Origin of the sequence: Bifidobacterium vespertilionis (genome assembly GCF_008698145.1) — a bacterium.
Taxonomy (GTDB): Bacteria; Actinomycetota; Actinomycetes; order Actinomycetales; family Bifidobacteriaceae; genus Bifidobacterium; species Bifidobacterium vespertilionis.
In genome coordinates this window covers 57,672-115,342 of record NZ_RZNZ01000009.1, presented here as the reverse complement: position 1 = coordinate 115,342, position 57,671 = coordinate 57,672, and the positions used below count along the sequence as shown (strand labels likewise).

The window sequence follows — 57,671 nt, the reverse complement described above, 5'->3', positions numbered from 1 at the left end:
GCGATGACCTTCTCGGCCATGGCCATCACGTCCTCCTGATCGACGAACGCCATCTCCATGTCCAGCTGGGTGAACTCGGGCTGGCGGTCGGCGCGGAAGTCCTCGTCGCGGTAGCAGCGGGCGAGCTGGTAGTAGCGCTCCACGCCGGAGACCATGAGCAGCTGCTTGAGCAGCTGCGGGGACTGCGGCAGGGCGTACCAGGAGCCGGGCACCAGACGGGCCGGGACCAGGAAGTCGCGGGCGCCTTCCGGGGTGGACTTGATGAAGGTCGGGGTCTCGACCTCGGTGAAGTCCATCTCCTCGAGGGCGTGGCGGGCGGCCTTGGTCATCTCGGAGCGCAGCTTGAGGTTGTGCTGCATGGACGGGCGGCGCAGATCGAGGTAGCGGTACTTGAGGCGCACGTCCTCGCCGGGCAGCTTGTTCTCGGACTCGTTCTCGAGGGCCGTGGACACCTGGAACGGCAGGGCGTCGGCCTTGGCGAGCACGGTGATGGACTCGGCGACGACCTCGATCTTGCCGGTGGCCAGATGGGTGTTCTCGTTGCCGTCCGGGCGCAGGCGGACATCGCCGGTCACCTGGATGACGAACTCGCTGCGCAGCGGACGGGCCATCTCCTCGTCGTAGATCACGACCTGCACCAGGCCGGTGTTGTCGCGAAGGTCGATGAACGCCACGCCGCCGTGATCACGACGACGATCCACCCAACCGGCGAGGGTGACCTTCTGACCGACGAGCGCCTCCGTGACGTCGGTCGCATGATGTGTGCGATAAGCCGTTTGGCCCATACTTTCCCTACTCCTTATATCGATTCGGGTATCGATCCCGTGGTTTGCCAAGCCTAGGTATTTCAGTCGATGACCACGGTCTGCCGGGCAACCACAGTATCCGGCTCCCACGACGTGGCGTCGGCCGGGGACTGATCGCCGGAGACGATGTCCTTGACCTCATCGCCCGCGCCCTCCTGGCCGGGGAACCACACGTACGGGATGCCCAGTTTGTCCGCGTATTTGATCTGCTTGCCGAGCTTCGCCGCGGTGGGCGCCACGTCCGCCGCGATGCCGCGCTCGCGCAGGGCGTTCGCGATGCGGTTCGACGCGGCGCGATCATCCTCGTTCCACACGGCGACCAGCACGACGGCCGGGGAGACGCGGTTGGCGTGCGCGCCGGCTGTGTGCAGCATGTAGCTCACCAGTCGGGACAGGCCGATGGACAGGCCCACGCCCGGGTACTTGCGGTTGCCCTGCGAGGCGAGGTTGTCATAGCGGCCGCCGGAGCAGATGGAGCCCAGCGAGGCGGCGCCGTCGAGGAACGTCTCATATACCGAACCGGTGTAGTAATCCAGACCGCGGGCGATCTTGAGGTCGGCGATCACGGAACCCGGGCGGATGCGCGCCGCCTCGTCCACGATCATGGCCAGCGTGTCCAGTCCCTGGCGGGCCAGCGCGTACGATTCGTCCGATCCGTCGGTCGCGATGCCATGCGCGGCGCACAGCGCGTCGAACTTCTCCTTGAGCTCGGCGCCGTCCGCGGCGGTCAGCTCGGCGAGCTCCAGGCACGCCTTGGCCTGGGCCTCGCTGGCGCCGCAGCCCTCGACGAGCAGCTTGGAGACCTCGTCCGCGCCGATCTTGTCCAGCTTGTCGATCTCGCGCAGCACGCCCTCGATGTCCGTCAGGCCCAGACCGCGGTAGAAGCCCTCGGAGAGCTTGCGGTTGTTGGCGTGGACGGTCGCCTTGGGCAGGCCGAACGCGCGCAGGCGCTCCAGCGCGGAGACCATGACGAGCGGGAGCTCGACCTCATAATGCTCCGGCAGCTCGCCGTTGCCGACCACGTCGATGTCGGCCTGGACGAACTCGCGGAAGCGGCCCTCCTGCGGGCGCTCGCCGCGCCAGACCTTCTGGATCTGCCAGCGCTTGAACGGGAACGCGAGATCACCGGAATGCTCAACCACGTACCGGCTCAGCGGCACGGTCAGATCGAAATGCAGACCCAGACGCTCCTCCACGGGGGTGTCATTCTCCTGCCCGACCTCCTGCAGACGGCTCAGCAGGTAGATCTCCTTGCTGGTCTCGCCTTTCTTGAGCAGGCTGGAACCCTGCTCCACCGCACGCGTCTCGATGCCGACGAAGCCGTTCAGCTCGAACACGTTGCGCAGCGTGTCGATCACACGCTGCTCCACGACACGCTCCGAGGGGAGCCACTCTGGAAATCCTGATAAAGATGCACCTTTAGCCACGAGTCTTTATAATAGGTGAAGTTGCGACAAAACAATCCGTTTGCATCGCAACTCGACACCTACTACAAGCTTGCAAGGAGCTGACATGGCCGACGAAACCGTGACCGAATCCAACAACACCAATGAACCCGACGTGCAGGCGACGTCGCCCGCCGTCCCGGAACAGGCCACGGCTGCCCCCGCCCCGGCGGCTGAGAAGCCCGCCGCGCCGAAGCCCACCGCGCCCAAGCCGCACGCGCCCTCCCCCGCCGCGTTCGCCCACAAGCCGGGCAAGCCCGGCAAGGCGGGCAAGCCGAAGGTCGCCCCGGCCGCCGGCGCCGCGTACACCGAGGCCGATGTGAAGGCCGCCGAGGCCTTCGGCCGCGTGGACGACAACGGCACCGTCTTCGTCAAGGAGGGCGAGACCGAGCGCGAGGTGGGACAGTTCCCGGACGTCTCCAAGGAGGAGGCGCTGAACCTGTACGCCCGCCGCTTCCTGGACCTCAAGGCCAAGCTGGATCTGCTGGAAAACCGACTGAAGTCCTCTAACATCAAGCCGCGTGAGATCGACGAGTCCCTCAAGACCCTGGGCCAGGAGGTGAACGAGCCGCCGGTCGTGGGCGATCTCGCCGCCCTCAAGGCCCAGTTCGAAGCCCTGAAGACCGCCGGCGCCGCCAAGAAGACGGAGATCTCCGAGGCCCGCAAGGCCGCCGTCGCCAAGGCTCTGGAGGAGCGCACCAAGATCGTCGAGAAGGCCGAGGCCCTGGCCGCGTCCCTGGACGACAACACCAACTGGCGTTCCACCGCGGACAAGTTCCGCTCCCTGTTCGACCAGTGGCAGCAGCACCAGCGCACCACCATCCGCATCGACAAGTCCGACGCGGACGCCCTGTGGAAGCGCTTCTCCGCCGCCCGCACCACGTTCAACCAGGGCCGCCGCAAGTGGGCCCAGGAGCGCGATCTGGAGCAGAACCAGGCGATGGCCGCCAAGGAGGCCATCATCAAGGAGGCCGACGAGATCAAGGACTCCACCGCCTGGGTGGAGACCTCCCGCAAGTTCAACGAGCTCATGGACCGCTGGAAGAAGGCCGGCCGCGCCGGCCACACCGAGGACGACGCCCTGTGGGCCCGCTTCCGCGAGGCCGCGGACACCTTCTTCAACGCGCGCCAGGCCGACCGCGAGCAGATCAACACCTCCGAGCAGGAGAACCTCGTCAAGAAGGAGGCCCTGCTGACCAAGGCCGAGGCCCTGCTGCCGGTGAAGAACGAGGCCGAAGCCAAGAAGGCCCGCGAGGCCCTGGGCGCGATCCAGGACGAGTGGGATCAGATCGGCTACGTGCCGCGCGACGCCGTGCACCGCATCGAAAGCCGCCTCGACGCCGTGGACAAGCAGATCAAGGCCGTCGAGGATGCCGCCTGGAAGAAGTCCGACCCGGAGGCCGACGCCCGCAAGTCCAGCTTCGAGGAGCAGCTCAACGCGCAGCTCGCCGAGCTGACCGAGAAGATCGCCGCCGAAACCGACCCGAAGAAGAAGGCCGCGCTCGAGGCCGAGAAGGCCACCAAGGAGCAGTGGCTCAACGCCATCAAGTAAATGGTAAAGTGAATAAGGTGCGGACCTAGCCTTTCGCCCGGGTCCGCGCCGGCCGGCTTCCCGGTGAATCCGCTCATTCTGCCGCCCTGCTGTTTGCGGCCGAAATGAGCGGATTCGCTGTTTTACGCGGGGTTTGGGGCCTCTGTGGCATTGGATTCGCTCACTATGGACTCCAATGCCGCCAGAATGAGCAGATCCAATGGATTGCAAACGGTCCGGACTTCCTACGGCATCGGATTCGCTCATTATGGTCACAGTGGAACACAGAATGAGCAGATCCAATGCGCTGTGACGGGTTCCAACCGCCTACGGCATCGAATCCGCTCACTTTGTATTTAGCGGAACACAGAATGAGCAAATCCGATGCCCTACAACCAATTCCAGTCCGCTACTCATCGGATTCGCTCACTCTGCACTCCAATGCCGCCAGAATGAGCAGATCCAATGCGCTGAGCCGGGTTCCAGCCGTGTTCCAGCCGCCTACGGCATCCAATCCGCTCACTATGGGCACAGCAGTCCACAGAATGAGCAGATCCAATGCGCTGTGACGAGTTCGGGCCATCTACGGCATCCGATTTGCTCAATCTGGGCACAGTGCCGCGCAGAATGAGCAGATCGGATGTTCTGTAAGTCAGTTCCAGTCTGTCCGGTCCACTACGCAGCGGATCTGCTCACTCTGACAACCAGATCAACCCATAATGAGCGGATTCGATGGCCTGCAACGGGTTCAAGCTTCCTACAACATCGAATCCGCTCAATCTGGTCATGACGGCCTTCAGAATGAGCGAATCCGATGTGGGGCGCATTTACAGAGACTCGGCGGGAATAACAACTCGCGTGTAACAACTCGCGTCCGCCAGCGGATTTGCTCATTTTCAGATTCTCACGCAGGCCTCTCGCAGATCAACGCATCATGGGTCATCGCATCACAGCCACTGCAACAGGTTGTTGTCCAAAGGCGCCGAACCACGGGGCACACCAGCCAGATCGAGTTTGCGCTGAACCACTTCCGGTTGCTCAAGAACCTGTCGGAACGGAATCCTCACGAAGACCGTGCGATCCATCAGCAGCTGGATGTTGCTCTCGCGCTCCTTTTCAGCCAGTACCGCATCCACGGAATCAGCGCCATCGATCATGTCGCGATTCACATATTTCTCACGACCATCCAATTCTCCGATGATGGTCCGTCCATCGTCCAGATGCCATACGTAATCCGCGCGTCTTCTTTGCCCGGTCACAGGATCATCGAACTCCCGCTGCAGTTCCGGGGGCTTGAACCCCCACATAATCATCCATGCGCGGGCAATCGATTCACCGCCGTTCTCGCTGCGAGAATCGGCATGGTCTGCAACCAATCGAGCACGTTGCACACCCTTGTATCCGGCATGATCAGCAATGAATTGCTGCAATTCATCGGGATTCATACGATATTGCCTCAATGCAGCATCACAGATAGCCACTGCTTCGGGGAACGGCAATGTCCGTATGCAATCGAAGACCGTCTGCATCAGCGGGGTAACCGGCAATCCGTTATGCGTCTCAACTTTGATATCAGGAATATGATGAAACCGGAAATAACCCCGATCACGTGTTCTGGTGTGCTTGTCAATCGCCAGATGGACAAATCGATGCATCGCATACGTGGCGTTGAGCCCCCAAACAGCGGCGGCACTGATATGGCTGAGCACCCAATTCGGACGGCGGGAGATGACGGCGCGCAGAATATGAAGAATGCGCTCGATATAACTCAGTGCAGCCCAATATGCCACACGTACGAACATGTCCGGTCGCACCGCCAGCAGCGTTCCCTCGCGCACACGTCCCCACAGCGACTGAAGGCTGTTCGAACGTCTCGTCCACAGGCAGGAACGTGCTTTTTCAGCAGAATCAAGAGCCTTTTCAAGGCGTGAAAATCGTTTCATGGGCCACACCATATGCGACGGCTGCTCATGCTGTACAGCCGCGGAAGGGCATGTGCGCGGATGTACCCCACTTACTCTGGTTCCGCGCGTGTCGCACGATAAGTTATCCACAAGTGGAGAATGATGCAAAGTGAGCGACAATCCACTTTGGCCGACGAAGTATGGCCGACGAAGCACAGGAGCTGCATAAGCCCACACGCATCCGATTTGCTCACTTTGACCGCACAATCATTCAGAATGAGCAAATCCATTGCGCGACAACGGGTTTCGGTCTCCTACGGCATCAGATCTACTCACTTTGCGTTCAAACGCCGGCAGAATGAGCAAATCCACTGTACAGCAGCCGATTCAAGCCCCGTCGCACATTCAATCTACTCATTTTAACGTTCACTGGACGCAGAATGAGCAAATCCAATGCCCTACGGCCGATTTCGGGCCGATTTCGGGCTGACGCGCATTAAGTTCGCTTATTCTGGCAGCCAGATTGTTCAAAATGAGCGGATCCGATGGCCTACGACGGCTTTCCGCCTCCTACGGTATCCGATCTGCTCACTTTGTATTTAGCGGGACGCAGAATGAGCAAATCCAATGTGATGCGAGCCCGTTCAAGCTCGCCACGCATCCGATCTGCTCACTCTGTACTCCAGTGCCGCCAGAATGAGCAAATCCAATGGCCTGCAACGGATTTCAGCCGCCTGCGACATCGGATCTGCTCATTCTGGGCGTAACAGCCCACAAAATGAGCAGATTCAATGCGCTGCGACGGGTTTCAGACGGGTTCCAGCTGCCTACGACATCCGATCTGTTCACTGTTGACAGCATGATCGCTCATAATGAGCAAATCCATTGCATGGTAACGGATTTCAGCCATCTATGGCATCAGATCTGCTCATTCTGGGCGCAGTGCCGCGCAGAATGAGCAGATCTGATGGGTAGGTAGCTGCCCTGCGCGCCGTCACACACGCCGTCACGCACGCCACAGCACCGCACACCCTACCGCATCTGGCGCAGACGCGGCTCGGCGGAATCCTTGGTGCCGGTGAGGCGGTACACGTCGAACACGGCGTCGATCTTGCGCACGGCGGACAGCAGCGTGTTGAGATGCTGAGGATCGGCCATCTCGAAGGTGAACTGGCTGGTTGCCACGCGGTCGCGGCCGGTGGCGATGGAACCGGAGATGATGTTCACGCCGTGGTCGGACAGCACGCGCGTCACGTCGGAGAGCAGATGCGGGCGATCGAGCGCCTCCACCTGGATCTTGACCATGAACGTGCCCTTGGTGTTGGTCCACGCCACATCGACCACGCGCTCGGGCTGGCGCTTCTTGAGATCGAGCATGTTCTGGCAGTCCACGCGATGCACGGACACGCCCTGATTGCGGGTGATGAAGCCCACGATGGGGTCCCCCGGCACCGGGGTGCAGCATCGGGCCAACTTGACCCACACATCGCCCACACCCTTGACGGAGATACCCAGGGAGCTGGTGGTGGTCTTCTTGCGCTCCACCTCCTTGAGCGGCAGGGCCTCCTGCTCCACCTCGGCGTCCACCTCGTCCGCGCCGGCGTCCTTCACCAAGCGGGAAATGACGTTCTGCGTGGAGATCTGGCCGTCGCCGATCGCCGCGAACACGGCGTCCGCATTGGCGAAGTTCAGCTCGTCGGCAATGCCCACCAGCGCTTCGGGGGTGAGCAGCGCGCTGATCGGCAGACCGCGCTTGCGCATGGCGCGCGTCAGCTCGTCGCGGCCCTCCTCGATGGCCTCGGAGCGGCGCTCCTTGCTGAACCACTGGCGGATCTTGTTGCGCGCCTTGGGGCTCTTGACGAAGCTCAGCCAGTCGCGCGACGGGCCGGCGTTGTCCGACTTGGAGGTGAGCACCTCCACGGTGTCGCCGTTCTCCAACTTGGTGTCCAGCGGCACCAAACGTCCGTTGACGCGGGCACCCATGGTGCGGTGGCCAACCTCGGTGTGCACGGCGTAGGCGAAGTCGATGGGCGTGGCCGCGGCGGGCAGCGAGACGATCTTGCCCTTGGGCGTGAACACGTAGACCTCGGCCGAGCCCAGATCCTCCTTGAGGGAGCCGAGGAACTCGTTGGAATCGGGGGTCTCGCTGGTCCAGTCGGCGAGCTGCTGGATCCACTTGAGGTTGTCCGCCTCGCTCAGCTCCTGGTTGTCGCCTTCGCGCTTGCGATCCGAGCTGTCCGGGGCGCTCAGCGCGCGGCCGGCCTGACCGTTCTCCTTGTACTTCCAGTGGGCGGCGATGCCGAATTCGGCGCGGCGATGCATGTCCCACGTACGGATCTGGATCTCCACGGGCTTGCCGCCGGGGCCCACCACCGTGGTGTGCAGGCTCTGGTACATGTTGAGCTTGGGCATGGCGATGTAGTCCTTGAAGCGCCCGGGCACCGGGCTCCACCGCGCATGGACCGCGCCCAGGGCCGCGTAGCAGTCCTGAATGGTGTCCACGATGATGCGCACGCCCACCAGATCGTAGATGTTCTCGAAATCGTGGCCGCGCACGATCATCTTCTGGTAGATGGAGAAGTAGTCCTTCGGGCGCCCGGTCACATAGCCCTTGATGCCCTGTTCGTCGAGGTCCTCGTTGATCTCGGCCAGAATCTGCTTGAGGTACACCTCGCGCTGTCCGGCGCGACGGGCCACCAGCACCACGATCTCGTTGTAGATCTTCGGATAGAGGATCTTGAAGCTCAGCTCCTCCAGTTCGGTCTTGATGGCGTTCATGCCCAGGCGGTTGGCCAGCGGCGCGTACACGTCCAGCGTCTCGCGGGCCTTCTTCTGCGCGTTCGACTGCTTGACGTAGCGCCACGTGCGCGCGTTGTGCACGCGATCGGCCAGCTTGACCACCAGCACGCGCACATCGCGGCTCATGGCCACGACCATCTTGCGGATCGTCTCGGCCTGGGCCAGATCGCCGTACTCCATCTTGCTCAGCTTGGTCACGCCGTCCACCAGACCGGCGACCGTATCGCCGAACTCGTCGCGGCATTCCTCAAGCGTGTAGTCGGTGTCCTCCACCGTGTCGTGCAGCAGGCCGGCCGCCACCACGAGCGGTCCCATGCCCAGATCGGCGAGGATCTGGGCCACCGCAAGCGGATGGATGATGTACGGCTCGCCCGACTTGCGGCGCTGGACGGCATGCTGCTTGACCGCGCGGGCATACGCGTGCTTGAGGATCGACAGGTCCTTGCCCGGATGGTGGGACTCGCACACCTGCCAGATGGGCAGCAGCGGGTTGAGCGGGTCGGCGCTGATCTCGCAACCCAAGGAACGGGCGGAAAAATCCTCGGCCGTCATGTCATTGTCCGTCGTGTTGCCAGACATCGCTCGCTCCTCCCTCGCTCATAGGTCCTACCATCCTAACGCCTTCCGCACGGTTTTTACGCCGCGCGGTCAGGACGCGACGCCGGTCGATCCGAAGCCGCGCTCCGCCCGGTCGGAACCTGGCAGCGACTGCGCCTCGATGAACTTCGCCTCCACATAGCGCTGGATCACCAGCTGGGCAATGCGATCACCCTTGTGGAAGACGGCCGTGCGCTCGGGATCAAGATTGATCAGCGGCACCTTGACCTCGCCGCGGTATCCGGCATCGATGGTGCCGGGCGCGTTGAGGACGGTCACGCCCTGCTTGGCCGCCAGCCCGCTGCGCGGATGGACCAGCCCCACATACCCCGCGGGCAGCGCGATGGCGATGCCGGTGGGCACCAGCGCCCGTTGGAAGGGCTTGAGTTCGAAGTCCTCGGCGGTTTTCAGGTCCGCGCCGGCGTCCCCGGCATGCGCGTAGTGCAGGTCCGCAGCCACGTCATCGCGCAGCGCCTTGACAAGCACCTCGGTGTGCTCCGGTTCGTTGTAGGTCTCGTCGAAGGCCATGTCAGGCAGCGCACTCCTCGCACACGGGCTGGCCGTCATCGGTGGTGTAGGCGAGCTGGCTGCGGTGCTTGACCAGATAGCACTGGGAGCAGATGAACTCGTCGCCCTGCATGGGGATGACGGTGACGGAGGCGTCCTCGTTGCTCAGATCGGCGCCCGGCAGCTCATAGTCCTCGGCGATGGCGTTCTCGTCGTCGTCGATGTCGTTCGACGAATTCTGCGCGGACTTGCCCAGCGCCTGAAGAGACTCCTCGTCCTCGTCCTTGTTGCGGGGCGAATCGTAATCCTGAGCCATCGTATTCCTTTCCCTCGTGTCTGTGCGATTGAAGCTCCCCACGCCATGAGACACGGCGTGCACTGCGCCATAGGATACACGATTTGAAATGCTCGTAAAATACGACACGGTGCGGCACAATGGAAATACGTTACTTTTTTAAGGATGGGTGCGCGTTATGGCTGATGAACCACTGAGGGAGGCCCGATTCGACCATGTCAACGAGCATGGCGATCTGGTGTTCGAAGCGCTGAACAGGCACTTCACCGTACGCGTCACCGATTCGCTCGAACGCGGCATCATGGAGGCCAAGCAGGTGCGCGCCGAGCTGGAGGGCACACCGCAGCCGCAGGCCGCCTCCGCGCTGCCGATCTCGCAGATCCAGTCGATGATCCGCGCGGGCATCACCCCGGTGCGGATCGCCGCGCAGTTCGGCGTCGCGGAGCCGCTGGTGCGCCGGTTCGCGGCGCCCGTGGAGACCGAGAAGAAGTATGCGATCGACCAGTTCCTGTCCATGAGCGCGAACAAGGCCGTGCGCGGCTCCAAGTCCAATGCGGACGTGATCGCGGAGTCCCTGCAGACCTCGCGCATCGACATGGATTCCCTGATTTGGCAGGCCACGCGCCGGGGTCATGAGCCGTGGCGCATCCAGGCCACGTTCGAGTCGGCCAACCGCACGCTCAAGGCTGATTGGTCATGGAACATGCGGGACAATTCGGTGGTCTCGCTCAACAGCATCGCCAAGCGTCTGCTCGGGGAGACGGCGGCCCCGGTGCCGGGACTCGCCAACGAGCCCGCGGGACGGGATGGAACGCACTTCAATTGGGGCGATTCCGGCGCTGCGGCCGCGGCGACGGGTCTGGCGTACGATGCCCCGGCCGGCGTGGTCGGGCTCGGCGACGCATCCGCCGCCGAGGTGCCCTCAGATGCGGCGCCGGGGGCCATGAATCCCGTGACCGCATGGATGTATGGCGGCGTCGGCAAGGCAGATTCCGCGCAGGCATCCGGCACCGGAACGGCAACACCAAATGTCTCGAATAATGAAACCTCCATTGTTCAGACTTCGGGCATCACCTCCTCCGACGGCACGATCCCACCCGCGGCCGGCACGGCAAGCCCGATTCCGAACGCGGAGCAGACGCCCGCGGTCACCGTCACGGACAGCGGTCGGATCACCCCCGTGGCACAGCAGCCGGCAGGTTCCGGCGCGGGGAGCACGCAGGATGCGCCCGCCGCCACGCAATCCACCGGCGCACAGGCCGCCACCACGCAGCCCGCCACTGTGCAGCCCGCCACTGTGCAGCCCGCCACTGCGCAGCCCGCCGAGCCGGAGACGAAGCCGAAGCGCCGGTCGAGCCGTTCGGCGGTGCCCAGCTGGGACGAGATCCTTTTCGGGGAGTGAGCCCCGCCGGACGCACGACGGCTGTCAGACCAGATCGATCAGGCAGGGGATGTCCATCTCCAGCGCGGTCTGCGACCCGTGCACGCTGGGCAGATGGGTGGCCTTGTCGTTCTGGATGCGCGAGTCCACGATCGTGACCGCGCCAGCCGCCTGCACCAGCACATCGCCGATCATCGGCCGCACACGCGGGTCCATGGGGCCGTAGACGCCGTCGCGCACCGCATCGTCGCACAGGCGCACCAAAGCCTTGTCCCCCAACCGCTCGCGCCATCGGGCCGCGATGTCTCGCGGATCCACACCGTCGTCCGCATACAACATCAGCGAGCGCGGCTCCCCACCCACCATCGCCACATCGCGGGCCAGCTCCGGCTCCCCCGCGATGTCGATGCGCCCGGCCGGATCCACGCCCACCATGCCATGATCGGCCACGATAACGATCAGCGTGCCCTTTGGTGCACTGCGGCGCAACAGGGCGAGCTGCGCGTCAATGCGCTCGAACGCGGCGACCCAATGTTCGGAATCCCAGCCGTAATTGTGCCCAACCTTGTCCGCGTCGCGGATGTACAGATAAGTCAGACCCGGCGTGCGCGCGGCCTCGCAGGCATTGGTCACGCGTCGCGTGGGGTTGGCGTCGGAGACGTACGCGGCGCCGCGGAAGGCCGCGATGGTCAGCGGCGAATTGGCGAACTTGGGCAGCCCCGAACTGGTGACGCGCACGCCGGCCGCAGCCAGCGTCTCGAAGATGGTGGGCTGGCGCTGCAGTTCGAGCGGCGGGATGGCGTTCTTGAACTGGATGAGCTGCGAGAGTTCGCCGGTTTCGGTGTTGCGCTGCGTGTACCCGGTCATGCCCGTCAGGCCGGGGCATGTGCCGGTGCCGAAGGTGGCCATGGCGGCCACGGTGGTGCTGGGCGCGCAGGTGGAGATGGGCCGGCTGTTGATCGTCTCGTTCACCAGCGAACGCAGGCAGGGGGCGTGGCCGATGCGCATGTTGAGATTCCAGAATCCCAGACCGTCCACGAGCACGACGATGGCCGACCGGACATCCGGCAGCCCGAGCGCGCGCTGCAGGGCTTTGGGATCGGCATGCACGGCGGTGGGGACCGGATGCCCGATCGCGGCGGTGACGGCCGGCAGCACGGCCGACAGATGGCGGGCGCCCCCTCGGGAGGATTCCGTCGCATTGCGGGAGGATTCCGTCGCATCGTCTCCATAATGCGCGGTGGGGACGATTCGCAGCAGTTCTTCGGTTTCCGGTACTTCAACAGCCATGCGTCCCATTGAATCACCGGCCCTGCCTTTGGCGCGCTTTGGAGCGGACCATCCAACACGGCACGGGCCTCCAGACCGCCTCCAGGCCGCGCGGCCGGGCACTCATAACCCGAACATTTGACCGCACGGCACGCTAAAATGGCGAGGTTTCAAGTCTTGGAGGGAGTCGCACGCATGGCATCGCACCGCAAACCGGCCGCGCCGGGCTATGATCCGCGCACGGTCAAGGAGCACATCGTCGAAACGCCGTTGAACGAGGAGATGAGCAAATCGTTCCTCGAATACGCGTATTCGGTGATCTACGCGCGAGCCCTGCCGGACGCCCGCGACGGCCTCAAGCCCGTGCAGCGGCGCATCGTCTACCAGATGGGCCAGATGAACCTTGCACCCGACCGCCCGTACATGAAGTCGGCGCGCGTGGTGGGCGAGGTCATGGGCAAGCTGCACCCGCACGGCGATTCGGCCATCTACGAGGCCATGGTGCGCCTCGCCCAGCCGTTCGCGATGCGCCTGCCGCTGGTGGACGGCCACGGCAACTTCGGCTCGCTGGACGACGGCCCCGCCGCCTCCCGATACACCGAGGCCCGTCTGGCCCCGGCGGCGCTGGGCATGAACGCGGACATCGACCAGGACACCGTGGACTTCGTGCCGAACTACGACAACAAGCTCAAGGAGCCGACCGTGCTGCCCAGCGCGATCCCGAACCTGCTGGTCAACGGCGGCTCGGGCATCGCGGTGGGCATGGCCACGAACATGCCCACGCACAACCTCGGCGAGGTGGTGGCCGCGGCCAAACATCTCATGGCGCACCCGGACGCCACGCTCGAGGATCTCATGCGTTACGTGCCCGGACCGGACCTGCCCACGGGCGGCATCATCATCGGGCGCGACGGGATTCGCGAGGCGTACCGCACGGGCCGAGGCATGTTCGCCACCCGTTCGGCCACGCACATCGAGAACGTCACCGCGCGCAAGAAGGCGATCGTTGTCACCGAACTGCCGTTCATGGTGGGCCCCGAACGCGTGCTCGAGCGCATCTCCGAAGGCGTGAAGAACCGCAAACTGGAGGGCATCTCCGGCGCGATCGATCTGACCGACCGGCACAACGGCACCCGTCTGGTCATCGAGATCAAGACCGGCTTCGACCCGAACGCCGTGCTCGCCCAGCTGTTCCGTCACACGCCGTTGCAGGACAACTTCTCCATCAACAACGTGGCGCTCGTGGACGGCCGCCCGCACACCATGGGCTTGAAGGAGCTGCTCAAGGTGTGGATCGACCACCGCCGTGTGGTGGTGCGCCGGCGCAGCGAATTCCGACGCAGGAAGGCCCAGGAGCGTCTGCACTTGGTGGAGGGTCTGCTGCTGGCCATGATCGACATCGACGAGGTGATCCAGGTGATCCGCACCTCGGACGACGCGGACAAGGCCAAGAGCCGGCTGATCGCCGTGTTCGATCTGGACGAGATCCAGGCGCAGTACATTCTGGATCTTCGCCTGCGCAGGCTGACGCGCATGAGCCGCATCGAGCTGGAGGCGGAACGCGACGATCTGAAGAAGCAGATCGAGGAACTGGCGCGCATCCTGGCTTCCGCCGAGGAGCTGGACCGCGTGGTGGTCGAGGAGATGGACAAGGCCGTGGCGACGTGGGGTTCCCCCCGCCGGACGGTGATCCTGGACACGGACGAGGACGGCACGCTCACGCCGGTGCAGGCACACGGCGAATCGGGCGTATCCGCTTCGGCCCTGGATGCCGCCCGCACAGTCAGCTCGGTGTCCGACGCCGCCGATGCCGCGGAGGCGGCGGCCGCCGCGAAGAAGGCCGGCGAGGAGGAGGCCGCCTCCGCCCTGCTGCAGATGGCCGACGAGCCGTGCACGGTGATGATGACCGCAACCGGCCTGATCGCCCGCGCGGGAGCCGGCGCGCTGGAGGCATGGCGGTCGCGTTCCGCCGCCGGCCCGCGCGCCAAGGAGGACGTGATCCGATCGATCTTCGCGACGACCACGCGCTCCTCCTACGCACTCATCACCTCGGCAGGCCGTTTGGTGCTCGCGCAGGTGGCCGATCTGCCCGCGCTGCCCGCCTCCGAGACGCCATCCGTGGAGGGCGGCGTGAAGGCCGACGAGCTGATCGGCGCGACCGAGAACACCGATCCCGTACCCGGCGAGCATGTGATCGCGGCCGTGTCCATGGCCGACGGCGAGGCCCCGTTGGCGATCGGCACGCGGGTCGGCGTGATCAAGCGCTGGAATCGTGAGGCGCCCACCACCATGGATTCCTGGCCGGTGATCGATCTGAAGGATGGTGACGAGGCGCTGTTCGCCGCCCCGGCCGCCGACGAGGACCGTCTGGTGTTCATCTCCTCCGATGCCTCACTGCTCACCTTCGAGGCAGCGAATGTGCGCCCGCAGGGTCGCACAGCAGGCGGCATGGCGGGCATTCGGCTCGCCGAGGGCGCGCATGTGGTCGCCTTCAACGTGGTGCCGGCCGGCAATGTGGGTTGGACATACGAGGAGGGCGAGAACGGCATGAGCTCGGCGGCCGGAGCGGTGGTGCTCACCGTGGCCGGGGATGCCGACGCGCTGCCGGGCACCGAGAACGGGTGCGCGAAGCTGACGCCGCTGGAGATGTATCCGACCAAGGGACGCGCCACCGGCGGCGTGCGCTCACAGCGCTTCCTCAAGGGGCAGAACGTGCTGATCGCCGCATGGGTGGGCGCCTACCCGCTCAACGCCTCAACGGAAGGCGGCTCCCCGGTGGAGCTGCCGAAGCCGGACATGCGCCGCGATGGGTCGGGCGTGGATCTGGCCGCGCCGATCGCCTACGTCGCATAGCGGTGCTGCCAGCGCACAAAGCGGAACGTTTGGTTCGTTTTTGAGCTTGTTGAGGGGCCGAAAACGAACCAAACGTTCCGCTTTGTGCGCTGATGCCTTATTAGGATCAATCGATGGTTCCGGCGTCGAGGACCGCGTCGCTCAGGAACCAGTAGCTGTGCGGGTCGCCCTTGAGCGCGGTGAACGGCGTGAGTTCGATGTTACGCTCACGGGCCAGATCGATGAGATAGCCGCGCACGATCCACGGGTATTCCAGCACGCCGCTCTTGAGATCGATGATCCGCTCGACGGCGCTGCCATTCACACCAAAGTGCTCGCCGATCTGATCGACGGTGAGCCCCAACCGACGCATGTTCTCGCGGAACTCGCGGATCGTCGCCGCCTTCTGTTCGCTTGTCAATGACATGGTTGAATCCTTTCCGGATCCTGTTATACCAGCCATGATGCCGGTGAGCGGATGGCCAATGCGCAATGAAGAAGGATCCTTCGCTTCGCTCAGGATGACGAGAAAGTCGTTCTTTGTCATCCTGAGCGAAGACCGAAGGCCGGAGCCGAAGGATCCTTAATATTTCGCACAACGTTAAGGATCCTTCACTTCGCTCAGGATGACGAAGTCGCTTCGGGCTACTGGTACAGCTTCATGCCTTGCGGGCAGGGGGTGAATCCGGCGGCGTGCAGGATGCGCATGGCATCGCCGCGCCGGGTGAGCGGTTCACCGTTGAGATCGCAGAAGGTGACTCCCGATCGTGATCCCGGCCCTTCGGAGGATGATCTGCGCCGCAGCGTGTACGCGAGTTCGGTCAGGGCCGGGCGCATCACGGCCTCATCACGATCGAAAGCCGTGAGCCGATGGCTGCGGGGCGCTGCGTAGACCACCGGCTCGCCATGGGCAAGCACCACCAGCGAGCCGGCGCGACGGATCGGCTTGGCAGGTTTGCCGGTCGTCCCGTTCGCGCTGGTTTCCGTCGCGTCACCGGCCTCAGCCACGCCGTAGGCCCGAGGCCAGTCGATCGCCGCGCCGGTGAGATTTGCGGGATCGGTGACGTCGATCGCCACATCGGACTGGCTGTGCCATTGGCCGGCGTCCCTGAGCGCGTCCACCGTGTCTCTGGCGGCGAACTGCGCCGCGCCGAACCCCTTCACGAACATGCCACGCACCAGCGAACCGTGTTCCTCCATGCGTCTGAGCACCGGATACAGGGCGGAGAACCCTCCCGGCACCGACTCCCTGTCCACCAGCGGCGCGGCGATGACCCCGTACCGGTCAAGCAGAACCTCCACCTGAGCCACCAACCGCTGTTCGGGCGATGAGATTCCCGCGGACTCATCGGACAGCGCTTTCGCAGGATCGCTCTCCACACCATCGACACCCATCCCACTCCCCACGGCCGACCATAGTCCACCCAACGTCATGGGCAGCGAAACCTGCACGCGGATGCGCCGACGGGATGCCCTGGCCGGCGTCCGAACCGTCCGCCCGCCCGTCTGCAACGCCCGCACCGGCGCAAAGGAGCTGTTGGTCACCTTGCCCTGCCAGACCAGCGACCACAGAGCCTCCTCGAACTGGTCCTGCGACCATGACGGCGGCACAATCTCCCCGGTCTCCGGATCCACCATCTCATTGCCGGCGGCCCCCTGCCACCGTTCGCGGGCCATCGACGCCAGCTGCGTGGCATGGTAGGCGCCTCCGGGCGCGAGCACGGCAAGAATCGCCTCCGGAATGGTGGGGGCGGCATCCTCCGGCGCATCCCCCGAAAGCACACCGGCCGGCTCCAGCAATGCGGAATCGGCGGGGCTGAAGGAGATGCTCCCGGGCTCGTTCGCCTTGCCGTCGCCGGGTTTGGAGCCGACCCACACCGCTTCTCCCCCAGCCAACAGTTCGTCGAGCATGGATGGGGTGTAGTCGCCCACGCGCGAGGGGAATACATCGCGCTCCCACACCGAGGCGGGCAGGGCCAGTCCGTCGAGCTGCTCGATGACGCGCATCAGCCCATCCAGACCGCGATGATGTTCGCCGCCCACCGGCCCGACGCCTTGGCGATCCAGCAGAAACGCCTGATAGACGGCCGGTTCGACCGGTTTGATGGCCTTGCGCGCCTTGGAGAGCGATCGCGCCCGTATGCGGCGAAACACCTCGCGATGCAGCCACTGCGTGGCCGCCGAACCGTCCGGCATCCCATCGGCATGATCGGCGACGAACGTTCCGCTTATGAGCTGGCCGGACGCCTTGAGCTCATCCAGCGCATGCACGGCGTCGGTGACGGGGATGTTCAGATCGGCCACCATCCGCTCGGCCGTGAACGGGCCATGGGTTTTGGCGTAGCGGGTCACGCGACCCATCACGTCACCGGCGTCCAGATCGTTCCAGAAGGTGCGCTCCCCCAGCTCCCGCTCCACGTCCCGAATCACGTCCGGATCCAGCACGGCGGACATATCCGTGCCGCCAAGCAGCTTCTCCAGCACATCCGGGTCCACGGACAGCAGCTGGGCGCTGCGCTCCGCCTGCGGCACATCGTACTGGTACATGACGGCCCCCACGAAACCGAACAGCAGGTTTTCGGCGAAAGGCGAGGGAATTTCGGTGGTCACATCATCCAGTGCGATGGTCCCGGCGTTGAGATCGGTCATGAGCCGACGCAGGGCGGGCAGATCGTACACGTCCCGCAGGCATTCGCGCGCGGTCTCCAGCAGGAGTGGGAAATTATGCCGGGTGCGCGCGGCGGCGAGCAGCTGGGCGGACCGCAGGCGCTGCTGCCACAGGGGCACGCGGCGGCCCGGATCGGTGCGCGGCAGGAACAGCGATCGCGCGGCGCATTCGCGGAATCGGGCGGCGAACAGCACGCTTTCGCCCACCTGGGTCTCCACCAGCCGTTGCAGCTCGTCCGGATCGAAGCGCACCAGGTCCCGGATGGGAATGGAACCGTCCCCGTCCGGCAGCCGCAGGATGATGCCATCGTCCGCCGCATAGGCCTGGCCGTCGAACCCATAGCGCTGCTTGAGTCTGGTGGTGATGGCCATGGCCCACGGCTCGTGGATGCGGCGGCCATACGGCGAATGGATGATGATCCGCCAATCGCCCTCCTCATCGGGGCAGCGCTCGATGACGATCCGGCGATCCGACGGCACCTCACCGGTGCTGGCCCGCTGCTCGGCCAGCAGACGGGCCAAATTCCCGATGGCGTTGCCGTCAAGACCATCCGCGCGCAGCCGTCGCTTGGTTTCCGCGTTGAAGCGGGGATTGCCCGGCTCCGCACCGGACCTTCCCAAACCGTCCGTTCCAGAACCGACCGCCGCCGGCCCGCCCGCTTCCAGCCCATCCGTTCCAGAACCGCCCGCTTCCAGCCCGGCCGCGATCTCGCGTATGAACGCGCCCTTCCGCTGGCCGAATCCGGCGTCCCTGCCGCCCTCATCGCCATGCCAGAACGGCAGACGGGCGGTGCGGCCGGGTGCGGGCGTCACCACCACCCGGTCGCGCGTGATCTCCTGGATCTGCCATGTGGAGGTGCCCAGCGTGATCACATCGCCGACGCGCGATTCGTAGACCATCTCCTCGTCCAATTCGCCCACGCGTCTGGGCCCCGGTCCGGAATCAGCCTGAGGCAGGACGACCGTGTACAGGCCGCGGTCCGGGATGGTGCCGCCGCTGGTGACGGCGAGCCGTTGCGCACCCGGCCGCGCGGAGATGATGTTGTCCTCCCGGTTCCATGCCAGCGGAGGGCGGAACGCGGAGAAGTCCTCGCTGTTGTAGGCCCCGGTCATCATGCCCAGCACCGCGTCGAACATATCCCGGTCCAATTCGGCGAACGGGGCGGCGCGCCGGACCGTCGCGTACCAGTCGTCCGGTTTGAGATCCCCCATGGCCGCGGCGGCCACAGTCTGCTGGGCCAGAACGTCCAGCGGGTTGCGAGGAACGGACAGCGGCTCCAGAGCGCCCGCCCTCATGCTTTCGATGCTGGCGGCCACGCCGATGATCTGTTCGCGGGTGAGCGGATAGAACAGGGCATGGGACACGCCACCGACGCGATGATCGGCCCGCCCGACGCGCTGCAGCCCGGAGGATACGGACAGCGGCGGGGCGATCTGGATGACCAGATCCACCGATCCCATGTCGATGCCGAGCTCAAGGCTGCTGGTGGCCACCACGCATCTGAGCTGGCCGCGCTTGAGCCGCTCCTCGATCTGCTTGCGCCGATCCTTGGACACGGACCCGTGATGGGCCATGGCGATGGTGTCCTCAGGGCCGTGATCCCCCACAAGCATGGTGGTCGAGCCGACGACCGAATCATAATGCCCGGCGAATCCCTCGCGCCCCTCCGGCGAGCCCTTTTCGGCCCCATGCCCGCGACCGTCCGCGTAGAGGTCGTTGAGACGGGCCGTGAGCCGCTCCGCCAGTCCACGCGAGTTGACGAACACCAGCGTAGTGCGGTGCGCGAGCACCTCGTCCAGCACGCTGCGTTCCACGACCGGCCAGATCGAGCCGACCGCGCGGTCCCCCGCGGCGCCGGTGACAGCCGTGGACCCGACGCTTTCCGGCGCGATGCCCTTGCGCTCGGCGAGCCGCTGCATGGCCGGCGTGACACCGCTGATCCGGGGTGCGGGCATCCCCCGCGAGCCGCCCAGGTCCGCGCCGCCAGCCCGGTTCGACACATTCGCCGACTGAAGGTCCCGCATGTTCTCCAGCGGCTCAACCACCTTCAGATCCATGTCCGGATGCGTGCCCGGATCCACCACTTCCACGGGCCGGGCGCCGCCCAGAAACCGGGCTGCTTCGGCAGTCGGATTGACCGTGGCGGACAAACCGATGCGCTGGATGGGACGGCCCGCCAGATCCTCCAGACGTTCCAGACTGAGCGCCAGATGCGCCCCCCGCTTGCCGCCGGCGAGCGCATGCACCTCGTCCACGATCACCGTGTCCACGGTGGCGAGGATGCGGCGGGCCTTGGAGGTGAGCAGCAGATACAAGGACTCCGGCGTGGTCACCAGAATATCCGGCGGATGGGATGCGATGGCCCGCCGCTCCTTGGGAGCGGTGTCCCCGCTGCGCGTGGCCACGCGGATGGCAGGCGACTTGAGACCCATGGCCTCGCATTGGGCCGCGATGCCTTCGAGCGGACGCTCGAGGTTCTTGGCCACATCCACGGCCAGTGCCTTGAGCGGCGACACATAGAGTACCCTGACGCCCTTGGCGACGCGCTTGTTCGGCCCCGCGGTCGCATCCCCCGCCATGAGCCGGTCGATGGCGGACAGGAACGCGGCCAGCGTCTTGCCCGAACCTGTGGGCGCGATCACCAGCACGTTCCGCCCCGACCTGATGGCCGGCCACGCCAGTCGCTGCGCTTCGGTGGGCGCATCGAAGACATGCTCGAACCACACCCGGGTGGGTTCCGCGAACAGGCTCAAGCAATCGTACATATGTTCGATCATGCCGCCAAGTGCGGACAAAACCGGTGCAGACAACACGAAACACGCGGAGCACGCCGCACCCGAACGGAACCGAAGCCGAACGGCCCAAATCGAGGCCGCCCCGCCCGGCTCACCCCCGCTTGACGCGCAGGCGCTCGTGCATCCAGACCATCAGGACCAGGAATGCCAACAGGTAGAACGGGTATAGGGAGATCGTCATATACTGGGCGATGAGTCCGAACAGCGGCGGCATGGCCAGCGAACCCACATAGGCGCTGGCCATCTGCACGCCCACGATCGCCTGCGAGTTCTCCTCGCCGAAGTACGCGGGCGTGGAGTGGATGACGCACGGATAGATGGGCGCGCAGCCCAGGCCCACGGTCACCAGACCGGCGACCGTGCCCCAGATGCCGGGCAGCGGCAATGCGATCAGGATCACGCCCACGACCAGCACCACCTGGCCGATGCGGATCATGGTGGGATCATCGAACCGCATGGTCATGAAGCCGCTCAGCGCCCGGCCCACGGTGATGCCCACATAGAACAGGCTGGCCAGACTGGCGGCGGCGGTGCGGTCCACGCCCTCGTGGATCACCATGTAGCTGCTGGCCCACAGGCCGGCGGTCGACTCGATCGCGCAGTAGCAGAAGAACATGATGAGGATCTCCTTGGCCCCGCGGATTGCCAGCACACCCTTGAGGCCAAGCGGCTTGCGGGCGGGCGCCGAGGCGCCATCACCGGCCGACCCGGACGCAGACACGCCGCCGTCCGCAGCTCCGGCGACCGCGCGCGACTTCCACAGCGGCAGGCTCAGCACGATCACGACCGTCAGCGCAACCTGCAGGATGGCGATGTATCGGTATCCCCAGCCCCAGCCCTGGCCGCCGGAGAGGGCAAAGCCCATCACATAGGGGCCGATCGAGGCGCCCACGCCCCACATGCAGTGCAGCCAGCTCATGTGGCGACTTTCGTAATGGATGGCCACATAGTTATTGAGCGCCGCATCCACGCCGCCCGCGCCCAGACCATAGGGCACGGCGATGGCGATCAGCGTCCAGTAATTGGGCGCCACGGAGAAGCCGTACAGCGCGGCGGCGGTGAGCCCCACGGACACGGCGGTGACGCGGCCGGCGCCGAAGCGAAGGGTCACGCGGTCACTCAGCAGCGCGGAGACGATCGTGCAGGCGGAGATCACCATCGAGATGCCGCCCATCCAGGAGACCGGGGCCCCCAGATCCCGGCTCATCGTGGGCCATGCGGCGCCGAGCAGGGCATCGGGCAGTCCAAGACTGATGAAGGCGAGGTAGATCACGGCGAGCAGCAGACTGGCCACGAAGAATCCTCCTTGATTGCGAATATCACGTACGAACGTACACAAGCTAACCGCGAACGCCGACAAACGACGCGGCATCGCAACACGCCGATTCGCGATCAGCGAATTATGGCGAGCCTGGGCCAAACGGGAGAAGATGGAGACATACATGCCACAAGCACCGAGCAAAGGACCATCCATGAACACATACATCAAGCCGGCGCCCGTCACGGGCCCCACCCGTCTCGAGCATGACTGCATCGGCGAACTCGAGGTGCCCGCGAACGTCTACTGGGGCATCCACACGCAGCGCGCGATCGGCAACTTCACGGTGTCCGGTCTGCCGGACTCCTCGCATCCCCAACTCGTGCGCGCCTACGCGACCGTCAAGCGCGCCTGCGCGGAGGCGAACGAGGAGATAGGCCTGCTCCCCCACGACAAGGCGCGCGCGATCGTCGCCGCGTGCCAGGAGATCGAATCGGGCAAGCTGCTCGACCAGTTCCCCGTGGACGTGCTGCAGGGCGGCGCCGGCACCTCCACGAACATGAACGCCAACGAGGTGATCGCCAACCGCGCGCTGGAGATCGCCGGCCACCAGCGCGGCGACTACCATTACATCCACCCCAACGACGACGTCAACCACTCCCAGTCCACCAACGACACGTACCCGGCCGCCTGCAAGCTCGCACTGATCGACGCGATCGGCCCGCTGGCGGAGGAGACCAGGAAACTCGCACAGTCCTTCCACGACCTTGCGGACCGGCACGCCGACGATGTGACGATCGGCCGCACGCAGCTGCAGGACGCCGTGCCCATGACGTACGGCCAGGAATTCCACGCCTTCGCCAGCTTCCTCAAGGCGGACACCGCGGCGCTCGAACGCGTTGTGCCGCTGCTCATGAGCCTCAATCTGGGTGCCACGGCCATCGGCACCGGCATCTGTGCGGATCTGCGCTTCCGCAAGGCCGCCACCGAGCATCTGGCGCGCATCACCGGACTGCCGATCACCGCCGCGCCGGATCCGATCGCCGCCATGACGGACATGAGCGCCTACATCGCCGTCTCCCAAACCGCCAAGAACCTCGCCATCCATTTGAAGAAGGCCGCGGACGATTTACGCCTGCTCAACTCCGGCCCGCACGACGGCTTCAACGACCTCAACGTGCCGCCGCGCCAGGCCGGCAGCAGCATCATGCCGGGCAAGGTGAACCCGGTGATCCCCGAATGCGTGGACCAGGTGTGCTTCCGCGTCTTCGGCATGGACACCACGGTCACGTGGGCGGCCTCCGAAGGCCAGCTGCAGCTCAACGCCTTCGACCCCGTGATCATCCACGAGCTGCTCAAGGGCATCGATCTGCTGACCAACGCCATGGTCATGTTCCGCGAGCGCTGCGTGGAGGGCATCACCGTCAACAAGGAGATCGGCCGCCGGTACGCCGCATCCTCGCCGTCCATCTCCGCCGCGCTCAACCCGCTGATCGGCTACGAACGCTCGGTGGACATCGCCAAGGAGGCCGCCGAGTCCGGCAGGACCGTGCGCGAGGTGGCCGGCGAGCGCACCGATCTGCCCGCCGAGCAGCTGGACGAGCTGCTGGACACGACCGCACTGGCCCGCCGGCTCGGCCAGACCTGCCGGGAGCGTCAGGCGTAGGGCGGCGGGCATAGCGCGGCGGGCGGGCGCAGGGCCTAGTCCGCCTCCCACTCGAGGATGTCGCCGGGCTGGCAGTCGAGCGCGCGGCAGATGGCGTCGAGCGTGGTGAAGCGAATGGCCTTGGCCCGCCCGTTCTTCAATATCGACACATTGGCCGGGGTGATGCCGATCGCCTCGGCCAATTCATTGACGCCCATCTTGCGTCTGGCCATCATGACATCCAGATTCACGCGGATGGCCATTCAGATCACCGCCTCGAGTTCGCGGCGCTGCGCGATCGCCTGCGTGAGCAGGGATCGCATGACCAGCATGAGCAGCACGAACGCGGCGATGAGCAGCAGGGCCACGAGCAGTGCGAGCACGAAGGCCGGACTGTTCAGCGCCGCCGGAATCGATTCATGCGTGACCGGATCGACATATTCGAGGCCGACGTTGGAGAAGATGAGCACGAACATCACCAACGCACCCTCCGCGCATGCACAGACGATGATGATGTCGGTCCAGCGGATGGCCTTGCCGGAGAAGATGTCCCTGTTTCGCGTGAGCGTGAGCATCGGCCAGACGGCGGCGAGCGCCACCTCGAAGCACAGGATGCCCAGCACGCCCGCGATCCGGTACGGCCACAGGGCGGGCGCGGTCTCCGGCACATGCTCCACCACATAGGCGGACAGGGCGAATACGGCGACCTGTCCGAACACGCAGATCGCCTCGAACAGCACGATCATCACCTTGAGCGCCCCGATGGCGACGGGGTGGTATTCCGGCCACGTCTCGCGCCCGGTTGCATTGTCATTGCCGATGTCCATGGCGATTCCTTTCCTCACGGTTCATATAGGCTTCGATTATCGATAATAATATATTGAAAAACAATATGTCAGAATTGTGGAGAACTGTTTCACAACAGATTCATATCGTTTTTCGATAGCTTACGATGGCGGCATGAACACCAATTCCGAAACCGACCAGACCATCGCTCCCCTGTCCCGCCGCCTCGCCCTGGCCGCAGCGGCACTGGCCATCCCGTTCCTGTTCGACCGATTGTGGTTCGCCGTACCCTTCGGCAACGACGGCGGATGGTCTCCGTTCACCTGCTGGGCCATGCTGTGCATGATGATCGCGCTCATCGATCTGCCCCTGTTCGCCAGGCGCACATGCCGCACGCCCATGTGGTGGATCGTCCTCGCCGCCATCGCGGCGCTGGGCGTGTGGCTGATCGCACTCGCCCCGCCGTTCGAGGGCCTGGCTGGCGGGGCGAATCTCATCTATGCGATGCTGAGTGGCTTCATTGTGCTGCCCGCGCTGCTCATGACGCTGTTGCAGCTGTCCGATGGCCGATTCGACCCGTACCACCCGTTCGCACTGGTCGCGGATTGGTTCAAAGGATGGATCATCAGCCCATTCGCGCACTGGGGCACTCTGGCCCACACGCTGCGCGATACGGGCGCGCACCTGCGGGGGAAGGACCGCGACGCCGGCCGTCTCAGGCGCGTCGGCATCGCCCTGCTCATCACGGCACCGATCCTCCTGGTACTCGTCCCGCTGCTCATGGGCGCCGATGAGGTGTTCGACTACGCCGTCACCCGTCTGATCGGCGATTTCGACATCGTCCCGATCATGTGGCACACCATGCTCGTGATCGTTCCCGCACCGTTCGTCTTCTCGCTGCTCGCATCCGTTGACGCCCGCGACACCGGCGGGATAGCCGCGGGGAGACAGTCGCGCGGATCGGCGCCTTTCATGTTCGATCCACTGATCGTGGCCGTGGTGCTCGGCATCGTGCTCGCCCTGTACGCCACATTCTGCGCGGTCCAGTTCACGTTCCTGTTCGCCGAGGCAGGACTGCCGGCGGGCTACACGTACGCCGAGTATGCGCGCAGCGGATTCTTCCAGCTGCTGTTCGTGGCCGCGCTGAATTTCGCCGGCTTCGGTCTGGTGCTGCGGTTCGCGCCGCGCCGCACGCCGATCGTCGCCATGCAGGCGGGGCTGCTCGCCGCCACCGGCGTGATGCTCGCCTCCGCGTTCACGCGTCTCAACCTGTACATTCACGTCTACGGGCTCACCTGGCTGCGATATGCGTCGATCACATTCATCATCCTGCTGGCCGTGCTGCTCCCACTCGCAATGGCACGCCTGTTCACCGCGCGCATACCACTCGTCGCCATGGGGTTCACGGCGATGCTGGTCTGGTGGATCGCAATCGGCTACGCGAACCCCGAGGGCGTCATCGACTGGTGGAACGCCTCGCATGGGGTGGCAATCGGATGACGGCCGGCCACGCCGACCGCCGATCAGGTGTCGATCTTGGAACGGTCGAAATCGTCGGCGTTGTCCACGATGAACTGCTTGCGCGGCGGCACGTCATCTCCCATGAGCAGGGAGAAGACCTCCGAAGCCTGCGCGGCGTCCTCCATGCGGATGCGCCTCAACATGCGCGAGCGCGGGTCCATGGTGGTGTCCGCCAGCTGGTCGGCGTCCATCTCGCCCAGACCCTTGTAGCGCTGGATGTCGTCGGCGTACCCGATGCGCTTGGCGTTGAGCTCGTCCAGCTTGGCGGCAAGCTCGTCGTCCGAATACGTGTAGATGTACTCGCCCTTGCGCGCCCCGGTGAGCGCGATGCGGTGCAGCGGCGGCACGGCCGCGTACACGTAGCCGTGCTCGATGAGCGGGCGCATGTAGCGGTAGAACAGGGTGAGCAGCAGGATGCGGATGTGCGCGCCGTCCACATCGGCATCGGTCATCATGATGACCTTGTGGTACCGCGACTGCGTAATGTCAAAGCTCGCGCCGGAGCCCGCGCCCACCACCTGGATGATCGCCGCGCACTCCTTGTTGTTGAGCATCTGGCTCAGCGACGCCTTCTGCACGTTGAGGATCTTGCCTCGGATGGGCAGCAGGGCCTGGAAGCCGGCGTTGCGCGCGGCCTTGGCCGTGCCGAGTGCGGAGTCGCCCTCCACGATGAACAGTTCGGCCACGTCGTCGTTGCCAGGCTGGCAGTCGGACAGCTTGGCCGGCATGGACGCCGATTCGAGGGCGTTCTTGCGGCGGGTGACCTCTTTGGTCTTGCGCGCCTGGATGCGGGCGTGCATCTCGCCCACGATCTTCTCCAGCACACGCCCGGACTGCTCCTTGTAGCCGCGCTTGGATCCGGTGATCATCTCGCCGAACTGGCGGTCCGTGATGCGCGAGACGATCGGCTTGACCGGCGCGGTGCCGAGCACGTCCTTGGTCTGCCCCTGGAACTGCGGTTCGGCGATGCGCACGGTCACCACGGCCACCAGACCGGCCATGATGTCGTCGCGCTCCACCTTCATGGCGCTGTCCTTAAGGTTCACCTTGAGCTTGCGCGCGTTGTCCTCCACGGCCTTGCGGATCTGCCTGGTGAGCCCCGCGAGGAAGCCGTCCACATGCGTGCCGCCGCCGGGCGTCTCCACCACATTCACAAAGCTCACCAGCGTGGTGTCATAGCCGTTGACCCACCTCAGGGCGATGTCCACGGCGCAGTTGCGCTCGATCTGCTCGGCGTGCAGCTCGCCGCCGTCGCCCACGGTCTGGGTCTCCTCCTTGTAGGTGGCCTCGCCCTGGATGCGCCACACGTCGCAGATGGGCTCGCCCTTGGACAGGAAGTCGACGAAGTCCTTCACGCCGCCGGTGTGCATGAACTCCTCCACGCGGGCGTGCGCCGGCTGGACGCCGAACGGGCCGCAGTCCACGGTGCCCTCGCGCGGGGCGATGGCCTCGGCATGCTCGGACTGCACAAGCGGCTCGGGCTGATCTGGCGATTCGGGCTGATCAGCCCGTTCGTCCACCTCGCGCAGATCGTCCACCGACTCATCGCCGGTTTCGGGGATATTCTCATCCACCACGGTGATCTTCAGGCCCGGCACAAGGAAGCTGGTCTGGCGCACGCGATCGATGAGCTGCTGGTAGCTGAATTCGGCGGTGTCGTTGAAGATCTCCGGATCGGCCCAATAGCGGATGCGCGTGCCGGTGGTCCTGGGGCTCACCGTGCCGATGATCTCCAACTCGGTGGGCTTGTTCCTGCGGGTGCGCTTGAACGGGGAGTCGGGCGAGGGATGCGCCGGATCGGCGTCCGCGTACACGCCGGGATGGCCCTGATGGAAGGCCATGTGGTGGGTCTTGCCGTCGCGGTCCACCTCCACGTCGAGCCTGGAGCTCAACGCGTTGACCACCGAGGAACCCACGCCGTGCAGACCGCCGGCCGCGTTGTACGAGGAGTTGCCGAACTTCGCGCCGGCATGCAGCTTGGTGAGCACCACCTCGACGCCGGTGAGCTTGGTCTTGGGCTCCACGTCCACGGGGATGCCGCGGCCGTTGTCCGCGACCTCGAGGGACCCATCCGTGTGCAGCGTGACGGTGATGTGGTCGCATGCGCCGGCCAGCGCCTCATCGACCGAGTTGTCGATGATCTCCCACAGGCAGTGCATGAGGCCCTGGCTGTCGGTGGTGCCGATGTACATGCCGGGGCGCTTGCGCACCGCGTCAAGCCCCTCAAGCACGGTAAGACTGTCTGCCCCGTAGGATTCGGGCATGGTTCTCCTTATTGGTTACAGATAACAGCACAGCGTGCTCCCCCGCAATGAGGGGAGCACGCAAATGGATGACCGGCCTTGGATCGCCGGCCCCGATCACTGGTCGAGGAAATCGCGCAGCGTCTGCGAGCGGGACGGGTGGCGCAGCTTGGACATGGTCTTGGACTCGATCTGGCGGATGCGCTCGCGGGTCACGCCGTACACGCGGCCGATGTCGTCCAGCGTCTTGGGCTGGCCGTCCTCAAGGCCGTAGCGCATCTTGATCACACCGGCCTCGCGCGGGGACAGCGTCTCGAGCACCTGCTTGAACTGCTCCTGCAGCAGCGAGAACGCCACGGCGTCGGACGGCGCGATGGCGTCGGTGTCCTCGATCAGGTCGCCGAACTCGGAATCGCCGTCCTCGCCCAGCGGGGTGTGCAGCGAGATCGGCTCGCGGCCGTACTTCTGCACCTCCTGCACCTTCTCCACCGGCATGTCCAGCTCGCGGGCCAGCTCGTCCGGCGTGGGCTCGCGGCCCAGATCCTGCAGCATCTGGCGCTGCACGCGGGACAGCTTGTTAATGACCTCGACCATATGCACGGGCACGCGGATGGTGCGCGCCTGATCGGCCATGGCTCGGGTGATGGCCTGGCGGATCCACCACGTGGCGTAGGTGGAGAACTTGAAGCCCTTCTTCCAGTCGAACTTCTCCACGGCGCGGATCAGGCCCAGATTGCCCTCCTGGATGAGGTCCAGGAACAGCATGCCGCGGCCGGTGTAACGCTTGGCCAGCGAAACGACGAGTCTCAGGTTGGCCTCCAGCAGATGGTCCTTGGCCTTCTTGCCGTCCGAGGCGGCCCACTTGAGCTCGCGCTTGTGCTTGAAGTCCATCTTGTCCGCTTCGGTGTCCAGCAGGTGCTGGGCGTACAGGCCGGCCTCGATGCGCTCGGACAGGTCCACCTCCTGCTCGGCGTTCAGCAGGTTCACGCGGCCGATCTGCTTGAGGTAGTCCTTGACCGGATCCGCGGTGGCGCCCGCGGCGATCACGCGGCGCTTGGGGTTGCCCGACGGGGTGAGGTTGTCGTCGTCATCGTCGTCGCGCACGATGAACGCGCCCTTGGCCTGCGGGGGGATCTCCTCCTGCTTGGGCTTGGCGTCCTCCTCCTCGTCCTCGACTTCCTCCTCGTCCTCCTCGGATTCGTCGTCTTCCTCGTCCTCCACGACGTCCTCATCGAGGTCGTCGTCGGCGTCCAGATCCTCGTCCAGCTCGTCTTCGGCGTCTGCGTCGTCCAGATCCTCGGCGTCCTCGTCCTCCACGTCGCCGATCGGCGCCTCGACGTCCTTCTCCTTCTCGACGTCGGACTTCTTGGCGCGGGCCGGGGCCTTCGCGGCGGCGGTGCGCTTGCGGGTGGTCTTCTTGACGGCGGTCCCCTCCTCCGTCACTTCGGCCTGTTCCGCGTCCTGAAGCGCGGATTCCTGGGTCTTGCGAGTCTTCCTGGTCTTCGTGGCGGTGCTTTTCTGAGCGGTGCTCCTCGTGGCCAACTTTTCCTCCTGGGTCTCCCCCGCCCGCCCATATAGCATATGGGCATACTTCTGGCAAGGGCAAATCGTCAACTCATAGAGTCAACCACGTTCCAAGGACGATTATTCCCACCGCGCATTGGCGTCGCATTCCCGCCCCGCAACGGCCGCACCGCCGCACCCGGGCGTGTCGCCGCGATGGAAACCCGATCGCGGCGACACGGTTCGTTCAGGAGGCCACCGGCTCCGGACTGTTCCCGGCATGTTCGGGATCAAGCCACGCCGGGCAGATCCCGTGCTCCACGGCGGACAGCACGATGGCCGCCAACGTGCAGCGCTCGTCATAGGCCAACGCGCGCACGGCGTCGGCCACGGCCCTGGCATCGCCCATCCACCACAGCATGTAGGCGAGCACGGCCAGCGGCTGCGCCTGATAGTTCTCGGGCACCGACGCGAGAATCTGCGTGAGCATCGAGAAGCCACGCGTGGCCCGGTCCCCTTCCGGTTTGGTGCCCGGGTCCCGGAACGTATCGTCCAGCACCCCGCACAGGTAGCGCACGCTCTGCGGACGGTGCGGCCTGACGCCAAGTTCCAGCAGATGGTCGCGGTCCGCCTGCGGGCACACCAGCGAGACGATCAGCGCATCGCGGAAAGCGAGCTTCTCGCGCATGCCGACGGCCAGGGCGGCCACCGATTCCCGGGACAGGCCGCCGCCCCCGGGTTTGGCCGTTCCGCTCCTGCGGCGCCCCGTGCGGGCCGTTCCATCGCGACCTGCACCGTCACGTCCGGTGCCGTCGCGGCCGCCGGACAGACAGGCGAGCCAGTCGTCGAGCGGATCGCAGAACCATGCCTCGTCCGCCTTCTCCACGCCCATCTGCCTGCGCTGTTCGCGGAACAGCTGGACGGTCTGACCCATCTCGTCATCGCTCAATTCCCAGTTCGTATACGACAGATCGTCGCATCGCACATCCTTCATGGCATTTGCCTTTCCTCCCTCACCCCACGCCCCAAGGCGCGTACCGATCTGCTTGTCGCGCCGCGCCCTGCCCGCGCGCCGCTTCCTCCACTATGGGGCGCATGAGCCCCGCTGCGCCAGCCGATCGGGGCAATGTGGTCGAACGTACCCCACTTGCTGCGCGCTTCGGCGTGTCATGCGCGAAATTCCGGGCGAAATCACATTCGACCGGCACACCTGTGGATAACCTCGTAGGTATGGAAAACGTCGCAGCACTGCCCGCACTCGAATCACGCATCGCCACGCTCGTGGCCCAGTACGCCGGCGTCCCGGCGGGAATGACGGTCCCCAGAACCTGCGCCGCCGTCATGGACGCGGTCGCCGGCCAGGGCGTCGTCTCCAGCGAGGGCGGCAAGCGTCTGCGCGCCCTGCTGGCACTGGCCACGTTCGACGCCGTACGCGGCGGGACCGGGGCGGATGGGGACGATCCCGGGCGCAGCGCCGTGATGGACCTTGCCTGCGCGATCGAGGTGTTCCAGACCGCCGCATTGGTGCACGACGACATCATCGACGACTCCGATCTGCGCCGCGGCAAGCCGTCGGCCCACCGCGCCCTCGCCGCCGCGCTGTCCGACGCGCCGCAGCCCGACCACGCCGGCCGTGGTCTGGGCATCATGCTGGGCGATCTGCTCGCCACGGCCAGCGTGGCCATCGCGCACGACGCCGCCAGCAGGCTGCCCAAGACGCAGCCGATCATGCGCGCCTTCCTCAACATGCACCGCGAGGTGGAGATCGGACAGGTGCTCGATCTGGCCGTGGAGGAGGCGCCGCTGGACAGGCCCGAGGCGCTGGCGTCCTCATCGCTGGGCGTGTTCCGCTGGAAGACCGCAAGCTATACCACCATCGCGCCGATCGAGCTCGGCCTGCTCGCCGCCGGAACCAACACCACCAAGGCCCGTGCGATCGCCGAATCCGTGGGCGCGCCGCTGGGACTGGCGTTCCAGCTCGCGGATGATCTGATCGACGTGATCGGCTCCCCCTCCTCCACCGGCAAGCCGGTGGGCGGCGACATCCGCGAGGGCAAGCGCACGGTGCTGCTCGCCGATGCTCTGATCGCGGCAGACGGCGCCGACCGAGCCGAACTCATCCGCATGTTCGAGGCGCCCGTGCGCGACGGGGACGACGTGGCGCGCGCAATCAGCCTGTTCGGATCCACCGGGGCGATCGACCGCTCGCGCGGGCGCATCGCGACACTGTGGCATGCGGCCGACGCGGCGGTCGGCGACGCGGCGGGCATGCTGGGCCTTTCGGACGAAGGACGGGCGCTGTTGGCGGGCGCATGCGCGCGGTTCCTGCCGGCCCATCTGCGCGAGCGCTGAGCCCAGCGTCCCGCCGACGTGGACTTTTCGTCGTGAATGCGCGCCGCGACGCGGTTTTGTGACGCGGCGACCCTACGATGGACACCATGAGTGAAGTGGCGAACCAGCCTGTGGGGCAAACGATTGAAGGGCGATATCGCATTGTGCGCAAAATCGCCGAAGGCGGCATGGCCACCGTGTACGAGGCGATGGACGATCGCCTTTCACGTCCCGTGGCGATCAAGATCATGCACATCCAATTGGCGCAGGGACCGCATCGCGCGCAGTTCCAGGAGCGGTTCCGCCGCGAGGCGCGGTCGGCCGCGTCCATCGCGAACCCGCATGTGGTGCAGGTGTACGACACCGGCGAATTCCAAGGGCTCGACTATCTGGTGATGGAATACGTGCATGGCGTGAACCTCAGACGCGAAATGTCGCAGGAGGGCACGTTCACCGTGCGCGAGACGCTGCGCGTGGTCGGCGAGATCCTGGACGGACTGGCGGCCGCGCACCGACTGGGCGTGGTGCACCGGGACATCAAGCCGGAGAACATCCTGATCAACAGCCGCGGCCACGTGCAGATCACCGACTTCGGCCTCGCCAAGGCGGCCTCGCAGGCCACGCTCTCCTCCACCGGCATGCTGTTGGGAACCGCCGCGTATCTGGCGCCGGAGATGATCGAGGACAACCGGGCGACCCCGCAGGGAGACCTGTACTCCGTGGGCATCATCGCGTGGGAGATGCTCGCCGGACGCGTGCCGTTCGAATCGGACAACCCGGTGACCGTGGTGTTCAAGCACGTGCACGAGGACGTCCCGGCACTCACCGCCGTCTGCCCCGGCATCAGCCCCTTGGTCTCCGACTTCGTGGCCAGACTCACCGGCCGGGCGGTGGAATCGCGGCCGGACAACGCCATGGTGGCCGTCTCCCTGCTCGCCGAGCTCAACATGCATCTGGGACGGGACCAGCTCATGTTCCGCGCGGCCGAGCGCCCGGAGGCATCCTTCGCGCAAGGGGCCCCGCTGCCTCTTGCCGGCACGGGTCCTGTTCCGCCCACGCCGCCGACGCCACTGATGCCGCCCGAACCGCCGGCGCAGCGCAAGGCCGACGCCGCAAAGCAGGGCTCCGCGCCCGCGCAGACCACCACGCCAGCAACCGGCGAGGCGACCGCCGTACAGGCCGCCGGCGAGGCGACGACCGTGCTGCCGGAGATCAACGAGGCCGACGCCATGGCCGCGACGCGCGTGATGCCTCCGGTGGATCAGGGGGCCACGCAGCGGATCGACCGCGACGGCAACGCATTCAGCGCCCCCACGCCCGCCGTGGGAGGAACGACCAGCTTCATCGAGATGCTGCGCGAGGACTTCGACGAGCAGAGCGCGGGCGCGACGGCCATGTCGGCATCCCCGTCGGCGTCTGCATCGTCGTCCTCCGCGCCGACGCAGGCCATCGGGCGCGTGCCGGCGGGCCCCACCCCAAGCACTCTGCCCGCCACGGAGGTGCATGCCGCGGCCGGCGACGCCGCAAAACCGAAGAAGAGGCATCACAGGGGCCTGATCGCCGCGATCGCGGCGGTGGTGCTGGCCGGCGCCGCGGCGGGTGGCGGCTATGCATGGTGGTACTACCTCGGACCGGGCAGCTACTGGACGCTGCCGGCCGCCGGAGACGTGCAGTGCGCCACGGAATCGTCGTGCACGATATCGGGCGCCAATGCGCAGGACTACATCGGCACGCTCAACGTGGCGGGCATCCCCTACACGCAGGCCGAGGAATTCAGCGACGACGTGCCGGCCGGGGCGATCGTCTCTGCCAATCCGTCCGCCGTGGGCTCGCGCATCTCCAAGCGCAGCGACCAGCGGGTGTCGATCGTGGTGTCCAAGGGCGTGCGGCAGGCAACCGTGCCCGCGGACATCAAGGATCCGAACTCGGCGAGCGGCAAGGACCCCGTGGCCGCGCTTAAGGAGGCCGGATTCGACGAGGCGGCGATCGAGCACGACGAGTCGAAGGACGAATACTCGCTCACCGTGCCCGAAGGCGCGATCCTGACGATCAGCGCCGAGCCGGGCAAAGCCTACAACCACAACGAGAAGATCACCGTCACGCTGTCCAAGGGACTCAAGCCGGTCCAGATGCCGAACATCGTGGGACAGAGCCAAGACGATGCCAAGAAGGCGCTGGCCGATCTCAACCTCACCGCGAATGTGACCGAGGCGTTCGACGACAAGGTGGAGGCCGGCAAGGTGGTCTCCGCCTCCGTGGACGCGGGCGCGACGCTCAAGTGGGGGGACAAGGTGGACGTGGTCGTCTCCAAGGGCCCGCAGATGGTCACCGTGCCGAACGTGGTGGGCCAGCAGTATGACGATGCGGCCAAGACGCTCAAGGATCTGGGCTTCAACGTGCAGCAGTCGGCGCCTCTGGGCGACTGGACGCACATCGTGCGCATGCAGAGCGTCAACGCCGGGGACACCGTGCGCGTGCGCGACGAGAACGGCACGCCCACGACGATCACGCTGACCGTGGCGTAAGCCGAACGGCCTGCGGGGCGGCGGACTGACCGGGCAACGCAGGATCGGATGGTCACCGGATCGGACAACGCAAAGGGCGGCGGTCTCCCCCTGGGGAAAGACCCCGAGGGAAGACCGCCGCCCTGCATATTCGACCGGTTATGGTCCAGGCGCACTACTTGGCGCTACTTGCCCGCCGCGGCTCCGGCCTCGCGCGCCTTGGCCGCCTCCATCTCCTTCTTGACGACCTGCGCGTACACGTCCACGTATTCCTGACCGGTCTCCTGCTGGATGGTCTGCATCATGCGGTTGGTCAGCGTGCGCAGCTGCTCGTGGGTGATCTCGTCCTCGGGTACCTTCTGCACCTCGATCGGCTTGCCGAAGATCACGGTGGTCTTGCCCTTGTTGGGGATCACCTGGCCGGGCACCTGCATCTCGCGGGTGCCGATGATGGCGGTGGGGATGATCGGCGAGCCGGTCTCCAGAGCCAGACGGGCGACGCCGGTATGGCCGCGGTACAGGCGGCCGTCGGGGCTGCGCGTGCCCTCCGGGTGGATGCCGAACAGGTGGCCCTGCTCCAGAATATGGCGGGCCGTGAGCAGTCCGCCGAGCGACTTCGAGCCGCCGGAGCGGTCCACCGGGAACACACCCACGGACGTGAACCACCACTTCTTGAACTTGCCCTTGATGCCCTTGCCCTCGAAGTATTCGGCCTTGCCCATGAAATGGATCATGCGGGGGCTGACGAGCGGCAGCAGGCCGTCGTCGATGACCGCGAGATGGTTGGCCGCGATGATCGCGGGCCCCTTCTTCGGAATGTTCTCCAGTCCTTTGACGGTGGGCTTGAACCAGCGACGGGCCAGCGGCCCGAGCAGCTTCACAAAGAACCAATACAGCATCGCGCGTCTCCTTGGCATCCGGTATGGCTACATGGCTACAGTAAAGGGTATGACCGACCACAAGGATAACAACGCAGCCAACGGCGATTCAAGGGCACAGGGCGGCGACGGGGCCAACACCCCGGACGATGCCGCCTGGCAGGACTTCGTCGCCGCGCACAGCGACGACCTGAGCTCCGTGGAACGCTCGCGGACCGCCAGGAAGTTCGAGAAGGAGGCCAAGCGCAAGGAGAAGGAGGCGCTGCTGAGCGTCGACGATCTGACGCCCGACGCCTTCGCCTCCGGGGCTTCGCGCTCCGGCGCGCGAACGGGTGCGCGATCGGGTCCGCGCGATTTCACGGGCAGCAGCTGGCTGGACGTGGATGATGTGATGGATCAGGGTTCCGACTTCGTGCCGCCGAATCCGTCGATCGGCCATGTGCGCGCCTCGAAGCTGGTGCTGTGGACCATGGTGGTCGTGGGCGTGGCGGCCCTGGTGGGTTGCGTGCTCATCCCCACGCTCTCCACGTTGCTGGGGGCCGTGGGCGGTGCCCTGACGATTCTGGGCGCGGCCGGGCTGCTGGTGATGCATAAGGGCCATACGCAAACGCGCGCCGACGAATTCGACGACGGGGCGCGCGTGTAGCGCGCGTCTAGCCTGCATCTAGCCACTGGCAGCGGCGTTTCGGACTGCGCCGCACAATGCGCTGAAAAAGGGGCGGCCGCGTACTTTCCCGCGGCCGCCCCTTCGGCTTTCGGATCCTTCAGATCACTTCTCGGCCTGGGCGGCGGCGATCCAGCGATCGAGCAGCGCGGAGGCCTTACCGGAGTCCACGGTCTCGGCCGCGATCGCATACGCCTCCTTGAAGCGCTCGGCGAGCGTGCCGTCCGGGTTGGACAGCAGATGCGCGTCGGCCACGATGGCCGATGCGGCGTTGAGCAGGGCGGTGGAGCGGAACGGAACGTCCTTGCCGGCCAGGAAGTCGCGCATGGCCTGCGCATTCACCTCGGGCTCGCCACCCCTGAGGTCCGCCACGGTCACCTTGGCCAAGCCCAGCTCCACGGTCGGATCGAATTCGGTTTCGGTGACCTTGCCGTCGCGGAACTCCCACACGGAAACCGGTCCGGTGGGGGCCATCTCGTCCAGTCCCTCGTGAGAGGTGTACACCATGCCGGTCTGGCCGTTGGACGCATAGACGGCGGCCATGATCGGGCTCATTTCGCGCTTGGCGCAGCCGATCGCCATGTGCTTCGGCTTGGCGGGGTTGGTCAGCGGGCCCAGCACGTTGAACACGCACGGGATGCCCAACGCCGCGCGGATCGGGCCGACGAAGCGCATGGCCGGGTGGAAGGTCTTGGCGAACGCGAAGGTGATGCCCACCTCGTTGGCCACCTTGGCGACGGCCTCCGGAGTCAGGTCCAGCGGCAAGCCCAGGGCCTCGAGGCAGTCGGCGGCGCCGCACTTGGACGAAGCCGCGCGGTTGCCGTGCTTGACGATCGTCACGCCGGCCGCGGCCGCCACCACGGAGCCCATGGTGGACAGGTTCACAGTGGAGGCGCCGTCGCCGCCGGTGCCGACGATGTCGGTGCACTCGGCCTCCACATTCAGCGGCACGGCATGGGACACCATGGCCTTCGCCGCGCCGCGCACCTCGTCGGCGGTCAGCCCGAGCTGCTGCTGGGTGGCCAGCACCGCGCCCACGGCCGCAGGATTGGCATTGCCCTGCATCAAATCGTCCACAAACCACTCGGATTCCTCCGCGGACAGGTGATCCCCTCCAACCAGCTTCGTCAGAATCGATTTCCACGTGAACTCGGCCATATTGCCTCCTCTTGCGCGTGCAAGCACGCTCCGTATGTAACGCTGCCCATTCTAGTTTGCGCGTGTTTCGGGCATGGCGGCGTTCCGCATGGCAGACGCCGCGCCGTCGTCATAAGGTAAAGTGGCGGAGATATGCCAAAGAAGCAAGGGGTATGATGGCGCAGAACGTCACGATCTATGACATCGCCAGGGTGGCGGGCGTCAGTCCGTCCACGGTGTCTCGCGCGCTGGGCAAGCCCGGCAGATTGTCAGCAAAGACCGAGCAGAAGGTGCATCGCGTCGCCGAGGAGCTCGGATATTTGGCTCCCGACCGGACCGACGGCGTGTCCGCAGCCCCCTCCAGCGGCATGGTCGCCATCCTCGTAAGGGATTTCGACGACCCGTACACCGCGCGCATCCTCAACGCCATCGAATCGAATCTGGAGCACCGCGGCTACGCGGGCGTGTGCGCCGGCGTGGTGATGAACAACGAGGTGAGACGTCGGGCCGTCTCGGTGCTGCTGCGCGACGTGGACGGTGTCATCCTCGTGGCGCCGTCGGTGAGCGAACCTGATCTGCGGCGTATGTCGGTCAGCCGCCCCATCGTGCTCGTCAACCAGCAGATAAGCGGTCTGTCCACGGTGACCGTGGACTGCACGGAGGCCGTGGACCAGGCCATGCGCACGCTCAAGCGGACGGGACACCGCAGCGTGACCTCGTTCATGGGCGTCGATAGCTCGTGGCTGGGGGAAAGCCACCGGCGGGCGCTCAAGGCCGCCGCATACCGGTACGATCTGGAATACCGACTGGTCCGCGGGCTCGATCCCGGTGAGGCGGGCGGCGGACAAGCCCTGCAGCGTTATCTGATCCATCCCACCGACGCCGTGTTCGCCTGCGACGGCGGCATGGCCGCCGGATTCAACGCGGCGGCCCACGCACACGGATTGAGTGTGCCGGATGATGTGTCGATCATCGCGTTCGCCGATGACGCCATGGGCGCGTCCATGCTGCCCTCGCTCACGGTGATCGGCCAGCGCGCCGAGCAATTGGGATCCGATGCGGCGGAGACGATCGTCTCCCTGATCCGTTCCCCGCATTCGCGGCGCGTGGGCGTGGTAGAGAAGGCGAAGCTGATCAGCCGCGATTCGATCAACCGGCGCAAGCGCTCCGTCATCCCGACCGAACCGGCAGCCGAGACGACTGCCGCACGCGCCGACGACGGCACGACGACGCTCACCATGCTGTCAGCCTCGTTCACGGAGGTCATGCCGCGCATCGAGGAATTCCAGCGTACGCATCCGGGCATCCTCATCGACACGATCGACGCGCACACCAACCAGATGGCCTGCGACCTGTACCGCGAGCGCCTCCAGTCGCACCGCACGGTGCCGGACCTGTTCAATCTGGATATCGATCTCATGCCGGAATTCGCCGCATCCGGCGCGTTCCTCAATCTGCATACGCCGGAGAACGAGGCCCAATGGGGGCCGCTGTTCAACCCGGTCTCCTGGCGCAACGTGCATTACGCGGGAGGTCTGTACGGTCTGCCGGGCGATCAGCCGCACACCGCGATGTTCTACCGCGAGGACATTCTGCGGCGCTACGATCTGGAGATTCCGCGCACCTGGGAACAGTTCCGCGAGGAAGGCATCGAACTGCGCCGGCACTCCACGCGCACCTTCATGGGTGTGCTGGACACGTCCATGCAGTACTATCTGGCGTTCCTGCGATCGGCGGGCGCACGGCCATGGAAGCTCATGGCAACGGACCGCGTCGCATTCGATCTGGACGATCCGCGCATGCTGCAGGCGGCCGAGTTCCTGCAGGGCTGCCTGGACGACGGTGTGCTCATCGCCCAGCCCATCTGGGACGGCCGCTATGTAACGATCCGCGACGGTCAGACGGCCACGCTGCTGCATGGCAACTGGCTCGGCAAGATCATCGCGTCCTCCTACCCCGATGCCGCAGGCCTGTGGAAGGTGGCTGTGCCGCCAGCGTTCGGAGACGATCCAAGCGCCCTGCAGACAACCCAGGTCGGAGGGTCCATGATGGCGATCAGTGCCAGGATCCCACGCGACCGCCAGCTTGCTGCCCTGCAATTCGTGCAATGGATGCAGACCGACCCCGTTTCGATCGACATGCGCGCGGCCGGCGGCTACTCCGCCACGCGGTACTTCGAAAACAAGCCGGAGCTTGAGGATCTGATCGACCCGTTCTTCCGCCAGCCGGTGTATCGGGCCTATATGGAGTCCGCAAGGCATGTGAACCTCGAATGGGACCATCTGCCCTTCAGCACGTTCATGGACCGAGGGTTCAGGGACACTGTTCTGCCAGAACTCCGCCCGGGCGGGCACTCCCCCGCGGCCGTCCGTCGATGGCTGGAGGAGCTGCCGGCCTACGCCAGTACCCATGGATTCACGGTGGAGTGATTCCGGCAGCGCGCCGGCGACGGTAAACGACAGGGGGCTTTGGACACGGGTTGATACGTGTCCAAAGCCCCCTGTGAGGTTTACAGCCTAGGCGTCAAGCCTATGCGTCAGCGACCGGAATAGGTGAATGGCGCGCGCTCATGCCTGCGGCCATGATGGCGGCCCGCCATGCCCGATTCGAACGATCCGCGCTTGGCGGCCGTGCGGCGATCGTGGCGCTTGGCCGCCTCGGAACGCTCGTCGCGCACGATGCGGTTCTCGTACTTGCGGTGGATGCGCTTCGGCGCATTGCCCGAGCGGTTGCCACGGTCGGAACGATCAAAACGATCGGCACGATCAAAGCGGTCGAAGCGGTCTGCACGATCAAAGCGGTCTGCGGAACGATCGCCGCGGTTGGACCGACCGGAACGATCAAAACGATCAGCGCGGTTGCCACGGTCGGAACGGTTCCTGCGGTCGCGGCGATCGAAACCGTCGCGCTTGGTGGTCCGGCGATGCTTGCCGTTGCCTTCGAAGTCGCGCTCGGCGAAGCGGTCGGAACGCTCAGAACGGTCGGAACGCTCGAACTCGTCGCGGCGGACGTTCGGCTCGAACCCGTCCATACGGTCCATGCGGTCCCTGCGGTCGTTCCTGCGATCGTTTCCACGACCATCCATGCGGTTGCCCTCGAAGCGGTTCTCCTCGAACTTCGCGGAGCGTCCCTTGCGCAAGGGCTTGCCGTTGCGACGGCGGCGTGGACCATCGTCGTTCCTGGACGCCTTGTCATCCTTGAAGACCTTCGCGGTCCTTGCCGGCTTGGCGGGCTGCAGGGCCTTGAGCTCCCAGCCGAACACCGGCTCGGCCTTCTCGCCCACGAGCTCCAGCACCTCCGGGGAATCATGTGTCACCTCGATGCCGCGCACCTTGATGTCGGCCTGCTTGAGCAGACGACGGGTTTCGCGACGCTGCTCGGGCAGCACGATGGTGACCACATCGCCGGAGTGGCCGGCGCGCGCGGTGCGGCCGGAGCGGTGCAGGAAGGACTTCGGATCGGCCGGCGGCTCCACCTGGACCACCAGCTCCACGCCACTCACGTCGATGCCGCGGGCAGCCACGTCGGTGGCGACCATCACGTTCACGTCCCCGGTCTCGAAGGCGTTGAGGTTGCGATCGCGCTGGTTCTGGTTGAGGTTGCCGTGAAGCTCGGCCGCGGGAATGCCGTTCTGGGTGAGGTTCTTGGCCAGCTTCTTGGCCTGGAACTTGGTGCGGGTGAACAGGATGCGACGGCCCTTGCCGGAGGCGAGGGTGCGCACCAGCTCGTGCTTGTCCGCACGGGTGGTCTCGAAGATGTGGTGGGTCATGAGGTCCACGGAATTCGTGGCCGGATCGACGCTGTGGACCTTCGGGTCCTTGAGGAACTCGTCGACCACCTGGTCCACGCCATGATCGAGCGTGGCGGAGAACAGCATGTGCTGCGCGTCCGGACGGATCTGGCCGAGCAGGCGCTTGACCGGCGGCAGGAAGCCCATGTCCGCCATCTCATCGGCCTCGTCGATCACCGCGACCTCAACGGTCTCGAGCGTCAGCAGCTTCTGGCGCAGCAGATCCTCGAGGCGACCGGGGCAGGCGACCACGATCTCGGCGCCGGCGCGCAGCTCACGCACCTGACGGTTGTAGCGCACGCCGCCGAACACCGTGGTGACGCTCAGGCCATACGCCTCGGCAAGCGGGGCGAGCACCTCGCTGATCTGGTTGGCGAGCTCGCGCGTGGGAGCGAGGACCAGGCCGCGCGGATGCGGCAGACGGCCGTCATAATCGTCCGCGCCGGCAGCCAGACGGGCCACGAGCGGGATGGAGAACGCAAGGGTCTTGCCGGAGCCGGTGCGGCCGCGGCCAAGGATGTCACGCCCGGCAAGGGAGTCGGGCAGGGTGTCCGCCTGGATCGGGAATGCGGTCGTCTTGCCGTCGGCCGCCAGCGCGCGGACGATCGGCCCGGGCACGCCAAGTTCGGAAAAACGCACGGGGGCGGGTTCGGCGGACTCAGTGGTCTGCACGCCGGACTCCGCTCCGGAAAAAACGGAGGAATCAAGGTCGCGCGAATCGTCCGCGACCACATCGGTCATCTCAATGGGTTGAAAATCTGTACGAGGCACATTGGTCTTTCATGTCAAAGGTTGCGCAAGATGCGCAAACTCTCGAAGTTTAGCCCGAGCACGGTACAAAGTCAATGGTCGGCGGGTGTCGGCGGGTTGAACGCATTGGATTTACTCATTCCACCGCACTATTTCCCCAGAATGAGCAGATCTATTGTCCTACAAGCCAATTTCGGGTGCCACCGCAATGAATCCGCTCATTCCACCGCCACTCAACCGCATAATGAGCGAATCCGATGGCCAACAGACCAGGCTCGCCCTCCCGTCACGCTCATTTGGAACTCACGTGAACTGGGTGAACTGGGCAGATCGGAATTGGGCAATGCAAACTGGGCAAATCGGAATGCTGATTTCACAAACTGGGCAGACCTGTCCATCTGGAGGCTCAATTCGACGTCCAGATGACCGGATCCGCCCAGTTTGCCGCCACGAGATCCTGATCTGCCCAGTTTGCGTCATGAACCGGGCAGATCAGGATGGGAGAAGGGGCGCCGAGGCCTCGAGGACCAGAGCGCCCATCGGATCTGCTCATTCTGCATGGCCACAACCGCAGAATGAGCAGATCCGATGGCCTATTACCCTCAAACGGCCTCCAGCGCAATGGATCTGCTCATTCTGCCGCGCTGCCGCCTCAGAATGAGCAAATCTGATGGACTACGGCCCCAATTCACCCTCCACCACACTGAATTCGCTCATTTTGCCTCCACAACGCGATAAGGCTCCCCCGAAGGGGAGCCTTATCTGCGATGCGCCGATCATACGCGATCAAGCGGCGCTAGGGCACCGCGACCGCAGGTACGATCACTGCTCGTTCTGGCCGTGGCACATCTTGTACTTGCGGCCGGAACCGCACGGGCACTGCGCGTTCTTCGGCGTGCCAGGGAAGGTGCGACCATCGGACCACGGCGTCTTGAGCTCCTCGCTCTTCGGACGCTTGGAGGCCGGGACCTTGCCCTCGGCATGGCTCATGGGCGCGGGACCGACGATCACCTCGGGCTCGGACTTGAGCTCCTCGGCGGCGTCCTCCTCAGCCTTGGCCTCGGCGGTCTCGGTCTCATCCTTGTCCTCATCCGCAGCGTCCGGCTCGCTCGGAGCGGACAGCTCCTCGGCGGCGGGGGCCTCGGCTTCGGCGGACTCCTCGATACCCACGGTCGTCTCGGCCTGATCCACAGCGGCGTCCTCGTCCTTGTTGGAGTCGAGGTCCTCGGTGCGGGCGATCTGGTCGATGTCCACGTGGAAGAGCAGCTGGACGCTCTCCTCCTTGATGGCCTCGATCATGGAGTTGTACATCTGGAAGCCCTCGCGCTGGTACTCGACCAGCGGGTCGCGCTGACCCATGCCGCGCAGGCCGATGCCGTCCTTGAGGTAGTCCATCTCGTACAGGTGCTCGCGCCACTTGCGGTCGAGCACGGCGAGCGCCACGCGACGCTCGAGCTGACGGGTGCCCTCCTCGCCAAGCTTCTCCTCGCGGGCCGCGTACTGCTCCTGCGCGTCCTTGACCAGCAGCTCCACCACGGCGTCCTGGGCCTTCTCGCCCTTCTTGCCCTCGGCGGCGGCCTTGGCGTCGTCCTCGGAGACCTTGACCGGGAACACGGTGTTCAGGGCCTTGAACAGACCCTCCCAATCCCAATCGGCCGGCTTGTCGGAGGCGTTGTTGGCGCCGCGCACGTAGGAGACGATGGTGTCCTTGATGAACTTCTCGATGTCCTCGTGGATGTCCTCGCCCTGCAGGACCGCCTGACGCTCCTTGTAGATGACGGTGCGCTGCTTGTTCATCACATCGTCGTATTTGAGGACGTTCTTGCGGATCTCGAAGTTGCGGGACTCGACGGCCTTCTGCGCGTTGCGCACACCCTTGGAGACGCTCTTGGACTCGATCGGCTCGCCCTCCGGCATGCCCTTGGCCATGACGCGGGCCACGAGCTGGGTATTGAACAGGCGCATCAGATCGTCCTCGAGGGACAGGTAGAAACGGGACTCGCCCGGATCGCCCTGACGGCCGGAACGACCGCGCAGCTGGTTGTCGATACGGCGGGACTCATGGCGCTCGGTGCCGAGCACGTACAGGCCGCCAAGCTTCTTGACTTCCTCGTGCTCGTCCTTGACCTGCTCCTTGACCTCGGCGAGGGTGGAGGGCCACAGACGCTCGTAATCCTCCGGGGTGTCCTCCGGGGAGTAGCCCTGGGCCTTGAGCTTGGCGTCGGCCAGGAACTCGACGTTGCCGCCGAGCATGATGTCCGTACCACGGCCGGCCATGTTGGTGGCCACGGTGACGGCGCCCTTGCGGCCGGCGACCGCGACGACCGCGGCCTCCTTCGCGTGCTGCTTGGCGTTCAGGACCTGATGCGGGATGCCGGCCACGTCGAGCAGCGAGGAGACGACCTCGGAGGACTCGACGGAGGCGGTGCCCAGCAGAACCGGCTGACCGGTGGCGTGGCGCTTGGCCACGTCGCGCACGATCGCGGTCAGCTTCTCCTTCTTGGTGCGGTAGATCAGATCGTCCTGATCCTTGCGGATCATCGGGCGGTTCGTGGGGATGGGCAGCACGCCGAGCTTATAGGTGCCCATGAACTCGGCCGCCTCGGTCTCGGCGGTACCGGTCATGCCGGCAAGCTTGTCGTACATGCGGAAGTAGTTCTGCAGGGTGATGGTGGCGAAGGTCTGGTTCTCGGCCTTGACCTCCACGCCCTCCTTGGCCTCGATGGCCTGGTGCAGGCCCTCGTTGTAGCGGCGGCCCGGCAGGATACGGCCGGTGTGCTCGTCGACGATGAGCACCTCGCCGCCGGTGACCACGTAGTCGCGGTCCCTGAGGAACAGCTCCTTGGCCTTGATGGCGTTGTTCAGGTAGCCGATCAGGGCGGTGTTGCTCGGCTCGTACAGGTTGTCGATGCCGAGGTAGTCCTCAACCTTGGTGATGCCCGGATCGAGGATGCCGACGACCTTCTTCTTCTCGTCGACCTCGTAGTCCTCGTCGCGGTTCAGCTTGGGGACCAGACGGGCGAACTGGCGGTACCAGCGGGTCACGTCGCCCTCGGCGGGGCCGGAGATGATCAACGGGGTACGGGCCTCGTCGATGAGGATGGAATCGACCTCGTCGACGATGGCGTAGTGGTGGCCGCGCTGGACCAGATCGGCCTTCTCCCACGCCATGTTGTCGCGCAGATAGTCGAAGCCGAACTCGTTGTTGGTGCCGTAGGTGATGTCCGCGTTGTACTGCTTGCGGCGCTCCGGCGGCTTCTGGTCGGTGATAATGCATCCGACGGACATGCCGAGGAAGCGGTAGATGCGGCCCATGAGCTCGCTCTGGTAGCTGGCGAGGTAGTCGTTGACGGTGACGACGTGCACGCCCTTGCCCTCGAGCGCGTTCAGATAGCTCGGCAGGGTGGCGACCAGGGTCTTGCCTTCACCGGTCTTCATTTCGGCGATGTTGCCCCAGTGCAGGGCCGCGCCGCCCATGAGCTGCACGTCGAAGTGGCGCTGGCCCAGGGTGCGCTTGGACACCTCGCGCACAGTGGCGAAGGCCTCGGGCATCAGAGAGTCGAGCGACTCGCCGTTCTCGATGCGCTGCTTGAACTTGCCGGTCTGCGCCTTGAGTTCCTCGTCGGAAAGGGCCGAGATGTCATCTTCCAAGGCATTGACCGCCTTGGCCACGTTCTCAAGCTTCTTGATCTGGTGACCCTCGCCCATGCGCAGGGCCTTCTCCAGGATGTTTACCACGTTATGCTCCTCATTGCTTACCGTCAGGCACAAACTCCGACCATACTACGCGAACGTTGGGATTTTCGCCGAATGTCCGCAAAACGGCGGTTCCGGCATCCCCCTCGCCCCGTCCGCCCCCCCCCCCAAAAACGGCAGGGATCCCGCGCCCAACCTGTGGACGCGGGATCCCGTTCCTCTTCTCATTCAGCCGTGCCCGTCACCGCGGCGCACGGAGGGATGGATCGATCCGCTCGATCACTCCCCGGCCTTCTTGACGTTCTCGGGGGTGTCGATCTCGAACACGCCGTAGCTCCAGCCGTGGCGATGGTAGACGACGGAGGGGCGGCCGGTTTCCTTGTTCACGAACAGGAAGAAATCGTGACCGATCAGCTCCATCTCGTACAGGGCCTCGTCGATGGACATGGGCTCGGCGATGTGTAGCTTGCGACGGATGACGATGGGGGTGTCGCCCACCTGAACCTCCACGGACTCGCCGGGACCAAGATCGGACGCGACCGCGGCGGCCGGGCTGTTGTTAGGTTCCTCCTCGCCCTCCTCCTCGATCTCGGGCTCCGGGGCGACGACGCCCAGATCCACCGGAACCGGGTTGGCGTAGCCGCGGCGATGATCCTTGCGGCGGTCGCGCGTGCGGCGCAGGCGCAGGGTCAGCTTGTCCAGCGCCATATCCAGCGCGCTGAACTCATCCGTGCTCGATGCCTCGGCGCGCACGACGGTACGACCCGCGATCACGGTGATCTCGACGCGCTTGGCGGTGTCGGCCTGGCGCGGGTTGCCCTCATGGGTCAGAACGATCTGCGCGCGCTGCGCGTCCGGGGCGATGGCGGTCACACGATTCATCTTGCTTTCCACGACATCACGAAACCTCTGCTTGACCTGAGTGTGACGGCCGGTGACGACGATTTCCATGGTGACCTCCTATTGCTCAAGCGGTTGCCCGCTATGTGTGCCGAACAGCGTCCTCGCCGTCCGGGTAATTGTTCATTGTAGTCGAATAACGGGTTACATACGGGAAAACTCGCGGGGTTTTGCTGGGAAAATGAAGTGATTTTACTTGGTCCGAACCTTTGATAGACTGGACAGGTTGAGATCCCCCGATGGTCGCGGCCCGTCCCATGGATGGGCTGAGGAACTTCCGGGCTCCGCAGAGCACGATGGCGGATAACGTCCGCCCAGGGTGACCTGAGAGATAGCGCAGCAGAGAACAGACCGCCGTCCGGCTTGCCGGGCGGTAAGGGTGAAACGGCGGTGTAAGAGACCACCGGGCCTCCGGCAACGGCAGGCCGCATGGCAAGCCTCATCGGGAGCAAGGCCAAGCAGAGGACTATGGGGTTGCTCGCCCGCGTCCTCGGGTAGGCTGCTAGAGCCTGGCGGCGACGTCAGGTCGAGATGGATGGCCATCCGCGCGCGCCTTCGGCGCGCGCGACAGAACCCGGGGTATAGGGGATCTCAACATCCTCATCCTTTTCCTATTGGAACGCTTCCCTATTGGAACAGCTCGTGAGCGATGGCGCTCAACACATCGGGCGCATGGCCCTTACGCCCGCCCGCGGACCAGAATCGCCTCAACCGCACATCGCGATCCAGACCCTCCGTCCTACGCGCAACCTGACGGCCCAGCTCCCACGCGCACTCCTCGAACACACCGGCTTCACTGGCTTCCGCCACCACACGTGCGGCCAGTGCACGATCCACGCCCTTGCGGGACAGTTCCTGGGCCGCCCCGCGCGCGCCCATCATGCGGGACGCGCAGGAACGGATCACGAATTGGGCATAGGCGTCATCATCCAGCAGACCCAGTTCCTTGAGCCGCACGATCACCTGATTGACGGTCGCGGAATCGTATCCCTTCTCCACCAGACGATCCGTCAGGGCGCCGGACGATCGCGGGGCGGCGTCCAGCAGGGACAGTGCCGCTTCACGACAGGCGTCCGCATCCCCCGGATCCTCCAATTCGGCACGGACGACGGCGACTCCCGAGTGCGGGGCGCCGAATCCGCCGCGCACCGGGACCCGGCGTTTCATGCCCCGCCGTTTTGTTCCGGAACCCTGTGCATCACGCCGCGGCCCAGAGCCGCAATCCGACTCGGATCGTTCCTTCCTTTGCCCGAAACCACCGTCGGCAAGTCCGCAATCGATGCTTCCGCCATCAATGCTTCCGCCGGCGATGCCCATCTCCTGCTGGCGACGCACAGCGGGCGCGGCGGAGCCTCCGGACCGGGACTCGGACGGGTCGTCCTGCCCCAATCGAACCGGATGCTCCGCCAGAAAACGCTCGACGCTGATCATGCGCCCATGCCCTACTTCTTGACGGGACCGTCGGCCGCCGGGGCGCCGGCATCGGGAGCCTTGCCGACGGACGACGCGTCGCCGGACGAAGCCTTCGCACCGGCATTGAAGACGGGCGTGGGTGCGGCGGCCTCGCCAGCGGCGCCCGCGACGGCGTCATCCGGGGCGTCCGGGTCCGGCACCAGGCCAAACTTGGCTTTGATCTTGGTCTCCAGTTCCTCGCGCAGCTCCGGATTGTCCTTGAGGAACTGGCGGGCCTTCTCGCGGCCCTGCCCCAGCTGCCCCTCGTCATACAGCAGCCAGGAGCCGGACTTCTTGATGAGACCCACCTGCATGCCGAGATCCAGCACGGACCCCTCCTCCGAGATGCCCTGACCGTACAGCATGTCGAACTCGGCCACCTTGAAGGGCGGGGCCATCTTGTTCTTGACCACCTTGACCTTGGTGCGGTTGCCGATGGCCTCCTCGCCGTTCTTGATGGTCTGGATGCGGCGGATGTCCAGACGGACCGAGGCGTAGAACTTGAGGGCCTTGCCGCCGGTGGTGGTTTCCGGGCTGCCGAAGAACACGCCGATCTTCTCGCGCAGCTGGTTGATGAAGATGGCCGTGGTGCCGGCCTGGGCGAGCGCGCCGGTCATCTTCCTGAGCGCCTGGCTCATGAGCCTGGCCTGCAGGCCGACGTGGCTGTCCCCCATGTCGCCTTCGATCTCCGCCTTGGGCACCAAGGCCGCGACCGAGTCGATGACGATCACGTCCAGCGCGCCGGAGCGGATGAGCATGTCCGCGATCTCCAGCGCCTGCTCGCCGTTGTCCGGCTGGGAGACGATGAGCGAGTCCGTGTCCACGCCGAGTTTGCGGGCGTATTCGGGATCCAGGGCGTGCTCGGCGTCGATGAACGCGGCCACGCCGCCGTCGCGCTGGGCGTTGGCGATGACCTGCAGGGCCAGCGTGGTCTTGCCCGAGGATTCGGGACCGTAGACCTCGACGATGCGGCCCTTGGGCAGACCGCCGATGCCAAGGGCCATGTCCAGCGCCAGCGATCCCGTGGAGATGACCTCCACGTTCTGCAGCGGCTTGTCCCCCAGCCTCATGGCCGAGCCCTTGCCGAAGCTCTTCTCCACCTGGGCAAGGGCGGTGTCCAGCGCGGCCTTGCGCTTGTCCGCCAGCGCCTGCTCCTTCTTGTCTGTTTGCTGTGCCATTCGGCCTCCTTCGTTGTTCCGGCAAACGTCCGTTTCACGGTATGTTCGCCGGCCGCGCAACATCAAGCCGAAACGGGCGGTGTGGTCGAATGACCCCCACTTACTCCGGTTCCGGGCGTGTCGCGCAGCGACTTATCCACATGTGGACGACTGAAAGCGACTATACCCCAAGGTGCGAACATTTGTTCGAATAGACACGCCGGGGACACAGCACGCGGTACGCCCCTTCATCGTCCCGCCGGCGGCCTCCGCCACCGCCCCGAATGCGCATCACTCCCCGAATCCATGAGGCTTGGGCGGGGCCACGTGATCCTTCCCCCAGCGCTTGGAATCGGGGACATCCATCTGATCGCACAGCACATTCCACACCGTGCGCGGCTCCTCGCCGGCCTGGAGCGCCTCGACCACGGTCATCGATCCCAATGCGGTCAGGCGCTGGTCATGGGCGAGCGAGCGGCCGTACGACCGGCCGAACACCTCTTCGAGCAGTTCCCAGAATTCACGTTCATGCACGCATGCCAGTGTAACCGGCCCGCAGACGCAAAAAGCGGGCCCCTCGCGCGAGGAAGCCCGCCTGCCCGCAACACCTGCGACTAGTCCTCCGAGGACTCCAGATAGTCCGCCACCATGCGCAGCATCTGCGACACGCTCACGCCGAGCGATTCGGCGATGGAGCTCAGCAGCTCGGAGCTGGCCTCCTTCTGGCCGCGCTCCACCTCGGAAAGATAGCCCAAAGACACGCCGGCCTTGGCCGACACCTCGCGCAGGGTCTTGCGATCCTTGGTGCGCAGATCGCGCAGCACATGGCCGATCGCCTCGCGCAGGGACACGGAACGATCCCCGCGGCGCTCCTTGGCGGCCGTCGCGGCACCCTTCGAAACGGTGGAATCGCCGCTCTCCTCAAGGCCCCACATGCGGTTCTTGGCCGCATCCCGCTCATCCTTGGCCTTCTTGGCCGCACGGGCGCGCAGGATCTGCTGCTGCGCATACATCACCGCGCGCTGCTGGGCCGGCGTCAGGTCACGCATGCGCGTACCCGTCTCGCGCGTCACGGGCGTGCAGCACGCCGGAAGCTTCACGGTCTCGTCGTTGCGCACGATCGTCTCGGTTGCTGTCATCGCATACCCCTTTCATCGGTTTCACTAAACGGTTCAACCGCGCAGGGGACGGGATTATTCCACAGGAGAACGAAGCGTGACGCAAGTCACATAACGGCATCGTCACGGGACAAGCGTGGACAGGTGCCGCAGCACGTTCAGAACGGTGCTCAGGCGGATCGCCTCGCGCGATCCGCTCAGGTGCAGTTCGTAGGTCTCCACGCCGAACGCACCGGTTCCGTCGGGGATCGCGATGCCCACATACACCAATCCGGCGGGCTTGTCACCATCCGGACCAGGTCCCGCCACGCCCGTGGTGGACAGGCCGATCACATGGCCGGCCTTGCTGGGGCGCGTGTAGATGCCGGCGGTGCCCACGGCCATCTGCGCGGCCACTTCGGCCTGCACGGCGCCGCCATTGGCCAGCAGCTGCGCATCCACGCCCAGTATCGAGGCCTTGGCGGCGATGTCGTAGGTGACCGCCGAGCCCAGAAACACCTTGGAGGCGCCGGGAATGCGCACGAAGGCGTCGGCCAGCAGACCGCCGGTGAGCGATTCGGCGGCGGCGATGTAGTATCCGCGGCGCTCGCACATGTTGAGGATCATCGTCGCGAGCTCGTCGCGGCGGGACTGCGCGCTGTCCTCCGCCATGTCAGACCTCCTTCGGCGCATCGGACGGGGATGCGGACGCCGAACGGACGGCCTTCACGGTCTTGGCCACGTACTCCACACCGGAGTACCAGCACAGCACCAGCGCGACCAGCAGGAACGCCATGGCCAGCACGTAGTAGCCGTGCACCAGCGTGACCGGCAGGCCCTCCGGGTTGGCGTCGGACACGCCGAGCGCCCAGACGGGGGCGAGCAGCATGGTCAGCGCGATCGACTGGAACAGCGTCTTGAGCTTGCCCGGCCACGCGGCGGCGATCACCTTGCCGCCCGTGTCGATGACCATGAACCGCATGGCGGTGATGCCGATCTCGCGCACCAGGAACAGGATCGTGATCCACCAAGCCACCTCGCCGAACGCCGACAGGGTGATCAGCGCCACCAGCACGAGCAGCTTGTCCGCGATCGGATCCATGAGCTTGCCCAGCTCGGTGACCGCGTTGGTGCGTCGGGCGAGCCATCCGTCGAGCTTGTCCGTGGACGCGGCCACCAGAAAGACGACGCACGACGCCCACCTGAGGGCCACATGGTCGTCCGGCGTGGGCGCGGGGATGCGCGCGGCGCCGTCGAAGCTCACCATGCTCGCCGTGGGATGATCGCCCGCCATGAGCAGCAGCACGATGAACACCACGACCAGCAGGATGCGCGCGTACGTCACCAGATTGGGCGCGCTGTTCCATCCATCGAGCAACGACTTCTTCGTCTCGCGTTCGCTCACCACGTCTCCTTCGCCTTCATGCCACGGGTGCAGACGACCCAGGCCGCCGCACCCCTCAATTCCGTCCCCAACCTACCGCGTGGGCACTACGTCACTCGCCGTCGGCGCCATCCCCGGAGGCGGAGGCCGCGTCCAGCGAACTCGTCTCGCCGCGGATGAAGGCGAGCACGGCGGGCAGATCCTGCGGCTGCACCAGCACCTCGCGCGCCTTGGAACCCTCGGACGGCCCCACCACGCCGCGCGATTCCAGCAGATCCATCAGGCGTCCGGCCTTGGCGAAGCCCACGCGCAGCTTGCGTTGCAGCATGGACGTGGATCCGAACTGGGAGGTGACCACCAGTTCGGCGGCCTGCAGCAGCAGCTCCATGTCGTCACCGATCTCCTCGTCCGGTTCCAGCGCCGACTTCTCCGCCTCCTTGGCCATCTCCTCGATGTCCTCGCGGTAGTGTGGCTTGCGCTGGGTGCGCACGAACTCCACGGCCTTGCGGATCTCCGATTCGGACACCCACGAGCCCTGCACGCGCATGGGCTTGGCCTCGCCCATGGGCAGGAACAGCGCGTCGCCCTGACCGATCAGCGTCTCGGCGCCCACGGTGTCCAGAATGACCCGGGAGTCGGTGGCCGAGGATGTGGCGAAGGCCAGACGGGACGGGATGTTGGCCTTGATCAGGCCGGTGACCACATCCACTGACGGTCGCTGCGTGGCGAGCACCAGATGCACGCCCGCGGCTCGCGCGAGCTGCGTGATGCGCTGGATGGAGCTTTCCACGTCGTTCTTGGCCACCATCATGAGGTCGGCCATCTCGTCCACGACCACGAGGATGTACGGGTAGGGGGCCACCTTGCGGTTCGATCCGGCGGGGGCGTGGACCTTGCCGGCGCGCACGGCCTCGTTGAAGTCCTTGACGTGGCGGAACCCGAAGAACTCCAGGTCGGAGTAGCGCGCGTCCATCTCCTTGACCACCCACTCCAGGGCCTGCGCGGCCTTCTTGGGATCGGTGATGATGGGCGTGAGCAGATGCGGGATGCCGGCGTACGCGGACAGCTCGACGCGCTTGGGGTCCACCATGATCAGCCGCACCTGATCGGGCGTGGCGCGCATGATGATCGAGGTGAGCATGGAGTTGATGAAGCTGGACTTTCCGGAGCCGGTGGCGCCGGCGACCAGCAGGTGGGGCATCTTGGTCAGATCGGCCGTCACGAACTTGCCCTCGACGTCCTTGCCCACGCCGGTGAGCATGGGGTTCGGATCGTTCATGGCCTTGTCGCTGCGCAGCACGTCGCCCAGATGCACGATCTCGCGGTCCACGTTCGGGATCTCGATGCCGATGGCGGACTTGCCGGGGATGGGCGAAAGGATGCGCACGTCGGAGCTGGCCACCGCGTAGGCGATGTTCTTCTGCAGATTGGTGACCTTCTCCACCTTGACGCCGGGGCCGAGCTCCACCTCGTACTGGGTGACCGAGGGACCGCGCAGGAAGCCGACCACCTTCGCGTCCACGGAGAACTGCTGGAAGGTGTTGGTCAGGGCGGCGATCACATGGTCGTTGGCCGGGGTGCGCGCCTGATGCGGCTGGCCCTTGACGAGCATGTTGAGGTCCGGCAGGGTGTAGACGGCCGGATCCGCGACGGGGGCGGCGGAGGGGACTTCGCCATCCTCCCCGGAGACGAAAGATGTTCCATCCGTTTCCCCCGTCGGGCCGTCGGCGGAAGCGGACGGATCCATGGCCTGTGTACCGCCGGCGTCCAGATCCCACGGATCGGCGGCGGGGGCGGAAGCGGGCATGGGCACGGTCGCGGGGACCGCGCTCGGCATGGGCACGGTGTGCAGCGGGACCTGCGGCTGCTGGCCGGAGGGCATGGGCACGGTGGCGGCGTCCTCGTGCGCAAGCTCGTGCGGGGGCAGGAAGGATGAGACGGAACGCGGGGCGACGGAGGTTTCGGCCCGCTCGCCATGATGGCTGGCCGCGCGCTCGAACGCCTCGTCGCCGGCATAGCGGTCCAGTGACCGGTCGTCACGGTCCTTGGACCGGCGCCCGAACAGGCGGGACAGCCAGGATCCCCTCGAGCGGCCGGACGCGGCCTCATCGTCACCGTCATGCGTGGGCACGCCCTCGGCGAACGCGAGCGTTTCGTCGCCGTCGCCAAGGCGGACCTCGTTCGGGAACTGGTCATCATCGTCCGCGACGCGGGATGGTTTCCTGCCCTGTTCCAGACGATCGGCCACATCGCGGGCCTTGTCCGGCAGATCGGTGACGTGCAGCCGTGCGATAAGCAGCAGCGAGAACAGCGCCACGACCACGAAGATGACGATCGCAAACGCCTTGGACAGTCCCCACGCCAGCGGGGATCCGAGCACGAAGCCCACCAGACCGCCCGCGGACTGCAGCGCGGCCAGATCGAAACCGCGCACGTCCGATGCGGCCGCCGCGTCGATGATCGAGCAGACGGACCACAACAGCAGCACCCAGCCGCTCACCACACGCGGATTGTCCGAATCCTTGCCGGAATTGCGCATGAGGCGGATGGCCACGATCACCAGCACCACCGGCAGCACCACGCTCATCACGCCGAACACGGCCGATGCGACGGCGTGCAGGAATAGGCCAAGCGCGCCTTGGACGCGGAACCACTCGCTGGCCACGAAGAGGATGGCCAGCACGATCATCACGAAGCACAGGCCGTCGCGGCGGTACACCGGATCGTACTCCCCCACGCCGGTGAGCGAACGGACCATCGCGCCGATCTGACGCGGAATGAACAGCAGCGCGCGCTTGCCCAAGGACTCCTCGGGCATGGCGTTGCGTGTGGACGCGGAGGAGCCGCGGCGGCTCGAACCGGTCCCGCTCCCCTTCTTCGATGATGATGCTTCTCGTGCCATAACGCTCCCCAGCGTACCCGACCGGATCGGCAGGGACGACGGACGCGGCGGATTCCCCACAAAATCCGCCGGCGGACGGATGCGACGCCGTCCGCCGGTGCGACGGTCAGCCCTCCACGTCGCCCAGATGGTGCTGGACGTATTCGTCGGCGCGCGCGTCGATCGCATCGTAGTCGCCGGCGTCCGCATGCGCGATGATCGCCATCGCGTTGTCCAGCAGCGCGGGATTCAGGGCCTGCAGCCAGTGGATGCGCGGATCGCGACCGAACCAGCCCATCTGCTTGCGGGCCAGACGGCAGGTCTTCTGCGCGATGTCCGCGAAGGCCTCGTCCTCGTCCATCAGGCCGTCCAGCACGTCGATCATCTGCTGATAGCCCAGCGCCCGGCCGGCCGTGAACCCAAGGTTCGGCCGCAGCCGGCGCACTTCCTCCAGGAATCCCTGCTCGCGCATCTGACTGGTGCGCAGCGCGATGCGGCGGTCCAGCTCGCGTCGGTCCAGATCAAGGCCGATCTGCACGCAGGGGATCACGTACCGGTATCGCGGCAGGCTGGCCGAATACGGCCGGCCGGTGATCTCGATCACCTCGAGCGCGCGGATGGTCCGGCGCACGTTGTGCGGATCCATGCGGGAGGCGGCCTGCGGATCCCTGGCCTTGAGCTCGTCGAACAGCAGACCCGGCCCCTCGCTCTCCGCCCGGCGCTCCAATGCGGCACGCACCTGCGGATCGGTGCCGGGGAAGGAGATGTCGTCGATGGCCGCGCGGGCGTACAGGCCCGAACCGCCCACGAGGATGGGCCGGACGCCGCGCGACTGCAGATCGCGGATGCAGTCGCGGGCGAGCGTCTGGAAACGGGCCACGCTCATCGCGTCGTCCGGATCGATGATGTCGATGAGATGATGCGGCACGGCGGCGCGCTCCGCCTCGGTGGGCTTGGCCGTGCCCACGTCCATGCCGCGGTACATCTGGTAGGCGTCGGCGTTCACGATCTCGGCCCGTTCGCCGCGCTCGGCAAGCGCCTTCGCGATCGCGATGCCCAGGCCGGTCTTGCCGGAGGCGGTGGGCCCCACGATCGAAACGACGCGGGGCGCAGCGGAAGCGGATTCGCCGGATCCTGTTACGGCGGAAGCGGACTCGCTGGATCCGGGCTCAGCGACGGACGGCATAGGTCTGCCCCGCCTTCGGATCCGGGTCGGCGATCAGATTGTGGCGGGCGGCATGCGTGACCGTGGCGGTCACGAAATCGCCCACCTGCGGCTCGGGGAAGCCCTCCGGCACGCCGATGTGCACCAGCACGCCGGTGCGCTCGCGGCCGGTGACGCGCTTGGTGGCGGCGTCCTTCTTGCCCTGCGTTCCGGTGATCATCACCTCCACGTCGCAGCCTTCGAACCGCCGCATCTCCTCCTCGGTGATGCGCTCCTGCAGCTTGACCAGACGATCGAAGCGCTCCTGGACCACGGCCTTCGGAATCTGCTCCATCGAGGCGGCCGGCGTACCAGGGCGCGGAGAGTACTCGAAGGTGAACGCCGAGGAGAATCGCGCCTCCTTGACGACGCGCAGCGTGTCCTCGAAATCCTCCTCGGTCTCGCCGGGGAAGCCCACGATGATGTCCGTGGAGATCTGCGCGTCCGGCATGGCCGCGCGCACCTTGCCCAGGATGTCCATGAACTTCGCGGTGCGGTAGCTGCGGTGCATCGCGCGCAGGATCCGGTCCGAGCCGGACTGCAGCGGCATGTGCAGCTGGTGCATCACATTCGGCGTCTCGGCCATGGCGGCGATCACGTCGTCGGTGAACGCGGCCGGATGCGGGGACGTGAAGCGCACGCGCTCCAGCCCATCGATCTCGCCGCACGCACGCAGCAGCTTCGAAAAGGCATAGCGATCGCCCATCGCGTAGCCGAAGGAGTTCACGTTCTGCCCCAGCAGCGTGACCTCCTTGGCGCCCTCCTCCACGCAGCGGCGGACCTCGGCCAGGATGTCCCCCGGACGGCGGTCGCGCTCGCGGCCGCGCGTGGTGGGCACGATGCAGAACGTGCAGGTGTTGTTGCAGCCCACGGAGATGGACACCCACGAGCTGATCTTCGAGGCGCGGGCGGCCGGCAGCTGGCTGGGGAAGACCGTCAGCTGGTCGGTCACCTCGGTCTGCGGCACGCCGGTGACGCGGTTCTGCTCCAGCAGCTTGGGCAGGCTGCCGATGTTCTTGGTGCCGAACACCGCGGCCGTCCACGGCGCCTTTTTGGCGATGCGCTCGCGGTCCAGCTGGGCCATGCAGCCGCCCACGGCGATCTGCAGGTTGGGACGCTGGCGCTTGCGCTCGGCCCACAGGCCCAGCGTGCCGTACATGCGCTCGGCGGCGTTCTCGCGCACCGCGCAGGTGTTGAGCACGATCAGGTCCACGTCGCAGTCTGCGGCCTGCTCGTCCGTGGCGGCCCGATAGCCGGCCTCCTCGAGCACACCGGCGATGCGCTCGGAATCATGCACGTTCATCTGGCATCCCAGCGTGTGCACGGTGAACACGCCCTTGCCGCGATCCCCGGCCAGAGCGCCGGGATCGGCACTGTCAGTGGTTTTCGAGGCGCGCTCCGCCTCGGTCATCATCGCTTCATCCATGGGAACCCATCCTATCCGCCGGTCCTGAACACGGCCCGATTCCCAGTGAACACCCAGCTAGTCGCACCTCCAGACGATAAAATGGTGGCGTGATTCTAGACCGACACAGCCGTATCAACTCCTCCGAAATCCAGGCCCGACTGCAGGCCCTCGACATCGCGAACAAGCATTTCGACCCGGCGGAAGTCAGTGCCTTCATTGACATGATGCAGGTCTATGAAGGCGCCATGTACGAGATCAGCACCAAACTGGAGATCCTCGACGACGAGTTCCAGGTGCGATTCAGCCACGACCCCATCCACCACATGGAGCGCCGGCTCAAATCCGTCAATTCGATCATCGGCAAGCTGGACCGAAAGGGGCTGCCCGTCACCGTGAAGACCGTGCGGGACAACCTGTTCGACGTGGCCGGCATCCGCGTGATCTGCAACTACCGGGACGACGTCTACTCCGTGTCCAACTACCTGTCCGCGCAGTCGGACATCCAGGTGCTGCGCGTCAAGGACTACATCAAGAACCCGAAGGTCAACGGCTACCGTTCGCTGCACGTCATCTACGCGGTGCCGGTGTTCTTGTCCTCCGGACCGCACTACACGCCCGTGGAGGTCCAGTTCCGCACCATCGCCATGGACTAC

At 65.7% G+C, this 57,671-nt stretch carries 39 protein-coding genes and 1 other RNA gene (2 of these 40 cut by a window edge); 11 read left to right on the top strand and 29 right to left on the bottom strand.

The window, feature by feature from the left end:
* Both aspS and hisS read right to left on the bottom strand, forming a co-directional pair.
* Positions 1–785: the beginning of an aspartate--tRNA ligase gene (gene aspS / locus EMO90_RS07670; protein WP_150354667.1), read on the bottom strand. The gene continues 1,012 nt to the left of window position 1, outside the view; the window shows 785 of its 1,797 coding nt (coding positions 1–785); the start codon lies at positions 783–785; its stop codon lies off the left edge, out of view.
* 62 nt (positions 786–847) lie between these two features.
* Positions 848–2,233 carry a histidine--tRNA ligase gene (hisS, locus tag EMO90_RS07665; protein WP_150354666.1) on the bottom strand — a complete coding sequence of 462 codons (1,386 nt, stop codon included), beginning with the start codon at positions 2,231–2,233 and terminating at the stop codon, positions 848–850.
* Between the two features lie 85 nt (positions 2,234–2,318).
* Between hisS and EMO90_RS07660 the strand changes: the two genes are divergently transcribed.
* Positions 2,319–3,803, top strand: a complete 1,485-nt coding sequence (locus tag EMO90_RS07660) for a DUF349 domain-containing protein (protein WP_150354665.1) — start codon at positions 2,319–2,321, stop codon at positions 3,801–3,803.
* 926 nt (positions 3,804–4,729) lie between these two features.
* On the opposite strand, the gene EMO90_RS07655 is transcribed toward EMO90_RS07660, so the two are convergent.
* The 4 genes from EMO90_RS07655 to EMO90_RS07640 all read right to left on the bottom strand — a co-directional run bounded on the left by EMO90_RS07655 (position 4,730) and on the right by EMO90_RS07640 (position 9,905).
* Positions 4,730–5,725, bottom strand: coding sequence for a type IV toxin-antitoxin system AbiEi family antitoxin domain-containing protein (locus EMO90_RS07655; protein WP_150354664.1), 996 nt, complete (start codon positions 5,723–5,725; stop codon positions 4,730–4,732).
* A 993-nt stretch (positions 5,726–6,718) separates the two neighbouring features.
* Positions 6,719–9,037: a RelA/SpoT family protein gene (locus tag EMO90_RS07650; protein WP_395953067.1), complete on the bottom strand. Its 2,319-nt coding sequence runs from the start codon at positions 9,035–9,037 to the stop codon at positions 6,719–6,721.
* 96 nt (positions 9,038–9,133) lie between these two features.
* Positions 9,134–9,610 (bottom strand): dUTP diphosphatase, encoded by a 477-nt coding sequence (gene dut, locus EMO90_RS07645; protein ID WP_150354662.1) that lies wholly within the window; start codon positions 9,608–9,610, stop codon positions 9,134–9,136.
* A 1-nt stretch (position 9,611) separates the two neighbouring features.
* Positions 9,612–9,905 carry a DUF4193 domain-containing protein gene (locus EMO90_RS07640; protein WP_150354661.1) on the bottom strand — a complete coding sequence of 98 codons (294 nt, stop codon included), beginning with the start codon at positions 9,903–9,905 and terminating at the stop codon, positions 9,612–9,614.
* Between the two features lie 157 nt (positions 9,906–10,062).
* Here EMO90_RS07640 and sepH point away from each other — a divergent pair, with 157 nt between their 5' ends.
* On the top strand, positions 10,063–11,286 hold the full coding sequence (gene sepH, locus EMO90_RS07635; protein WP_150354660.1) for a septation protein SepH: 1,224 nt from the start codon (positions 10,063–10,065) through the stop codon (positions 11,284–11,286).
* Between the two features lie 24 nt (positions 11,287–11,310).
* Here the strand turns inward: sepH and EMO90_RS07630 are convergent, their stop codons facing one another.
* A complete protein-coding gene (locus EMO90_RS07630) occupies positions 11,311–12,555 on the bottom strand; it encodes an alkaline phosphatase family protein (RefSeq protein ID WP_150354659.1) in 1,245 nt (414 codons plus the stop codon).
* A gap of 174 nt (positions 12,556–12,729) precedes the next feature.
* Here EMO90_RS07630 and EMO90_RS07625 point away from each other — a divergent pair, with 174 nt between their 5' ends.
* Positions 12,730–15,387 carry a DNA gyrase/topoisomerase IV subunit A gene (locus EMO90_RS07625; protein ID WP_150354658.1) on the top strand — a complete coding sequence of 886 codons (2,658 nt, stop codon included), beginning with the start codon at positions 12,730–12,732 and terminating at the stop codon, positions 15,385–15,387.
* A gap of 106 nt (positions 15,388–15,493) precedes the next feature.
* Here EMO90_RS07625 and EMO90_RS07620 read toward each other — a convergent pair whose 3' ends face one another.
* From EMO90_RS07620 to EMO90_RS07610, 3 genes are all read right to left on the bottom strand, one after another.
* On the bottom strand, positions 15,494–15,793 hold the full coding sequence (locus tag EMO90_RS07620; RefSeq protein WP_150354657.1) for a DUF2316 family protein: 300 nt from the start codon (positions 15,791–15,793) through the stop codon (positions 15,494–15,496).
* Positions 15,794–16,011: 218 nt separating this feature from the next.
* The gene (locus EMO90_RS07615) at positions 16,012–20,799 is read right to left on the bottom strand and encodes a DEAD/DEAH box helicase (protein ID WP_150354677.1); all 4,788 of its coding nucleotides are present in this window, start codon (positions 20,797–20,799) and stop codon (positions 16,012–16,014) included.
* A gap of 121 nt (positions 20,800–20,920) precedes the next feature.
* Positions 20,921–22,123: an MFS transporter gene (locus EMO90_RS07610; protein WP_190972072.1), complete on the bottom strand. Its 1,203-nt coding sequence runs from the start codon at positions 22,121–22,123 to the stop codon at positions 20,921–20,923.
* 178 nt (positions 22,124–22,301) lie between these two features.
* Between EMO90_RS07610 and EMO90_RS07605 the strand changes: the two genes are divergently transcribed.
* The gene (locus EMO90_RS07605) at positions 22,302–23,753 is read left to right on the top strand and encodes an aspartate ammonia-lyase (protein WP_150354656.1); all 1,452 of its coding nucleotides are present in this window, start codon (positions 22,302–22,304) and stop codon (positions 23,751–23,753) included.
* Between the two features lie 35 nt (positions 23,754–23,788).
* On the opposite strand, the gene EMO90_RS07600 is transcribed toward EMO90_RS07605, so the two are convergent.
* Both EMO90_RS07600 and EMO90_RS07595 read right to left on the bottom strand, forming a co-directional pair.
* Positions 23,789–23,995 (bottom strand): helix-turn-helix domain-containing protein, encoded by a 207-nt coding sequence (locus EMO90_RS07600; RefSeq protein WP_150354655.1) that lies wholly within the window; start codon positions 23,993–23,995, stop codon positions 23,789–23,791.
* Positions 23,996–24,559 (bottom strand): DUF2975 domain-containing protein, encoded by a 564-nt coding sequence (locus EMO90_RS07595; protein WP_150354654.1) that lies wholly within the window; start codon positions 24,557–24,559, stop codon positions 23,996–23,998.
* A gap of 133 nt (positions 24,560–24,692) precedes the next feature.
* Here EMO90_RS07595 and EMO90_RS07590 point away from each other — a divergent pair, with 133 nt between their 5' ends.
* Positions 24,693–26,018, top strand: coding sequence for a DUF4153 domain-containing protein (locus EMO90_RS07590; protein WP_150354653.1), 1,326 nt, complete (start codon positions 24,693–24,695; stop codon positions 26,016–26,018).
* Between the two features lie 23 nt (positions 26,019–26,041).
* Here EMO90_RS07590 and EMO90_RS07585 read toward each other — a convergent pair whose 3' ends face one another.
* The 3 genes from EMO90_RS07585 to EMO90_RS07575 all read right to left on the bottom strand — a co-directional run bounded on the left by EMO90_RS07585 (position 26,042) and on the right by EMO90_RS07575 (position 30,779).
* The gene (locus EMO90_RS07585; RefSeq protein ID WP_150354652.1) at positions 26,042–28,303 is read right to left on the bottom strand and encodes a DNA gyrase/topoisomerase IV subunit B; all 2,262 of its coding nucleotides are present in this window, start codon (positions 28,301–28,303) and stop codon (positions 26,042–26,044) included.
* Between the two features lie 96 nt (positions 28,304–28,399).
* Positions 28,400–29,863, bottom strand: a complete 1,464-nt coding sequence (locus tag EMO90_RS07580) for an RNA polymerase sigma factor (protein WP_150354651.1) — start codon at positions 29,861–29,863, stop codon at positions 28,400–28,402.
* A gap of 169 nt (positions 29,864–30,032) precedes the next feature.
* Positions 30,033–30,779: a flagellar biosynthetic protein FliO gene (locus EMO90_RS07575; protein ID WP_150354650.1), complete on the bottom strand. Its 747-nt coding sequence runs from the start codon at positions 30,777–30,779 to the stop codon at positions 30,033–30,035.
* A gap of 236 nt (positions 30,780–31,015) precedes the next feature.
* Here EMO90_RS07575 and EMO90_RS07570 point away from each other — a divergent pair, with 236 nt between their 5' ends.
* Positions 31,016–32,137 carry a polyprenyl synthetase family protein gene (locus EMO90_RS07570; protein WP_150354649.1) on the top strand — a complete coding sequence of 374 codons (1,122 nt, stop codon included), beginning with the start codon at positions 31,016–31,018 and terminating at the stop codon, positions 32,135–32,137.
* An 86-nt stretch (positions 32,138–32,223) separates the two neighbouring features.
* Entirely contained in the window at positions 32,224–34,641 is a 2,418-nt protein-coding gene (locus EMO90_RS07565; protein ID WP_150354648.1) for a protein kinase domain-containing protein, read from the top strand.
* Between the two features lie 164 nt (positions 34,642–34,805).
* On the opposite strand, the gene EMO90_RS07560 is transcribed toward EMO90_RS07565, so the two are convergent.
* A complete protein-coding gene (locus EMO90_RS07560) occupies positions 34,806–35,519 on the bottom strand; it encodes a lysophospholipid acyltransferase family protein (protein WP_150354647.1) in 714 nt (237 codons plus the stop codon).
* A gap of 49 nt (positions 35,520–35,568) precedes the next feature.
* Between EMO90_RS07560 and EMO90_RS07555 the strand changes: the two genes are divergently transcribed.
* On the top strand, positions 35,569–36,144 hold the full coding sequence (locus EMO90_RS07555) for a hypothetical protein (protein ID WP_150354646.1): 576 nt from the start codon (positions 35,569–35,571) through the stop codon (positions 36,142–36,144).
* Between the two features lie 123 nt (positions 36,145–36,267).
* Here EMO90_RS07555 and trpD read toward each other — a convergent pair whose 3' ends face one another.
* Complete coding sequence (trpD, locus tag EMO90_RS07550) at positions 36,268–37,320, bottom strand: anthranilate phosphoribosyltransferase (RefSeq protein WP_150354645.1); 1,053 nt, start codon at positions 37,318–37,320, stop codon at positions 36,268–36,270.
* A 152-nt stretch (positions 37,321–37,472) separates the two neighbouring features.
* Between trpD and EMO90_RS07545 the strand changes: the two genes are divergently transcribed.
* Complete coding sequence (locus tag EMO90_RS07545; protein ID WP_150354644.1) at positions 37,473–39,728, top strand: extracellular solute-binding protein; 2,256 nt, start codon at positions 37,473–37,475, stop codon at positions 39,726–39,728.
* A gap of 107 nt (positions 39,729–39,835) precedes the next feature.
* On the opposite strand, the gene EMO90_RS07540 is transcribed toward EMO90_RS07545, so the two are convergent.
* The 3 genes from EMO90_RS07540 to hpf all read right to left on the bottom strand — a co-directional run bounded on the left by EMO90_RS07540 (position 39,836) and on the right by hpf (position 46,486).
* Positions 39,836–41,860 (bottom strand): DEAD/DEAH box helicase, encoded by a 2,025-nt coding sequence (locus tag EMO90_RS07540; RefSeq protein ID WP_395953049.1) that lies wholly within the window; start codon positions 41,858–41,860, stop codon positions 39,836–39,838.
* 801 nt (positions 41,861–42,661) lie between these two features.
* On the bottom strand, positions 42,662–45,577 hold the full coding sequence (gene secA / locus EMO90_RS07535) for a preprotein translocase subunit SecA (protein ID WP_150354642.1): 2,916 nt from the start codon (positions 45,575–45,577) through the stop codon (positions 42,662–42,664).
* Between the two features lie 237 nt (positions 45,578–45,814).
* Positions 45,815–46,486, bottom strand: a complete 672-nt coding sequence (gene hpf, locus EMO90_RS07530) for a ribosome hibernation-promoting factor, HPF/YfiA family (RefSeq protein WP_150353666.1) — start codon at positions 46,484–46,486, stop codon at positions 45,815–45,817.
* 176 nt (positions 46,487–46,662) lie between these two features.
* Here hpf and rnpB point away from each other — a divergent pair.
* An RNA gene (rnpB, locus tag EMO90_RS07525) (RNase P RNA component class A) lies at positions 46,663–47,033 on the top strand.
* Between the two features lie 29 nt (positions 47,034–47,062).
* Here rnpB and EMO90_RS07520 read toward each other — a convergent pair.
* The 9 genes from EMO90_RS07520 to miaB all read right to left on the bottom strand — a co-directional run bounded on the left by EMO90_RS07520 (position 47,063) and on the right by miaB (position 57,036).
* A complete protein-coding gene (locus EMO90_RS07520) occupies positions 47,063–47,602 on the bottom strand; it encodes a regulatory protein RecX (protein WP_190971963.1) in 540 nt (179 codons plus the stop codon).
* A gap of 275 nt (positions 47,603–47,877) precedes the next feature.
* The gene (gene recA, locus EMO90_RS07515) at positions 47,878–49,065 is read right to left on the bottom strand and encodes a recombinase RecA (RefSeq protein WP_150353667.1); all 1,188 of its coding nucleotides are present in this window, start codon (positions 49,063–49,065) and stop codon (positions 47,878–47,880) included.
* Between the two features lie 270 nt (positions 49,066–49,335).
* Positions 49,336–49,578, bottom strand: a complete 243-nt coding sequence (locus tag EMO90_RS07510) for a DUF3046 domain-containing protein (RefSeq protein WP_150353668.1) — start codon at positions 49,576–49,578, stop codon at positions 49,336–49,338.
* 80 nt (positions 49,579–49,658) lie between these two features.
* Complete coding sequence (locus EMO90_RS07505; RefSeq protein WP_150353669.1) at positions 49,659–50,183, bottom strand: helix-turn-helix domain-containing protein; 525 nt, start codon at positions 50,181–50,183, stop codon at positions 49,659–49,661.
* A 102-nt stretch (positions 50,184–50,285) separates the two neighbouring features.
* Positions 50,286–50,813 (bottom strand): CinA family protein, encoded by a 528-nt coding sequence (locus tag EMO90_RS07500; protein WP_150353670.1) that lies wholly within the window; start codon positions 50,811–50,813, stop codon positions 50,286–50,288.
* Position 50,814: 1 nt separating this feature from the next.
* Positions 50,815–51,549 (bottom strand): CDP-diacylglycerol--glycerol-3-phosphate 3-phosphatidyltransferase, encoded by a 735-nt coding sequence (gene pgsA, locus EMO90_RS07495; protein WP_150353671.1) that lies wholly within the window; start codon positions 51,547–51,549, stop codon positions 50,815–50,817.
* An 88-nt stretch (positions 51,550–51,637) separates the two neighbouring features.
* On the bottom strand, positions 51,638–54,427 hold the full coding sequence (locus EMO90_RS07490) for a DNA translocase FtsK (RefSeq protein ID WP_150353672.1): 2,790 nt from the start codon (positions 54,425–54,427) through the stop codon (positions 51,638–51,640).
* 106 nt (positions 54,428–54,533) lie between these two features.
* A complete protein-coding gene (gene miaA, locus EMO90_RS07485; protein WP_150353673.1) occupies positions 54,534–55,592 on the bottom strand; it encodes a tRNA (adenosine(37)-N6)-dimethylallyltransferase MiaA in 1,059 nt (352 codons plus the stop codon).
* Positions 55,576–57,036 (bottom strand): tRNA (N6-isopentenyl adenosine(37)-C2)-methylthiotransferase MiaB, encoded by a 1,461-nt coding sequence (gene miaB / locus EMO90_RS07480; RefSeq protein WP_190971964.1) that lies wholly within the window; start codon positions 57,034–57,036, stop codon positions 55,576–55,578. The genes miaA and miaB overlap by 17 nt, the downstream gene beginning before the upstream one ends.
* Positions 57,037–57,125: 89 nt before the next feature.
* Here miaB and EMO90_RS07475 point away from each other — a divergent pair, with 89 nt between their 5' ends.
* Positions 57,126–57,671 carry the 5' portion of a GTP pyrophosphokinase gene (locus tag EMO90_RS07475; protein ID WP_150353674.1) on the top strand. It continues 189 nt past the right edge of the window, so only the first 546 of its 735 coding nucleotides appear in the window; the start codon lies at positions 57,126–57,128; its stop codon lies beyond the right edge, outside the window.

Bases quoted from the DNA above. Each gene is read 5' to 3' on its own strand.
- EMO90_RS07565 (WP_150354648.1), top strand. From the start codon at position 32,224: ATGAGTGAAGTGGCGAACCAGCCTGTGGGGCAAACGATTGAAGGGCGA.
- EMO90_RS07600 (WP_150354655.1), bottom strand. From the start codon at position 23,995: ATGGCCATCCGCGTGAATCTGGATGTCATGATGGCCAGACGCAAGATG.
- trpD (WP_150354645.1), bottom strand. From the start codon at position 37,320: ATGGCCGAGTTCACGTGGAAATCGATTCTGACGAAGCTGGTTGGAGGG.
- EMO90_RS07560 (WP_150354647.1), bottom strand. From the start codon at position 35,519: ATGCTGTATTGGTTCTTTGTGAAGCTGCTCGGGCCGCTGGCCCGTCGC.
- EMO90_RS07625 (WP_150354658.1), top strand. From the start codon at position 12,730: ATGGCATCGCACCGCAAACCGGCCGCGCCGGGCTATGATCCGCGCACG.
- EMO90_RS07615 (WP_150354677.1), bottom strand. From the start codon at position 20,799: ATGTACGATTGCTTGAGCCTGTTCGCGGAACCCACCCGGGTGTGGTTC.
- dut (WP_150354662.1), bottom strand. From the start codon at position 9,610: ATGGCCTTCGACGAGACCTACAACGAACCGGAGCACACCGAGGTGCTT.
- EMO90_RS07580 (WP_150354651.1), bottom strand. From the start codon at position 29,863: ATGCTATATGGGCGGGCGGGGGAGACCCAGGAGGAAAAGTTGGCCACG.
- sepH (WP_150354660.1), top strand. From the start codon at position 10,063: ATGGCTGATGAACCACTGAGGGAGGCCCGATTCGACCATGTCAACGAG.
- EMO90_RS07605 (WP_150354656.1), top strand. From the start codon at position 22,302: ATGAACACATACATCAAGCCGGCGCCCGTCACGGGCCCCACCCGTCTC.
- recA (WP_150353667.1), bottom strand. From the start codon at position 49,065: ATGGCACAGCAAACAGACAAGAAGGAGCAGGCGCTGGCGGACAAGCGC.
- EMO90_RS07655 (WP_150354664.1), bottom strand. From the start codon at position 5,725: ATGAAACGATTTTCACGCCTTGAAAAGGCTCTTGATTCTGCTGAAAAA.
- EMO90_RS07595 (WP_150354654.1), bottom strand. From the start codon at position 24,559: ATGGACATCGGCAATGACAATGCAACCGGGCGCGAGACGTGGCCGGAA.
- EMO90_RS07500 (WP_150353670.1), bottom strand. From the start codon at position 50,813: ATGGCGGAGGACAGCGCGCAGTCCCGCCGCGACGAGCTCGCGACGATG.
- EMO90_RS07570 (WP_150354649.1), top strand. From the start codon at position 31,016: ATGGAAAACGTCGCAGCACTGCCCGCACTCGAATCACGCATCGCCACG.
- EMO90_RS07650 (WP_395953067.1), bottom strand. From the start codon at position 9,037: ATGACGGCCGAGGATTTTTCCGCCCGTTCCTTGGGTTGCGAGATCAGC.
- EMO90_RS07620 (WP_150354657.1), bottom strand. From the start codon at position 15,793: ATGTCATTGACAAGCGAACAGAAGGCGGCGACGATCCGCGAGTTCCGC.
- EMO90_RS07590 (WP_150354653.1), top strand. From the start codon at position 24,693: ATGAACACCAATTCCGAAACCGACCAGACCATCGCTCCCCTGTCCCGC.
- miaA (WP_150353673.1), bottom strand. From the start codon at position 55,592: ATGCCGTCCGTCGCTGAGCCCGGATCCAGCGAGTCCGCTTCCGCCGTA.
- EMO90_RS07640 (WP_150354661.1), bottom strand. From the start codon at position 9,905: ATGGCTCAGGATTACGATTCGCCCCGCAACAAGGACGAGGACGAGGAG.
- EMO90_RS07630 (WP_150354659.1), bottom strand. From the start codon at position 12,555: ATGGCTGTTGAAGTACCGGAAACCGAAGAACTGCTGCGAATCGTCCCC.
- miaB (WP_190971964.1), bottom strand. From the start codon at position 57,036: ATGGATGAAGCGATGATGACCGAGGCGGAGCGCGCCTCGAAAACCACT.
- EMO90_RS07555 (WP_150354646.1), top strand. From the start codon at position 35,569: ATGACCGACCACAAGGATAACAACGCAGCCAACGGCGATTCAAGGGCA.
- EMO90_RS07505 (WP_150353669.1), bottom strand. From the start codon at position 50,183: ATGACAGCAACCGAGACGATCGTGCGCAACGACGAGACCGTGAAGCTT.
- EMO90_RS07520 (WP_190971963.1), bottom strand. From the start codon at position 47,602: ATGAAACGCCGGGTCCCGGTGCGCGGCGGATTCGGCGCCCCGCACTCG.
- EMO90_RS07575 (WP_150354650.1), bottom strand. From the start codon at position 30,779: ATGAAGGATGTGCGATGCGACGATCTGTCGTATACGAACTGGGAATTG.
- EMO90_RS07545 (WP_150354644.1), top strand. From the start codon at position 37,473: ATGATGGCGCAGAACGTCACGATCTATGACATCGCCAGGGTGGCGGGC.
- EMO90_RS07490 (WP_150353672.1), bottom strand. From the start codon at position 54,427: ATGGCACGAGAAGCATCATCATCGAAGAAGGGGAGCGGGACCGGTTCG.
- hpf (WP_150353666.1), bottom strand. From the start codon at position 46,486: ATGGAAATCGTCGTCACCGGCCGTCACACTCAGGTCAAGCAGAGGTTT.
- EMO90_RS07660 (WP_150354665.1), top strand. From the start codon at position 2,319: ATGGCCGACGAAACCGTGACCGAATCCAACAACACCAATGAACCCGAC.
- EMO90_RS07585 (WP_150354652.1), bottom strand. From the start codon at position 28,303: ATGCCCGAATCCTACGGGGCAGACAGTCTTACCGTGCTTGAGGGGCTT.